This window comes from Acidovorax sp. NN32 (genome assembly GCF_057597245.1).
The window spans coordinates 560284-615312 of the sequence record NZ_CP199679.1; the positions used below are offsets into that span (position 1 = coordinate 560284).

A 55029-nucleotide genomic window follows, 5' to 3' on the forward strand; every position below is an offset into this window, starting at 1 on the left:
GGCCAACCGGCCCGCAGACGCTATTCGCGCCTACGACCGAGCCATCGCTCTCAAGCCCGACTACGTTGACCCCTACTTCAATCGTGGCAACGCGCTGCTACGCCTGCAGCGCAATCAGGACGCGCTGGCTTCGTTCGATCAGGCCATTGCACTCTCGCCTGGGTTGGGGCTCGCACATTACAACCGGGGAACGGTCCTGCAAACCTTGGATCGGTTGCCGGAGGCCATGGAAAGCTACCGCAAGGTGCTGGCGATAGATCCTGCGAATGTGCAGGCGCGTTTCAATCTGGGCTGCATTCACCTGCAGATGAAGCAGTTTGATGAAACCCTGGAGTGCATGGACCAGGTGATCGAACGCGCACCCGAGATACCGGAGCCGCACAACAACCGGGGCACGGCTTTGCTGAGGCTGGGCCGGTATGCAGAAGCGGTTGCTGCCTTCAGCCGGGCGCTGGAGATCAACCCGCAGTCCGCCGAGGCGTACAACAACCGTGGCGAGGCGCAACTGCAACTGAGAAATCTGGAAAGCGCACTGGCGGACGTGAGCCGCGCGATCGAGCTTCGGCCCCAGCAGGGGGAGTCCAGATTCCTCATGGGTCGGCTTTTGCGGGAGATGAAGCGGTACGACGAGGCTTTGCAGCAGTTCTATCTGGCCCAGCGGCTGCCCGCTCCTTTGGCGATGCTGCAAAGCGAGATCGTTACCGCCAAGGTCCATGGCTGTATTTGGCAAAACCTGGATGAAGAACTGCTTCAGCTCCAGCAGGACATCCGGGCTAGGAAGCCTGTCCTTGAGCCATTCTCTGCCCTGTCCGTGTTCGACCAGCCTGCCCTTCACAAAGAGATTGCAAGCCGTCTTGTAGAACGCGATATGCCTGGCTCTGCAGCGTTGGGCGCGATTCCTGTTCGTGCGAGGGGCGAGAAGATTCGTATCGGTTACTACTCTGCAGATTTTCGCAATCACCCCTCGGCGTACTTGATTGCAGAGCTGATTGAAGTGCATGACCGCGAGCGATTTGAATTGTTCGCGTTTTCGGTCAGTCCCCAGGTGCACGACAGCATGCGCGAGCGACTGGTGGTGGCCTTTGACCATTTTCTGGATGTGCGTGAGCGTACCGATCTTGATATTGCACAGCTTTCACGAGAGCTTGGTATCGACATCGCTGTGGATCTGATGGGCTTTACGCAAGCGACGCGTTTGAGATGTTTTTCCTACCGGTGTGCACCCGTTCAGGTCAGCTACCTGGCGTACCCTGGCACCATCGGCGCCAGTTACATGGACTATGTGATCGCCGACAAGGTGGTGATTCCTCCCCATGCCCAGGCCGACTTCACTGAAAAAGTGGTCTATCTGCCGCACAGCTACCAGGTCAACGACTCCCAGCGGAAAGTAGCTGACCGGACATTTTCCCGCGACGAACTGGGTTTGCCCGCCACTGGTTTTGTGTTTTGCTGCTTCAACAACAACTTCAAGATCCTCCCACCCACGTTTGACGGCTGGATGCGCATCCTCCATGCCGTTGAAGGCAGCGTCTTGTGGCTGCTGGAAGACAACCCGATTGCGGCGCGGAATCTGCGCCGAGAGGCGCAGGCCCGGGGGATTTCTGCAGACCGCCTCGTGTTTGCCAGCCGCGTGCCCATGGACCAGCATCTCGCTCGCCAGCGGATGGCCGACCTCTTCCTTGATACGCTGCCCTACAACGCGCACACCACCGCGAGCGATGCCTTGTGGGTAGGGCTGCCGGTTCTGACGTGTTCAGGACAATCGTTTGCGAGCCGAGTGGCGGCGAGCCTGTTGCATGCCGTGGGGTTGCCCGAGCTTGTCACCCAGACGCAGTCTGCATTTGAGGCCCGAGCCATAGAGCTTGCCCGCGATGTGGTGCAACTCAGGAGCATTCGGGACAAGCTGGAGGAACATGGGCCCCAGTCGCCCTTGTTCAATGCCCGGCTCTTTGCGCGGCATATCGAGTCGGCATACACCACAATGGTCGAACGCGCGCACCAGGGGCTGCCTCCCGATGTGATTGAGGTGTGAAACTTCACGGCGCCCTTCGCGTGGGCGCGAGCCCCATGCCTTGGATTTTTCAGTTTTTTTGCCCCCTTCCATGAATCTCACCTTGTTCGGAACCGGTTATGTGGGGCTCGTTACCGGCGTATGCCTTGCGGAGCTGGGCAATGATGTCCTGTGCATCGACACGGATGCCGAAAAAATTGCCACACTGCAGCGCGCAGAGGTTCCAATCTACGAGCCAGGGCTGCAGGAGTTGATCGTCGGCAATGTCCGCGCCGGCAGGCTGGCGTTTTCCACCGACATGGCGCGCGGTGTTGCCCACGGTGACGTGCAGTTCATCGCGGTGGGCACGCCCTCTGCGGACGATGGCAGTGCGGACCTGAGTCATGTGTTCGAGGTGGCGGGTGCCATCGCGACCCACATGACCAGCTTCAAGGTGATCGTCAACAAATCTACCGTGCCTGTGGGCGCGGGCGAAGCGGTGCACAAGGCCGTGGCTACTGTGCTTGCCCAGCGCTGGCCCGGTGCCCATCCAGCACCTGGCTTTGCGGTGGTCTCGAACCCGGAGTTCCTCAAAGAGGGCAGTGCGATCAACGACTTCATGCGGCCTGACCGGATCATCGTCGGATTGGGTGAGTCGCCTGAAGAGCAGCGCGCTGGTGATCTCATGCGTGCGTTGTACCGCCCGTTCGGGCATGGCCATGATCGCGTTATCTGCATGGACCGCCGCAGCGCAGAGTTCACAAAGTACGCCGCCAACGCCATGCTCGCCACGCGCATCAGTTTCATGAATGAAATGGCCAATCTGGCAGATCGTCTGGGGGTGGATATCGAACCTGTGCGGGTGGGTATTGGCGCTGATCCGCGCATTGGTGACAGCTTTCTTTATCCCGGCGTTGGTTACGGTGGCAGTTGTTTTCCCAAGGACGTGACAGCGTTGCAGCGCATGGGCGATGACGTCGGGCTCCCGCTGCGGTTGTTGGCGGCGGTGGCGCAGGTCAATGAAGGACAGAAGCGGCAGCTGGTGGATAGGCTGGTGCAGCGGCTCGGCCCGGATTTTTCGGGCCAACGGCTTGCGCTGTGGGGGCTGGCCTTCAAACCCAATACCGACGACATGCGCGAGGCTCCCAGCAGGGTGCTGGTGCGCGAACTGCTGGAGCGTGGTGCGGTGCTGCAGGTGTTCGACCCGGTGGCTATGCAGGAGGCTCGCCGATGCCTGCAAGACGATTTGCAGGATCGGCCCGACCTGCTGGAGCGTATCCGTTATGCCCAAAGTCCTATGGATGCGGCGCGCGATGCCGACGCATTGTTGATCGTGACCGAATGGCAGGTGTTTCGCTGTCCCGACTTCGATGCCCTGCGGGCAGTCCTGCGGCAGCCGCTGGTCGTGGATGGGCGCAACCTCTACGAGCCTCGGTCCATGCGTGCTTTGGGGTTCGACTATCTGACGGTGGGGCGGAATGCGGTGGATGCACCTGGGGCCACCACACCATGAAGAAGGCTAAGTCAATCCTGGTGACCGGGGGCGCGGGCTTCCTCGGCTCTCATTTGTGCGAGCGTTTGTTGCAAGATGGTCATGGGGTGCTGTGCGTGGATGACTTTTCCACTGGCTCCGAAAAGAACATTGCCCACCTCCAGACTTCGCCGCGTTTTCGTTGGCTTCGGCACGATGTCACCCAGCCGCTGGCCGCTGAGGTGGACGAAATCTACAACCTCGCCTGCCCCGCATCGCCCGTGCACTACCAAGCCGACCCGGTGCGGACTCTGCGTACCAGCGTGATGGGGGCTCTGAACCTGCTGGAGCTGGCCCGCCAGTGCAGGGCCGTCATTCTTCAGGCTTCCACCAGCGAGGTGTATGGCGACCCCAGCGTGCACCCACAGCCGGAGTCCTACTGGGGCAACGTCAATCCCATTGGCGTGCGGGCCTGCTATGACGAGGGAAAGCGCTGTGCGGAGACCCTGTTTTTCGATTACCGGCGCCAGCATGGCGTGCGCACGAAGGTGGTGCGGCTGTTCAATACCTATGGCCCCCGCATGCGCCCGGACGATGGCAGGGTGGTCTCCAACTTCATCGTGCAGGCATTGCGCGGCGCAGACCTGACCGTATACGGCTCAGGGGACCAGACCCGCAGCTTCTGCTACGTGGACGACATGGTGGAAGCACTGGTGCGCATGATGGCAACGCCTGACGAAGTGGCAGGGCCTGTCAACTTGGGGAATCCTGGGGAATTCACCATCCTGGAACTCGCCCAGAAGGTCCTTGCTCACACGGGGGCCGCCGCCCGGATCACCCACCACCCACTGCCGGGAGATGACCCCCGGCAGCGGCAGCCCGACATCATGCTGGCGCACCAACTGCTGGGCGGCTGGGAGCCCCGTATGGATCTTGATGCTGGATTGCGCCAGACCATTGCTTACTTCAGAGGCGCTGGTGCCCCCTGAACCTGAAAGGCAAATGGGTGCGGCTTTTCACGTTGTCTCCCTTTCCCATTTGGACTGGTCGCCAGGTCGAAAGTGTCGGTATGGTGGCTGTAGGGTGTACTGGCCATCGACTGATGCCGTCTCACTTTCACCATGCCTGTGAATTCTTTCTTTCGCGTTCTTGCAACGCTTGTTCTGGCCCTTGCCGCCGCAGTCGGCTGCGTGGCTCTGCACACGCCCTTGCCCTGGATGATCGGCCCGTTGCTGGCGACTTCCGTCGTGTCGATCGCTGGCGGCCCTACGCAGAGCTGGGGGCCACTGCGCAATGCCGGGCAGTGGACCATTGGCGCAGCGCTGGGCCTTTATTTCACACCCCAGGTGGCGGCGCTGATCAGCGGGCTGTGGTGGGCCATCGTGCTGGGCATCGTGTGGGCGCTTTTTCTCGGCTGGCTGTTTGGTGCTTGGCTGTACAGGCTGCATGCACCGCGCATGCACGGTGTGCCTTCACCCATGCTGCGCGCCACCAGTTACTTCGCCGGTGCAATTGGTGCTGCGTCCGAGATGACCTTGCTGTCCGAGCGCGAGAACGCACGCACCGACTTGGTTGCAGCGAGCCACAGCCTGCGCCTGCTGATCGTCACCGTGACGATTCCCTTTGCCTTGCAGTGGAGCGGTCTGCATGGCCTGGACATTCTGCCGCCCACCGTGCGGGCGGTGGACTGGCCCGGCTTGGCGCTGATGGCGCTGCTGACGGGTGCTGGTGCCCTGGTGATGGACCGGCTGGGCCGTGCCAACCCCTGGTTTATGGGCGCCATGCTCGTGTCCATGGTGCTCACGATGGCGGGCATCAGCCTGTCCGCCGTGCCGGCGGCCATGGTGAACGCAGCGCAACTGGTGATCGGTGTGAGTCTCGGAGTGCGCTTTCGGGCTGATTTCCTGCGCACGGCTCCCCGCTGGCTCGTATCCGTAGCCGCCGGTACGCTGGTGTTGATGGGGGCGTGCACGTTGTTCGCGGGCCTGCTGGCCTGGGCCACGGGGTTGCCCTGGGTCACCTTGCTGCTGGGTACTTCGCCGGGCGGGATCACGGAGATGGCGATTACCGCCAAGGTGCTGCAATTGGGCGTGCCCGTGGTCACAGCGTTTCAGGTATGCCGGTTGATGGCGGTGCTGATGCTGGTAGGCCCGCTATATCGGCGTATCTATCCGGCAGCGGCGATCTGACCGAGGGGGCGCTCGCGTCACAATCTCCCTTTTATTGGCGCTGGAGGGTTGTCCTGGTGACGGCCGTTCCGCGTTTCTATCCGCTGCACACCCTGGATCATGAGCATTCACTACAACTTCGGAATACGCCCTCCCCAAGTGACGAAAGCCCAACTGGCTGCGTGGTTGGACCAGGCCATGCGAGCACACCGGGAGGGCGCCATTGCGCAGGCCAACCAGCTCTACAACACCATTTTGAAGAATGACCCCAAAAACGTTGGCGCCCTGCACATGCAAGGCGTTTTGGCGTACCAGGCGGGTCACTTGCAAATTGCGGTGGACCTGATCGGCCAGGCCATCAAGCTGGCTCCGGACGATGCTGCGCCCCATATCAATCGTGGGCTGGCTTTGAGCGCATTGAAGCGCCATGACGAAGCACTGGCGCATTTTGAGCGAGCCACCAGCCTGCGCCCAGATTTCGCAGAAGCCTACGTCAACCGGGGGATCACGCTCAAGGAGTTGTCGCGGCCCGAAGACGCCATCGCAAGCTACGACCGGGCCATCGCCCTTCAGCCCAGACTGGCTGCCGCCCATAACAACAAGGGTAATGCCCTGCGCCAGATGGAGCGGCTGGACGAGGCGCTGAAATGTTATGAACAGGCCTTTGCCCTGGACGGGCAGGACGTGGACGCGTGCCAGAACATGGGCATGCTGCACGCCGATGCCGGCCGTTCGGACGAGGCCCTGAAATGTTTCGATCAGGTTATTGCACTGAGGCCTCAGCACGCCGAAGCCCATAACGGCAAGGGGGCGATCCTGGCGCAAAAAGAGCAGTGGACGCAGGCCATTGCGCACTTCGAGGCCGCCATTCAGGGCAATGACAAACTGGTCCAAGCCCACAAGAACCTGGGGATCGCGCAGCGCAGCCTTTTCCAACTGTCCAATGCGGTACAGGCTTTTCAGAAGGCTGCCCAACTGAGCCCACTCGACGTGGAGATCCTGGCGTTTCTAGCCCTTTCGTTGCTGGAGGCGGGGCGGTATGCAGAAGCACTTGCCGTCTACGACCAAGCGATTCGGCTGGCGCCTGAAAGGCCAGACCTGTACTACAACCGCGCCAATTTGCACATCCGGTTCAACCGGCATCAGGACGCCGTGGCCGACTACACGCAGGTGTATCGCCTCAAGCCAGATGCGAAGTATCTGCTCGGGTATCTTGCGAGCTGCAGGCTCAAGACCGGCGATTGGGGGCACTTGGCAGACGACATGGCGCAATGTGAGCGGAGCATCCGGGCCGGTGAGCTGGGTGTGAAACCCTTCATCGCGCTTTCGTTGTTCGACTCGCCCGAGTTGCACAAGCAGGCGGCACAAGCTTCCGTACAGCAGGATTTTCCTGAATCCACCGTCCTGGGGCCCATCCTTGCGCGTGCTGGCGCAGGCAAGATCCGGGTCGGTTACTACTCTGCGGATTTCCACGGCCACGCCACTTCGTATCTGATAGCGCAGCTTTTCGAAGTCCATGACCGTGAACGCTTCGAGTGGTTTGCGTTTTCGTTCGGACCTCCCGCGACGGATGCCATGCGCGCGCGTCTGGTTGCAGGTTTCGACCATTTCATCGACGTGCGCGAGCGCAGCGAGATCGATATTGCCCGCTTGTCGCGGGAGCTGGGCATCGACATCGCCATTGACCTGATGGGTTTCACCACGGGCTGCCGCTTTGGCATTTTTGCCCACCGCTGCGCCCCCATCCAGGCCGGTTATCTGGGCTACCCGGGGACGACCGGGGCAGACTATATGGACTACGTGATTGCCGACAAGGTGGTTGTGCCCCCCGACGCGCGGCGCCATTTCACCGAAAGACTCGTCTACCTGCCGCACAGCTACCAGGTCAACGACTCGCAGCGCGCGATCAGTGACCGGATGTTTACCAGGGAAGAGGCGCGGCTGCCTGCCACGGGGAGCGTGTTCTGCTGTTTCAACAACAACCAGAAGATCCTCCCGCAGGTATTCGACAGCTGGATGCGCATTCTGCAAGGGGTGCCTGACAGCGTTCTGTGGCTTCTGGCAGACAATCCTGCTGTGGAGGACAGCCTGCGGCGCGAGGCGCAGTCTCGCGGCGTGGCGGCCGAGAGGCTGGTGTTTGCACAGCGCCTGCCTCTGAGCGAGCATCTGGCGCGCCACCGGTTGGCCGACCTGTTTCTGGATACCTTGCCCTACAACGCTCACACCACGGCCAGCGATGCCTTGTGGGCGGGTCTGCCGGTGCTCACGCGGCTGGGAGAATCGTTTGCGGCGCGAGTGGCGGCCAGCCTGCTACATGCTGTGGGCCTGCCGGAGCTTGTGACCTACAGCGCCGCCGAATATGAAGCCCTGGCGATCTCGCTCGCCCAGGACCCTGCGCGCCTGAAGGCGCTGCGCGACAAACTCCAAGCGGAAAAAGCCCAGTCCCCCTTGTTCAACACCCACCAGTTTGCGCGTGATATCGAGGCTGCCTATCTGGCGATGCATGAACGGCACCTGCAGGGGCTGCCGCCCGAGGTGATTGAGGTGTGACAACTGGGGGCGCTGCCCCAGTCTGCCGAGAATGGAGGAGACCGATCTGGGCCTCCTGGGCCATCCAGGGATGGCTGCTGTGGAGGATGCGGTCAGTGCACCACGACCGGGTTCTGTGCCAGGCCCGCATAGCGGTCCAGCGCGTCTTCCACTTCTTCCGGTGTGGGGGTGTCGCGCTGCCAGGCCAGGATCTGCTCCTGGAACATCTCGGCCCAGGAGCCGTCCAGGTACACCTCTTTGCCGGAGCGCTTGTCCACGATTTCAAAGCCGTGGCGCGCGAGCTGGGGAACGGCGGGGGCGGTGTCGTTGAGCACCTGGGCGCTCTTTTTCTCCACGGCATCGGGCAGCATGTGGACCACCACGAAGGATTCTGAGTCGTAGAGCATGTGCATCGTGTTCCCCTTGTCGATATAGATGTCAGATGACAGCGGGTGCGCAGAGTTCAAGTGGCACAGGCAAAGCCCGTGGCTTTTGTTCCCTTGCCGATGCAGTATTTCATGAAAACCCGGTGCTTCCGGTTTCGCGGGTCTATTTTGGTGGGATGGCGCTCCTGCGCAACACTTTTTAACAAGACCCCTCCAGACCATCAAGGCGGGCCGCTGCGGCTCAATTGCAGGTCGGCGAAGTCGCCGTTGGCTTGGGTCAGCTTGATGCGTACCGGCAGATAACCCAGTGCGGGGGCCACCCACAGTTCGGCCTTCTGGTCGTAGTCCTTGCGGGGCAGGCGCTGCAACTTGAGGGTGGGCGTGGCGCCTGCGGGCAGGTCCAGTGTTTCTGCACCCTCGATGGTGAAGGTCCAGCGGTCGGCGCTCCGCGCGCTCACCGTGGTGAGCGTGATCTGGGTGCCGGTCACAAACCGGGCGGGATCGGCGGCGAGCAGGGCACCGAGTTGGATGAACACACTCAGCCGGTCCTGCACCCCCGGGCCCACGGTGGCGTCCGGCGTGTTGGCGCTGAAGGTGACCCGGCCCTTGGTGTAGTCGAAGTGCGCTGCCTGCTCGCTGCGGGACTTGTCTGAAAATTTCTCGGGCAACAGCCCTTGGGCAGTGATGGCGCCCACGCTGCGCTGCGTGCGGGAGCCCACTAGGAAGGCGCTGATCTCCTGCCGCGCCTCGTAGCGGCTGCCATCGTGCTGCCACAGCAGCTCGGCGCGGGCACTGTAGGCAAATTTCTTGGCCTGCCCACTCACGTCAAACGCCAGCCGTGTAGGCGGGGGCAGGCGCACAGGCGGTGGTGCCGTGTTGGGCGTGTGGTCCGTGCCAGCCCCGGGCGGGGCGATGTCCACGCCTGTTGTGGCTTCAGAGGGGAGAGGCGCTGATGATGCCTGGGCTGGTGCCGATGCAGGGGAGGCTGCCGTTGTGGGGAGCGTTTCCTCCACAACGGTCGAGACAGCTTCGGCGGGGGCGGCCAGCGCGACGTCTGCACCCGCCTCGGTGCTGGGGGCCGTGGCCTCGGTGGAGGGGGATGCAGGGGATGGCGCCTGGGCGACCGGGGGTTGGTGTGTTGCCCGTGCCTGTGGTTTGGGGCGCGCGGGCGGCTTGGGCGCGACCGCAGGTTTCGCCGCAACTGGGGCAACGGCTGCCACAGCTGCCACAGCGGCAGCGGGTGGCTGCGGGGCCGCAATGCTGCGCGTGCTGAACACTTTGCCGACAGGCGACCGGGGGTTGTCCCAAGCCAGCGGCACGCCGCTCAGAACCAGCCAGTGCAGGGCCAGCACCAGGACTGTGATGAGAAAGAGCGCGCGCCGTGGCATCTACCTGCGTGCCGGGGCCGTCAGGCGCTGCCCGCGCCCAGATCACTGGAGAGCTGGGCCGCAGCCGCGCGCAGCGGCGCGTCGATGGCGCCGCCCCACTCGGGGTCGAAGGTGGCAATGGAGCCCAGCGTGGTGATGCCCAACTCCAGGTGGCCGTCCGCGTCAAACACGGGTGCACAGAACGCCACGATGCCAGGCAGCAAGGTATCGACCACCCGCGCGGCACCGCGTTCGCGTACCTCGGCCAGCAGGGCGTTGACCTCGGTCATGGTCGAGGGCAGGTCGGTGCGGCGCATCTTCACGGCGCGGGCCAGCTCCTCCTTGAGCAGCGGCGCCACCACATCAGGCGCCATGTGCGCCGCAAAGCAGCGGCCGGTGGCCGACGACAACAGCGGCATCACGTCACCCAGGCGCAGGTTGGCAGTGACAGCCTGGGGCGACTCCTCCCAGTGCACGATGGTCGGGCCGTGGTTGCCCCACACGGCCAGCGCCAGCGTGTGACCGATGGCTTCCATGAGCTCCGGCATGCGCTCGCGCGCCAGGCGTACGGCATCGAGCCGGGCCAGCGACGCCAGCCCCAGCTTGAGGGCGGCGGGGCCCAGGTCGTAGCGGGCGTTGCGCGGGTCTTGTGTGACCAGGCCCAGGCGCTGAAAGCTCACCAGATACCGGTGCGCCTTGGCCGCGCTCATGCCCGCCGAGGCCGCCACATCCTTGAGCATGAGCGGCCCGCGCGAGCGGGTCAGCCCCTCCAGCAGGGCAAAACCCACCTCGACCGATTGAATTCCTGCACGTTCTTTGTCCATGTGCACTAAAATTTGCGAGTTTTGTTTAGTTAAATCAATTTACCCAAGCGTAATTCGTGTTGGGTGAAGACTTTCAACCCCTTGAGACAAAGGTCCTGCCACCATGAAACTCGCTACCTACAAAGACGGCTCGCGCGACGGCCAACTGGTTGTCGTCTCCCGCGACCTGGGCACAGCCCATTATGCGACCGGCATCGCCAGCAAGCTCCAGCAGGCGCTGGACGACTGGGGCTTCATCTCGCCCCAGCTGCAGGACCTGTACGACCAGCTCAACAGCGGCCGCGCGCGCCACGCCTTCCCGTTTGACCCCAAGCAGTGCATGGCCCCGCTGCCCCGCGCCTACCAGTGGGCGGATGGCTCGGCCTACATCAACCACGTCGAACTGGTGCGAAAAGCGCGCAACTCCGAAGTGCCCGAGAGCTTCTATACCGACCCCCTGATGTACCAGGGCGGCAGCGACGACTTCATCGGCCCTTGCGACGATGTGGTGGTGCCCAGCGAAGCCATGGGCATCGACTTTGAGGCCGAGATCGCCGTCATCACCGGCGACGTGAAGATGGGCACCACCGCCGACCAGGCGCTGGACGGCATCCGCCTGGTGATGATTGCCAACGACGTGAGCCTGCGCAACCTGATCCCTGCCGAGCTGGCCAAGGGTTTCGGTTTCTTCCAGAGCAAGCCCGCCACCGCCTTCGGCCCTGTGGCCGTCACGCTGGACGAGCTGGGCGACGCCTGGGACCATGGGCGCGTGAACCTCACCGTGCAGTCCACCTGGAACGGCCGCAAGGTCGGCATGTGCGACGCGGGCCCCGAGATGACCTTCCACTTCGGCCAGCTGATCGCCCACGTGGCCAAGACGCGCAACCTGCGCGCGGGCTCCATCATCGGCAGCGGCACCGTGAGCAACAAGGGCGTGACCGACGCCAACGGCCGCACCGAATGGCCCAAGGGCTACAGCTGCATCGCCGAAAAGCGCTGCATCGAGACCATCCAGGACGGCAAGCCCAGCACCGAATTCATGAAGTTCGGCGACACCATCCGCATCGAGGTCAAGGGCAAGGATGGCGCGAGCCTCTTTGGCGCCATCGACCAAGCGATTGCCGCACCCGAGGCCTGATGTGCTGTGGGGGCCGCTGCACAGTGCGGCGGCAGGCACCAAACCTGCCCGTGCCACTCCGTCCGTTGGGGCTGAGTCCGTCGAAGCCTGGGCAGTGCAGGACACAGTCTTCGGTAGGCACAAGGCGTGAAGGTGCCAAGACGCATCAATAGCGGAAAAATTCAAGCAAAAGAAGGCTCTAGCGCTTATTGGATAGGCGCTAGAAGCTATCAATTCGATAGTTAGATTTAGGAGACAACCCCATGCAACGCAGAACCCTCTTGTCCGCCCTGGCCGCCGCAGGCGCCACCACCGCCGCCCCTTGGGCCCTGGCCCAGCAAGCAGCTTGGCCCGACCAGCCCCTGCGCTGGGTGGTGCCCTACCCCGCGGGCGGCGGCACCGACGTGCTGGCCCGCACCGTGGCCGAAGCCATGCGCCAGACGCTGGGCCAGCAGATCATCGTGGACAACCGCCCAGGCGCCTCCACCAACATCGGCGGCCAGGCCGTGGCCACGGCCAAACCCGACGGCTACACCTTCATGTCGGCCGACAACGCCATCCTGGCCTACAACGAACACCTGTTCACCAAGCTGCCGTTCAACCCCGAAAAGGACTTCACCTACGTGGGCGGCATTAGCCGCTTCCCGCTCGCACTGGTGGTGCACCCGTCGTTCGAAGCCAAGACGGTGAAGGAGTTTCTGGCCTACGCGCGCGCCAACCCCGGCAAGCTCAACTACGCCTCGCCCGGCAACGGCTCGCCACACCACCTGGCGATGGAGATGTTCAAGAACCGCACCAAGACCTTCCTCACCCACATCCCCTACCGCGGCGCCGCGCCTGCGTTGCAGGACGTGATGGGTGGCCAGGTGCCCTGCATGTTCCTGGACCTGGCCGCCGGCCTGCCCGTGATCACCTCGGGCAAGGTGCGCGCCCTGGCCATCGGCTCGGCCAAGCGCGTGGCCGCACTGCCGGACGTGCCCACCCTGGCCGAAGCCGGTGTGCCGAACACCGAGGTGTTCGCGTTCCAGGGCATCCTGGCGCCCGCCGGTCTGCCTGCCGCCATCACCACGCGCCTGAATGCCGAGCTGAACAAGGCCTTGCTGAACCCCGCCGTGGTCAAGCGCATGAACGACTTCGGCATGGAAGCCCTGCCCGGCACGCCCGAGCAGTTCCGCGCCATGGCACGCTCCGAGTCCAAGCGCTGGGGCGAGATCATCAAAGCGGCAGGCGTGAAGCTGGACTGATCCCGCAACACTTCGGTGCACGGGACAGTGCACTGGGGGGCCTGGCCCTGACAGGCCTCACCACTCCTTCAGCCAGGCAGGCCGCTGACCCCAGCAGGCCCATCCACTATGCAGGCAGGTGGCACACCGCCTCGATGTTGTTGCCCTCGGGGTCGATGACAAACGCGCCGTAATAGTGGGGGTGGTAGTCGGGCCGCAGGCCGGGGGCTCCGTTGTCTTTGCCCCCGGCTTCGATGGCGGCGCGGTAGAAGGCATCGACCTGGGCCCGGGTGGCGGCCCGCCATGCCAGGTGGCAGCCCGTAGTCGCGGGCGGGCCGCCGTAGGGCGAGGGGCCGTCGATGAACCACACATCGGCCTTTTTGCCGTCGGGCTCGGACGGGGCCGGGTAGGCAAAGCCCAGCATGTTGGCGCCGTAGTTGCCTTCAAAACACAGGCTGTAGCCCAAAGGCGCGAGGGCGGCCGTGTAGAACGCCTTGGTGCGGGCGATGTCGGTGACGCGGAAGGTCATGTGGTCCAGCATGGGAGGGGCTCCTGGGGTTGTTGTGTGCGGTTTTATACCTGAGATACTGATATTAAACACAGTATTTTTCATCTGGATACAGAACCCACCGCGGCCTCAAAGGCCGCCCTGCCCATGCCTCGGACTCAGCGGACCGGCGCTCTTCAGTTCCACCCCTCCAGCACCAGCTTGCCCCGCGCCTTGCCGCTCTCGATGAGTGCATGCGCGCGCTTCAAATTCTCGGCATTGATGGTGCCAAAGCGTTGGTCCAGCGTCGTGCGAATCAGCCCCGCATCCACCAGCTGCGCCACCTCGGTCAGCAGGCGGTGCTGGCCGATCATGTCGTCCGTGCCAAACAGCGCGCGCGTGAACATCAGCTCCCAGTGCAGCGACACCGACTTGCGCTTGAACTTCGTCACGTCGAGCGCCACCGGGTCGTCGATCAGCGCGAACTGGCCTTGGGGCGCGATGGCCTCGACGATCTGGTCGAAGTGCGCATCGGTCTGCGTGAGGCTCACGATGATGTCCACCGTAGGGTGGCCGATGCGTGCCAGCTCTTGCGTGAGCGGCTGGCTGTGGTCGATGACGTGGTGGGCGCCCAGGTCGCGCACCCACTGCTGGGTTTCGGGGCGTGATGCGGTGCCGATCACCGTGAGGCTGGTGAGCCGAGCCGCCAGCTGCGTGAGGATGGAGCCCACGCCGCCGCTCGCGCCGATGATGAGCACGGTCTTGTTGGTGGGCTGCTTGCCGGGCGCCACGCGCAGGCGGTCAAACAGCAGCTCCCACGCGGTGATGGTGGTCAGCGGCAGTGCGGCGGCTTCGGCAAAGTCCAGCGACTTCGGCGCGTGGCTCACGATGCGCTCGTCCACCAGGTGCAGTTCGCTGTTGGTGCCGGGGCGGGCAATGGAGCCTGCGTACCAGACGCGGTCGCCGGGCTGGAACAGCGTCACATCCGGGCCCACGGCGCGCACGATGCCGCTGGCGTCCCAGCCCAGCACCTTGTAGTCGGGGCCGTCACCGCTGCGCGAGCTGCTTTTGCGCACCTTGGTGTCCACGGGGTTCACCGAAACGGCATGCACCTCCACCAGCAGATCGTGGCCGGTGGCCACGGGGTCGGGCAGGGTGATGTCGAGCAGCGACTCGGGGTGGTCTATGGGGTAGGCGGTTTGGTAGCCGATGGCTTTCATGGTGCAGGTCCTGGTGTGTGGAGTGGGAGTGATGGGGACAGGGTTGCGTGTGGTCAGCTCAAGCCAGGGCCTCAGCGGCGGGCTGTTGTGCTGCAGTCGTGCGGGCGGCGCTGTAGTCGCTGTAGCCATGCTCGGTGCCGCCGAACAAAGTCGCGGGGTCAAATGCGGCCAGCGGCAGCCCGGCGGCGTAGCGCGCCGGCAGGTCGGGGTTGGCAATGAAGGGGCGGCCAAAGGCCACAAGGTCTGCCATGCCGGATGACAGGATCTGCTGCGCGCGCTCGGGCGTGTATTTGCCCGCCACGATCACGCGGCCGCTGTAGGCATTGCGCAAGGCCTGGCGGAAGTCATCGGGGATGCTGGGGGCGTCGTCCCAGTCAGCTTCAGCCAGGTGGATGTAGGCCAGGCCCAACGTGTCCAGTTGGCGCGCAAGGTGCAGCATGGTCGGAATGATCTCGGGGCAGTTCATGTTGCGCTGGGTGATGAACGGGGCCAGGCGCATGCCGGTGCGCTCGGCGCCCGCCTCGCTGGCCACGGCGGCGGCCACTTCGCGGGCGAAGCGGGTGCGGTTGTCCATGGTGCCGCCGTAGGCATCTGTGCGGTGGTTGGACGTGGTGCGCAGGAACTGGTCGATGAGGTAACCGTTGGCCCCGTGGATTTCCACCCCGTCGAAGCCTGCCCGCATGGCGTTCGCAGCGGCGCGCCGAAAGTCGTCGATCACACCCGCGATCTCCGCGGTGCCCAATGCCCTCGGCACCGGGCTATCGACCATGCGGCCCACACCGTCGTCGCCCACCACCCAGACTTTGGCCTCGGGCGACAAGGCGGACGGCGCCACGGGCAGGCCATCGGCGTGAAAGCTGGGGTGCGACATGCGGCCCACGTGCCACAACTGCAGCACCATGCGGCCGCCAGCGGTGTGCACGGCATCCGTCACCCGGCGCCAGCCTTGCACCTGGGCTTCGGTATAGATGCCTGGCGTAAAGCTGTAGCCCTGTCCCTGGCGCGAAATCTGGGTGGCCTCGCTCACGATGAGCCCGGCGCTGGCCCGCTGGGCATAGTAGGCGGCCATCATCGCGTTGGGCACGTCACCGGGCTGGGTGCTGCGAGCGCGGGTCATGGGGGCCATCACTATGCGGTTGGGCAAGGTGAGGGGGCCAAGCGTCAAAGGGGCAAAAAGAGCAGATGTGGCAGTGCGGGTCATGGTCGAAGCGTGTGGAGTGGGCTGGACATGCTTGTATGGTCGCTTTGTTTAATTTGTTTTTAAATAGGCTGCCTATTGAATGAATATTCAAAGAAATTTTGAAAATAGCCAGCTCAACGCCACGACCAAGACATGAAAAGCCTGCAAGACCTGGACATCTTTGTGCGCACTGTGGACAGCGGCAGCCTCTCGGCCACGGCCCGGGCGCTGGACCTGACACCGGCTGCAGCCAGCGCGGCGCTCAAGCGGCTGGAGGCCGAGCTGGGCGTGCTGCTGTTCGTGCGCTCCACGCGCAGCCTGCGGCTCACGCCCGAGGGCACGTTGTTTCTGGAGCACTGCCGCCCCGCGCTGGCCGCGCTGCAGCAGGTGCAGGGGCAGCTGGCCAACGGCCGGGCGGGTGCGCTGAGCGGCACGCTGCAGCTGGCGGCGCCGTCGGATCTGGGGCGCAATGTGTTGTTGCCCTGGCTCGACGAGTTCCAAGTCGAGCACCCGGGCATCGCCGTCCGATTGCAGCTGTCAGATCGCATGGCGAATGTGTACAGCGAGCCGGTGGACGCCGCCTTTCGCTATGGCAAGCCCCAGGATTCGGGCCTGGTGGCGCTGCCGCTGGCGGCCGAGCACCGGCGCGTGCTGTGTGCGGCCCCGGCCTACCTGGCGGCCCACGGCGCGCCCCCCACCCCGCATGCGCTGGTGGACCATGACTGCCTGTGCTTCATGCTGGGCGAGGACGTGCACGACCGCTGGCGGTTCTGGGATGCGGCGGGCCAGGAGGCGCAGGTTCGTGTGCGCAGCCACAACGTGGCCAATGACGGCGATGCCGTGCGCCGCTGGGCCGTGCTGGGGCGCGGCATTGCCTACAAGTCGTACTTTGACGTGGCGCACGATCTGGCTGCCGGTCGTCTGGTGCCACTGTGCACCGACTGGACCACGGAGGCGGTCCCGCTGTTTCTGGTGGCCCCCAGCCGCAGGCAGCTCACGCCGCTGGTGCGTGCGCTGCGTGACTTCATGGCCACGCGGCTGCAGGCGCTGCAGTAGCAAGAGGTCGCCTCCTGATCTTTGCGTGTCGCGGGCGAGGGTGGAGAGGGGGGGGCGCCGGCCGCCAATCGGTGGTCCGGATTCAGCGAGTGCCTGGGGCGGAGCGGTTTTACGCTCCGGTCGGAGTGGGGCGCCAAGCCATCGCTCGCCCGGCTGGCGGCGCAACTGGCGCCCGGCATTTCTCCCCAAGACCCAAAGGCATCTTCATGAATATCGTTCTTTTGCACGGCAGCTGGCACGGCGCCTGGTGCTGGCACAAAGTGGTCCCGCTGCTGCAGGCCCGGGGGCACCAGGTGCATGTGCCTGACCTGCCCGCTCACGGTCGCCATTGGCGGGTGGCGCGGGGGCGCACCACGCTCTCGGCCATGGCGGCGCATGTGTGCCGGGTGCTCGATGCGCTGGACGGCCCGGCGCTCATCGTGGCGCACAGCCGGGGCGGCATTGTGGCGTCCACAGTGGCCGAGCAGCGGCACCACAAGCTGGTGGGTGTGACCTACCTGGCCGCCTACATGCTGCGCCATGGCGAGCGGGTGACCGACTTCTTCCGCCAGGACAAGGCCTCGCTGGTGGCACGCCACATCCATGTCAGCCGCAGCACCTTGACCGACCACCTGGCGCCCGAGGCCTACCGCCCCGCGCTGTACGCCGATTGCTCGGACGCCGACGTGGCGCTGGCCCAGGCGCTGCTCACGCCCGAGCCCTCGTTGCCCGCACTCACCCGGCTTGCGCTGACGGCGCCGCGCTACGGCAGCGTGCCCCGGCACTACATCGAGCTGACGCAGGACCGGGCTGTGACCATCGGGCTACAGCGCAAGATGATCGCGGCCTCGCCCTGCGCCACGGTATCGTCCATCGAGGCGAGCCACTCTGCGTATTTCTCGCAGCCCCAGCGGCTGGCGGACACCGTGCACCAGATTGCCGGTTTTCGCTGACGGGCCCGGGATGAGCGCGGCGGCCGCAGGGCTATCGCCCACGCGACGCCGCCGGGGCGCGGGTGCGCCGCACAATGCGACCCCCAACGGCGCATGCGCCTGCCTCGCCCAGAAAGTCCCCCATGCTGAATTTCGACTTCCACAACCCCACCCACATCGCCTTCGGCCAGGGCCGCATTGCCGACCTGGCCAAGCTCGTGCCCGCTGCCGCCAAGGTGCTGATCCTCGTGGGTGGCGCCAGCGCCGAAAAGACCGGTACGCTGGCCGAGGTGCGCGCCGCGCTGGGCGAGCGCCAGCACGCCACCTTCAGCGGTATCGAGCCCAACCCCAGCTTTGAGACCTCCATGAAGGCCGTTGCGCAGATCCGCGAAGGCGGGTTTGACTTTCTGCTCGCCGTGGGTGGCGGTTCGGTGATCGACGCCACCAAGTTCATCGCGGCCGCTGTCCGCTTTGAAGGCGATGACCCCTGGGCCATCCTCGAAAAGCACGGCCGCAACGTCAAGGGCGCCATGCCGTTTGGTTCCGTGCTCACGCTGCCCGCCACGGGTTCTGAAATGAACAACGGCGGCGTCATCACCCACCGCGCCAAGGGCGCCAAGCTGTCGTTTGGTAGCGTGCACACCTACCCCGTGTTCTCGGTGCTCGACCCCACCAAGACCTACACCCTGCCGCCGCAGCAGCTGGCCAACGGTGTGGTCGATGCGTTTGTGCATACGGTGGAGCAGTACCTGACCTACCCGGTCAACGCGCCCGTGCAGGACCGTTTTGCCGAAGGCATCCTGCAGACGCTGATCGAGATCGGCCCGCGCCTGCTGACTGCCCCCGAGCCTGTGTACGACGACCGTGCCAACCTCATGTGGGCCGCCACCATGGCGCTCAACGGCCTGATCGGCGCGGGCGTGCCGCAGGACTGGGCCACGCACATGATCGGCCACGAGCTGACGGCGCTGCACGGCATCGACCACGCGCGCACCCTGGCCATCGTGCTGCCCGCGCTGCTGCACGAGCGACGTGGCGCCAAACGCGCCAAGCTGCTGCAGTACGGCGAGCGCGTGTGGGGCATCACCACGGGCACCGACGACGAACGCATCACCACCGCCATCGAGCGCACGCGCGATTTCTTTGAAAGCATGGGCATCGCCACGCGCCTGTCGGGCTACGGCCTGGGCGCAGACACCGTGAACGCCGCTGTGGCGCAGCTGGAAGCGCACGGCATGGTGCAGCTGGGCGAGCAGCGCGAGATCACGCCGGCCGTGAGCCGCCGGATTCTGGAGGCGGCGCTGTAAGCGCATTCGCTCAAGATTTAAGTAAAAATAGCTGCTAGCGCTTGATACGCAAGCGCTAGCAGCTATTGTTTTGGTAGTTGATTCGTTGGCGTGAAATGCTCGCAGAAAGACCACGCTGTGATGGGCTTTGAGGCGCATTTCACGACGTTCGATAATTCAGCACGGCACGAGGAAGCGCCGGGGTGTCTGAGATAACTCTTCGCACTCAAGGCCCGGTATGAGTTCCCTTCAATGCAGCCCTGTGACGACCGTTCCCAGTCATTGGTTGTCAACCTGAGATTTTGATGATGGCGAAGCAAGTCACCAACTCCAACCAGCTCTCTCGGCTGGTATTGAAAGGCTACAAGTCGATCGCCGAGTGCGATCTGCCCTTGGGGTCTATCAATGTGCTAATCGGGGCCAATGGCGCGGGTAAATCCAACTTCATCGGATTCTTCAAGCTCATCAAGCGGTTGCTTGATCGCCAACTGCAAGTAGCTGTGGGGCTGGCTGGAGGCCCAGATGCGCTGCTTCATTTCGGTCGTAAGAAGACTGCCTCGCTTTGGGCGGAGGTTCATTTTGGCGGCGCTTCTTACAGCTTTGAGCTCACGCCAACCAGCGATAACCGAATGATGTTCACCCATGAAAAAGTATTCAGCCAGTCGGGCATGCAGGTGGGCAGCTCTGGTTACTTCGAGTCCCAAGCCCATCTCTTCACCAGTTGGGGTGAGGGCAATGATCAGGATGGCGTCATGCAAGGCATGCGCAGTTGGCGGGTTTACCACCTGCACGACACCAGCGACAGTGCGTTGGTAAAGCAGGTGCATGGCATTGCCGACAACGAGTACCTGCGTGAAGATGCTCGCAACTTGGCGGCCTTTCTTTTCCGGCTCAAAAACCACTACGTGGCTCACTACCAGCGCATCGTCAAAAGCATAAAGATGGTGGCACCGTTCTTTGGCGACTTTCATTTGCGGCCGAGCGTCGATAACCCCGAAAAAATCCAGCTCGAATGGACCGAAGCCGGGCAGGACGTGCCCTTTACCGCCAGCGCTTTGTCCGACGGCACGCTGCGCTTTATTTGCCTGGCCACCGTTCTGCTACAGCCCGAAGCGTTCATGCCTGCCACCATCCTGATTGACGAGCCGGAGTTGGGCCTGCACCCCTTTGCCATCACCATGCTCGGGGCGATGATGAAATCCACCGCGCAGCAGCATCAGATCATTGTCTCCACCCAGTCGGTGGAGCTGGTCAACGAGTTCGATGCCGAAGACCTGATCGTGGTGGACAAGAAAGGTGGCGCGTCCACCTTCTCCCGGCCCAGTGCTGAATCGCTGGGCGAATGGCTGCAGGACTACACCCTGGGCGAGCTGTGGAAGAAGAACATCCTGGGCGGAAGGCCGCAGCGATGAGTCGCAAGATGAGTCGCTTATATGTGGTTGTGGAAGGCCAGACCGAAGAGGCCTTCGTGCGTGAATTGCTGGTGCCGCATTACGCCCGCCTGGGCCGGTATCTCACCCCCATCATCGTCAGTACCAGCCCCGGCTACAAAGGCGGTGTGGTGAGTTACGCCAAGGTCAAGCCGCAAATCGTGCGGCTGTGCAGGCAAGACGCAGAAGCCTGGGTTACGACCCTGTTCGACCTGTATGCGCTGCCGACCGACTTTCCGGGCAAGGCGGCACCCGCATACCCCGCCCAGGCCAGCGGCAGCACCAAGGCGCAATACCTGGAGGCGCAGCTTCTGCAAGACATCGCCGAGCCCAACTTTCTGCCCAACCTGCTGGTGCACGAGTACGAGGCGCTGCTATTGACCCAGCCTGCACAATTTGAGCAATGGACGAGCAATGCCAAAGTGCCCGCCACCCTGGCCCAGGCCGTGGCACAAGCAGGCTCGCCCGAAGATGTGAACGACAGCCCGCATACCGCCCCTTCCAAACGCATCCTGGCGGTGATGCCCGAATACCAGAAAACCTTTCACGGCCCGCTGATCGCCTGCGACATTGGGCTGGACGCCCTGCGCCAGGCCTGCCCGCATTTCCATGCCTGGCTGCTGGCCGTGGAAGCCCTTCCCTGACACCCCCTTTATGGCACACCAAAAACCAGAAGTCACCTGGATCGGCAAAGACCAACGCCCCCGGCTGGAGCCGCGCATTTTGCTGGAGGACCCGGTCCGCAGCCACCCGCAGCTTCTGGCAAAACAACACGCGATGCGTGTTGTTTTGGATGCGCAGCAGATTCAACACGCAGTGCGTGGCGAATCTCCTCTGGGCCATGATGGCCGTGATGTGCAGCCGGGCGTGCTCAACCCCAGCTTGTCATGGACGCATTGCCGCACTCTGTTGAAAGAGGCGAGCCAAGCCCTGGAAGTACCTGCTGGTGGCCCATGAGCAGGTCACAGAAGACAATACACTGAACGATTTTTTGCGTTTTGAGGGGGTGTGCGGCTGAGCCCGTCGGGATGGTGGACGGCGTGGTTCTGAGGAAAATGGCTGCTATCGCTTGTGGGTAAAGCGCAGGTAGCTACTATTTTGGTAGCGGTATCTGCCGGTTTAACGGTGATGGATATCAGGTTGTGACTTCTGCAGCCGCAGCCTCAGGTGTGTTGCACGCCGCCACCTCCACCAAACAGTCATAAAACGTCGGGGCCCGCCCCAGGTCGGTCAGCGCCTGGCTGGTCACTTCATTCACGTTGGTGCCGTTCAGCCCCAACTTGCGCCACCAGATGCCCAGGCCATTCACAACCCCGGGCCGTGCGCGGCGCGACACGGTGGCGTGGCACAGGTAGCTGCCCCGGTCGTTGAACACGCGCACCACGGCGTCGTTGGCAATGCCGCGTGCTTCGGCATCGTCGGGGTGGATCTCCAGCACGGGGCGGCCCTCGATGTTGCGCAGGCTCTGCACGTTCACGAAGGTGGAGTTCAAGAAGTTGCGCGCGGGCGGCGAGATCATGGCCAGCGGGTAGCGGGCGTCCGTGCCCTGCAGTTCGTAGTTGGGCAGGTGGTCGGGCAGGCCGTCCAGGCCCTGGGCGGCCAGGCGGGCGCTGTAGAACTCGCACTTTCCAGAGGGTGATGGGAAGTTGCCTTCGGCGAACGGCGCATCGGGCAGCGCCAGCGTGGCAAAGCCTTGGCTTTCGAGCAGTGCGTAGTCCACTGCGTCGCCAAACGCCTGGCGGCACAGGGCCTCGTCGCTCTCGGCAAAACAGGGCTCGGCAAAGCCCATGCGCGCTGCCAGGTCGCGGAAGATCTGTGCGTTGCTGCGCGCCTGGCCCTGCGGCGCGATGGCGGGGCGGTTGAGCAGCACGTCGGTGTGGCCGTAGCTCAGGTGCACGTCCCAATGCTCCAGCTGCGTGGTCGCGGGCAGGATGTAGTCGGCGTAGTCGGCCGTGTCGGTCTGGAAGTGCTCCAGCACCACCGTGAACAGGTCTTCGCGTGCAAAGCCTTGCACCACCTTGCCCGAGTCGGGGGCCACGGCCACGGGATTGCTGTTGTAGACCACGACAGCCTCCACCTTCGGGCCGAACGCGGGCGAGGCCTCGCGCAGCAGGTCGTCGCCAATGGTGGACATGTTGATGGTGCGCGGTATCTGGGCCGACATCAGGTCGGGTCGCTGCAGCACGGCGCGCTGCGCGGGGAACTGGCCCGAGCTGGACAGCAGCACGCCGCCCGCGCGGTGGCGCCAGGCGCCCGTGAGCGCAGGCAGGCAGGCAACGGCGCGCACCGCATTGCCGCCGCCACGCACGCGCTGCATGCCGTAGTTCAGGCGGATGGCAGCGGGCTTTGTCGTGCCGTAGTCTTTGGCCAGCTGGCGGATCTGCTCCACCGGAATACCGCACACCTCGGCCGCGCGCTCGGGCGGCCATTGCAGGGCGCGCTCGCGCAATGGCTCCCAGCCCAGCGTGTGGCGCTCGATGTAGTCGTGGTCCAGCCAGTCGTTCGCGATCAGCTCGTGCATTAGCGCCAGGGCCAGCGCGGCGTCGGTGCCGGGGCGCAGGGCAATGTGCTCGTGGCATTTGTCGGCCGTCTCGCTCTTGCGGGGGTCAATGCACACCAGCTTGGCGCCATTGCGCTTGGCCTGCTGGGCGTAGCGCCAGAAGTGCAGGTTGCTGCCGATGGAGTTGCTGCCCCAGATCAGGATGAGCTGCGATTCGGCAAAGAACTCCACCTTCATGCCCACCTTGCCGCCCAGGGTCTGCACCAAGGCCTCGGCGCCGGCCGATGCGCAGATGGTGCGGTCCAGCTGCGAGGCACCCAGCTTGTGGAAGAAGCGGCGGTCCATGCTCTCGCCCTGCACCATGCCCATGGTGCCCGCGTAGCTGTAGGGCAGGATGGCTTCGGGCGCGCGCGCGGCGATGGCCTGCAGGCGCTGGGCGATGTCGCTCAGCGCCTCGTCCCAGGTCACGGGCACGAACTGGCCGGCCCCCTTGGCGCCCGTGCGTTTGAGCGGCGTGAGCACGCGCTCGGGGTGGTAGCTGCGCTCGGTGTACTTGCTCACCTTGGCGCACAGCACGCCGTCGGTGTGTGGGTGAGCGGGGTTGCCCTGTACGCGGGTGGCCACGCCGTTCTCTACATTCGTCAACAGGGCGCAGGTGTCCGGGCAGTCGTGGGGGCAGGCGCCGCGCACCGGAGTCGGTACAGATAGAGGGGGATTTGCAGCAGAAGACGTGGGCATTTGGTAGGTTGATCGTTAAACTGGCAATCAGGGTTGGAACGGTTGTGCATATCTAGCCACCCTTCCAAGGAGGCTGCCTACCGGCAGCGCAGAGGGATCGCCCTCGATTCACAAGAGCAGAGATTTCACCATGAACCAACCGGTATTGGGTCGTAGACAGTTTTCCGTGGGCCTGGGCGCTGCAGCGCTGGGGGGCTTCCAGCTGGCACACGCGCAAGGTGAAGGCCGGATTGTGCTGGGCCAGTCTGCTGCCTTCACGGGCCCCGCCGCGCAACTGGGCGTGCAGTTCAACCTGGGTGCCAAGCTCTTTTTCGACCAGCTCAATGCGCAGGGTGGCGTGGGCAAGCGCACGGTGGAAATCCGCACGATGGACGATGGCTACGAGCCCGACCGCTGCGCCGAGAACACCCGCAAGCTCATTGCCGAAGACGTGTTCGCCCTGTTTGGTTACATCGGCACGCCCACCAGCCTGGCGGCGATGCCCATCTTCACCAAGGAAAAAGTGCCATTCTTTGGCCCCTTCACGGGGGCCGAGGCGCTGCGCCAGCCGTTCAACCGGCTGATCTTCCATGTCCGCGCCTCGTACTACGACGAAACCGCACTCATCGTGCGCCAGCTCACCAACCTGGGCCTCAAGAAGATTGCGGTGTTCTACCAGAACGACGCCTACGGCAAGGCCGGGCTCGATGGCGTGACGAAGGCGCTGACCGAACTCAAGCTCGCGCCCGTGGCCACTGCCACGGTGGAGCGCAATTCGACCGACGTGAAAGCGGCCGTGGACAAGCTGGTACCGGCCAAGCCGGATGCCGTGGTGCAGATCACTGCCTATGCCTCAGCCGCGGCGTTTGTGCGCGCAGCGCGCAAGGCGGGCTTTGGCGGCACGTTCTACAACGTATCTTTCGTGGGCACGCAGGCGCTGGCCGACGAGCTGGGCAAGGATGGCGCCGGTGTGGTGGTGTCGCAGGTCGTACCTTCGCCCTATCAGCCGTCGCGCCAGATTACCCGCGAGTTTCTGGAAGCCATCAAGAAGGGCGGCGACAAGGTGCAGGCCAACTACTCCAGCATGGAGGGTTTTCTGGCCGCCCGCATCTTCACTGAAGGTCTGCGCCAGGCCCAGGGCAGCGGAAGGCCCACCCGCGAGAGCCTGATCACCGGCATTGAGTCGCTGGGCAGCCAGGTGATTTCGGGCTTTCCGGTCACCTACAGCGCTACGAGCCATGCGGCATCGAAGTTTGTCGAGATGTCCATGCTGACGGGCGACGGCCGCGTGAGGACCTGACTGCAGCGCCGCAGGCCCCGGCGGAGGGCTCTGCGGCATCTATCTGCAAGGCGATCAGCCCAGTGTGCGTGTGCGCACCAGTCCTTGCATGAAGGCCTCGCAGCGCGCCAGCTGCTCCAGGCTCACGTATTCGTCGGGCTGGTGGGCCTGCTGGATGCTGCCGGGGCCACACACCACGGTGGAGATACCCGCGTTTTTGAACAGGCCCGCCTCGGTGCCAAAGGCCACCAGCGTGGTGTTCTTTTCGCCGCTCAGCTCCTGCGCCAGGCGTGTCACCGGGTCATCCTTGCTGCCCAGAAAACTCGGAATCTCGCAGATGGTCTCGAATTCAAAGCCTGCTGCGGGCGCCACCTTCTTCATCGCAGGCTCCAGCGACTTGGCATAGGCCACCACCTCGGACTGCATCTGCGCCGCATTGGCCGTGGGCAGGTCGCGGAACTCGTAGCGGAACTCGGCGTCGCGCGGCACCACGTTGTCGGCAATGCCGCCGTGGAACTGGCCCACGCTGGTGGTCGAAAACGGCACGTCGAAGCCCTCAAAGCGGGGCTCGTTCTTTTCAAAGTCTTCCGCCATGTCGCGCACCCGGCCCACCACGCGGGCGGCCATCTCGATGGCGTTGACCGAATGCGGCGTGAGGGACGAATGCGCCTCCTTGCCGCGCACGCAGCACTTGTAGCGGTACACGCCCTTGTGCGCGATGGCGGGGACCATGCTGGTGGGCTCGCCCACGATGCAGGCCAGGGGCTTGATGTTGGCATCGCGCAGGTCGGCGATGAGCTCTTTTACGCCAAAGCAGCCGATCTCTTCCTCATAACTGAAGGCCAGGTGGATGGCGAAGGGCGCGTCGCTGTTCAGGAATTGCTCGGCGTGCGAGACCGCAATGCCAATGAAGGCCTTCATGTCGGCACTGCCGCGCCCGTACAGATTGCCGTCCTTGACCAGAGCGCTCAGTGGGTCCATGGTCCAGTCCTGCCCGTCCCACGGCACCGTGTCGGTGTGGCCCGAGAGGATCACGCCAGCGGGTTTGCCCTCGCCCAGCGTGGCGAACAGGTTGGCCTTGGTCTTGTCGTCGTTGAAGGTCAATCGGCTTTTCACGCCCAGCTTGGCCAGGTGGTCGCGGATGAAATGGATCAGCTCCAGGTTGGAGTGGTGGCTGACGGTGTTCATGCGCACCAGGGTTTGCGCAAGTTCGAGGGCGTGGGGGGAGAGTGTCATGTTGCAGTGCAAATAAACCCGGAGTGGCGCAAGGGACGGCCAGCGGGCTAGACTGTGAGATCGTAAGGACACATATCATGAACGTTATTGACTCCATCGTCACCCAGGCGGCCAGTATTGCAGCGGTGCGCCGGGACATTCACGCCCACCCCGAGCTGTGCTTTGAAGAGGTGCGCACCGCCGACGTGGTGGCCCAAAAGCTCACCGAATGGGGCATTCCCATCCACCGGGGGCTGGGCAAGACGGGCGTGGTGGGTATCGTCAAGGGGCGCGACGGTGGCGCCAGTGGCCGGGCGATTGGCCTGCGCGCTGACATGGACGCCCTGCCCATGCAGGAGTTCAACACCTTCGCCCACGCCAGCAAACACCAGGGCAAGATGCACGCCTGCGGCCACGACGGCCACGTGGCCATGCTGCTGGCGGCGGCCCAGCACTTTGCCAAGCACCGCAACTTTGACGGCACTGTGTACCTGATCTTCCAGCCCGCCGAAGAAGGCGGCGGCGGCGCCCGCGTGATGATCGAAGACGGCCTGTTCGAGCAGTTCCCCATGGAGGCCGTGTACGGCATGCACAACTGGCCCGGCATGCCGGTGGGCACTTTTGCCGTCAGCCCCGGCCCGGTCATGGCATCGACCAGCGAATTCAAGATCACCCTGCGCGGCAAAGGCGGCCATGCGGCCCTGCCGCACACAGGCATCGACCCGGTGCCGATCGCCTGCGGCATGGTGCAGACTTTCCAGACCATCATCAGCCGCAACAAGAAGCCGGTGGACGCGGGCGTGATCTCGGTCACCATGATCCATGCGGGCGAGGCCACCAATGTGGTGCCCGACAGCGTCGAACTGCAGGGCACGGTGCGCACCTTCACCGTGGAAGTGCTGGACCTGATCGAAAAGCGCATGCGCCAGATTGCCGAGCACACCTGCGCCGCACACGACGCCACCTGCGAGTTCGAGTTTGTGCGCAACTACCCGCCCACCATCAACTCGCCCGCCGAGGCCGAATTTGCCCGCAAGGTGATGGCGGGCATCGTGGGGGAGGAGCGTGTGCTGCCCCAGGAGCCCACCATGGGCGCCGAAGACTTCGCCTACATGCTGCAGGCCAAGCCCGGTGCGTACTGCTTCATCGCCAACGGCGACGGCGCGCACCGCGAGATGGGCCACGGCGGCGGGCCTTGCATGCTGCACAACCCGAGCTATGACTTCAACGACGACCTGATCCCGCTGGGCGCCACCTACTGGGTCAAGCTGGCCGAGGAGTGGCTGGCCCAGCCCGCTGACGCCGCCTGACGCGCAGATCCGAGCCATATACCCGCCCTGGGCGCCCATCGCGCGCGCCGGGGTGTTTTGTTTCCACCCCCGTCTGAAAGTCCCTGTCCATGATCGGTCTCGTTGACGCGTTTTCGCCCAGTTACGCAAAGGCGCGCACAAAGTTTCTGGAGGCGGCCGCCACCGCAGGCCTGCCCATCGAGTCACATGCCCACCCCCTGAAGGGCCGCGATGGTGAAGACCTGGCCATGGACGTGGTGCGCGACGGCCCGGCCGATGCCAAGAAGCTGCTCATCGTGAGCAGTGCCTGCCATGGCGTCGAAGGCTATTGCGGCAGCGGCGTGCAGGTGTTTGCACTGCACGACGCCGAGTGGCGTGCGAAGGCGCGCGACGCCGGTGTGGCCACGCTCTATATCCATGCGCTCAACCCATATGGCTTCTCGCATGTGCGCCGCTTCACGCACGAGAACGTGGACCTGAACCGCAACTTCCAGAACTTTACAAAGCCCCTGCCCGTGAACACTGCCTACCGCGAGGTGCAGCCCCTGCTGCTGCCCGAGCAGTGGCCACCCGGCCCCGACAACGTGGCCGCCGTGGAGCAGTACATCGCCACCAAGGGCGAGGCGGCATGGCAGGCCGCCATCTCGCAAGGCCAGCATGAGTTTCCGCAAGGGGTCTTCTTTGGCGGCACCGAGCCCACCTGGAGCAACCGCACGCTGCGCCAGGTGCTGCGCCAGCACGGTGCAGGTGCGTCGCACATTGCCTGGATCGACCTGCACACCGGCCTGGGCCCCAGCGGCCATGGCGAACGCATCTATGCGGGCAATGACGACGACGTGGCCGTGGCCCGCGCGCGGGCCTGGTGGGACGGCGGCGGCGCCACGCCAGTCACGTCCATTTATGACGGCTCGTCCACCTCGGCCTTCCTCACCGGCCTGATGTGGACCTCGATCTACGACGAATGCCCGCATGCCGAGTACACCGGCATCGCCATGGAGTACGGCACGGTGCCCGTGCTCGACGTGATGAACGCCATCCGTGCCGAGCAGTGGCTCAACCTGCACCCCGACACGCCCGCCGACAAGGCCGCCCAGATCAAGGCGCAAATGCTGGCTGCCTTCTACACCGACACCGATGCCTGGAAGGGGCAGATCATCAGCCAGGCGCGGCAGTCGATGTTCCAGGCGGTGGAGGGGCTGGTTTCTTGAATACTTGGTAAAAAATGCACCTGGCGCTTATCCAGCAAGCGCAAGTAGCTATAAAAAATATAGTATTTCAGGTCCATGGGCCTGGTTTTTACGAGGGAGCCGCTGGCGCATGGCGGCTACCATCGTTCCCAAAAACCAGGAGACCCTATGGCGCCACGTCCCCGCACACTCCCCATCCCGCACGCAGCAGAACACGCTGGCCCATGAGGCCGCCCAGCGTGGCACACGTGGCAGCGCAAGCGCAGCAAGCCGATCCACTGCGCGCGCTCAGCCGCAGCCTGCTCAAGCTGGCTGAACAGGTCCAGCACGCGCCGCCGCAGGACCTGCTGCACCAGGCGCTGCAGACGCTGCGCGGGCTGGTGCCTTTTGATTCGGCGTGGTGGGGCGAGGTGTCTGCGGGCGAGTCTTGCGCAGGGGGCAGTGCGCTGGAGGTGCAGGCCGCACCACGCAACTGGCTGCACGGCAGCATCGGCCTGGCCCGGGGCTTTGCCGACGAATGGAATGCCCTGGCGGCCGTGGACGACTTTGCGCTGCAGTCCATGCGCCGACTGGGCCAGGTGATCCGTGAGCGCGACGTGGTGGGCGTGCTGCCCGAGGACCCGCAGGTGATGGCCTTCTCCGAGCGGCATGGCCTTTACCACTGCATGGCCCTCACGGCCGAGCTGCCGCACAGCGGGCTGCTGTTTTTTGTCTCGGTCTATCGGACGCCCACACACAGCGAATTCACCGATGCCGAAACCGTGCTGTTCGGCGAGTTTGTGCTGCACCTTCTGCAGCACTGGCACCACCGGCTGCAGCGGTTGCAAAGCGATTCGCCCCGCCGGCCCTGGGACAGCTTTGCGCTGGCACAGCCCACGGGCGAGCTGCTGTTTGCAGGTCTGCGCATCAGCCAGGCCCTGCGTGCGGCCCACCCGGAATGGGCGGGCACCCACCTGCCCCCGGCCGTGGTGCAGGCGCTGCCCGGCGCTCCTTGCAACCTGGCGCTGGGCAAGGCCTGCCGCCTGCGGCTGGAGCGGTGCGGCCCGCTGGTGGCGCTCAGCATCGCATCGCGCCAGCACAAGCAGGCGCTGGCCCCGCGCGAGCTGAGCGTGGCCATGCTGTACGCCCAGGGGCAGTCGCACAAGGACATTGCCGCCACGCTGGGCCTCACGCCCGCCACGGTGCGCACCTACCTGCGCACCGCTTACGCAGCGCTGGGTGTGCGCAACAAGCTGGAGCTGGTGTCGGCGCTGCGCAACGCGTAGGGCGTGACGCGCAGAGCGCCTTCCGGCCCACCAGCGTTGGGGTTGCCTGTTGTCGTGCGGGCTCGGTAGTTTCCCGCTCCCTCTGCATTTGCAGAGGCCGCAGCGGCAGCTTCTCTTTCTATCGTCCGCACCGGAGTCCCAGAGACTGCGGTGGCGCTGCCGCCACAAGCTGGGCTCCTGAGAAAAACACACCACAGGAGACTTTCCGCATGTTCCCGAACCCCACCCGCGCCGCCGTGGCGCAACCCCGTCGCACCGCACTCGCGGCACCCTTGGGCCGATGGCCCGCGCGTGCGCTGAGCGGCCTGGGCGCCGCAGCCACCCTGGCGCTGACGGCCTGCGGCGGTGGCAGCGATGCCCCTGCGCCCCTGGCAGAAGCTTGCGCTGCCTACACGTCAACCACCTTGCCCCATGGCGCCAAGCTCACGCGCACCGAGCTGCGCAAGGCCGAGGGCACGTTGCCCGACGTGTGCATCGTGCGCGGGCAGATCGTGTCCTCGCCCGACTCCACCATCAACTGGGCGGTGGAACTGCCCACGCTGGCGCAATGGAACAGCAAGACGCTGACCATCGGCGGTGGCGGCTTCGACGGATTCATCCCCACCGACGATCCGTGGTACCAGCAGCTGGTGGGCCCATCGGCCAATCCGTATGTGAAGATCAGCTCCGACTCCGGCCACCAGATCCAGGGTTTTGCCTGGGGCAAGAGCGATGTGGCGCTGCGCAACCATGCGTTCGACGCCAACCATTTTGTGCTGGAGGTGGGCACCGCCATCGCCACCGAGTTCTACGGCAAGCGTCCCGTGCGGCGCTACCACATGGGCCATTCCAACGGCGGGCGCTCAGGTCTGATCTCCACGCAGAAGTACCCCAAGGACTACGACGGCGTGGTGGCCATGGAGCCCGCCATCGCCCAGCAGGCGCACCAGGTCAACCTCGGCCCCACGGTGCTGCGCCACATCTTCAAGAGCCGCGAGAACTGGATGAGCCCCGCCAAGATCGCGCTCTACGCCAAGGCCGAGACGGCCGCGTGCGACGGGCTGGACGGTCTGAAGGACGGCATCATCGGCAACGTCGAGGCCTGCAACTACGTGCCCACCGAGCTGCTGTGCCAGGGCGCGGACAGCGATAGCTGCCTCACGGCCGGTCAGATCGAATCCATCCGCCTCATCTACAGCGACCACAAGACGCCCGTGACCCTGTCGCGCGGCGCGGTGGGCTATCCGCGCTTTGGCCGGGGCGGCGCGTCCACGTCCGATTGGCAGTCGTACATGTTCGGCACCAGTTTCGATGCCCCCGATTCGTTCAACCACATGGCCGTGACGGCGGCTGCGCGCCTGGTGGAGGGCAACCCCAACGCCAACATCCTGAGCCACGACCCCACGCAGTACCAGGCGCAGTACAGCCGCCTGGCCGAGATGATCGACGGCACCGACCCGGACATTGCTGCCTTTGCCGACAACGGCGGCAAGCTGCTGATCTGGTACGGCGCGGGCGACACCTGCGTGTCGATGTACCGCACGGTGGAGTACCTCGACACGGTGAAGCAGCGCCTCGGCGCCAGCAAGGTGCAGAGCTTTGCGCGCATGGTCACCTCGCCCTCCAATGGGCATGACCTGGACGGCGCGGGCACCGAGCCCCGCTCCATCGACCTGCTGGCCGCCATGGACGCCTGGGTGGAAAAAGGCACGGCGCCCGACAAGCTGGTGGCCACCAAGTTCGCACCCGGCACCACCACGCCAGTGGCCCAGCGCCCGGTGTGCGAGTACCCCAAGTTCCCGCGCTACAACGGCACGGGTGACGTCAGCAAGGCGGAGAGCTTTACCTGCTCGGTGACCTGATAGTGCAGGGGGTGGATGGCGGGCTGCGCTGCGGGTGTCCTGCGCGCAGCCCACGGTCTGGGGCTCACAGTCCCAGATCGCTCAGCCCCGCATGGTCGTCCGGCCGACGCCCGAGCGGCCAGAAGAACAGCCGGTCTGCGGCCTGGATGGGCCGGTCGTTGATGCTCGCGTGGCGCACAGCCATCAGGCCCGCATCGTTGAACTCCCAGTTCTCGTTGCCATAGCTGCGGTACCACTGGCCCGCGTCGTCATGCCATTCGTAGGCGAAGCGCACGGCGATGCGGTGGCCGCTGAACGCCCAGAGCTCTTTGATGAGGCGGTAGTCCAGCTCGCGCGCCCACTTGCGCTCCAGCAGCTGCCGGGCGGCCTCGCGGCCCACGGGAAACTCAGCCCGGTTGCGCCAGCGGGTGTCCTCGGTGTAAGCCAGGGCCACACGCGCCGGGTCGCGCGAGTTCCAGCCGTCTTCGGCCAGGCGCACTTTCTGGATGGCGGTTTGCAGGGAGAAGGGGGGGAAAGGCGGACGGGTTTCCATGGGCAGCACCTTGGGGTTGTGGTTCAAGAGGAATTGGTAGACAAGTCTGTCTACATCGCATCATAGCGAAATGTAGACAGACTTGTCTACAATGCCCACATGTTTCCCCTGCCGCCTTCTGACTGGAAAGACCTGCCTGCCCGCGACCGCCTGCTGCAGACTGCGCACGCGCTGTTTTACCGCGACGGTATCCGTGCCACGGGCATCGACCGAGTGATCGCCGAGTCGGGCGTCACCAAGGTCACGTTCTACCGGCATTTCCCCAGCAAAAACGATCTCATCTGCGCCTACCTTGACTACCGCCATGCAGGCTGGATCGCATGGTTTGCTGCGGCCCTGGAGCGCCATGGAGGTGCAAAGCGTGGTGGTGCGTCCGGCCTGAATGCGCTGGTGGCCACGCTGGCCGAATGGTTTGGCCGCGATGACTTCCGGGGCTGCGCCTTCATCAACAGCGTGGGCGAGCTGGGCAGCACGGTGCCGGAGGTGATGGAGATTGCACAGCGCCACAAGCATGAGATGACGGACCTTTTGGCCACCCTGCTGCCGCCTGGCGCACAGCGGGCGCGCGACGCGCAGGCCGTGACGCTGGTGGTGGAGGGCGCCATCGTGCGTGTGCAAATGGGCGAGCCAGTCAAGGCGGTGCTGGGCAGCGTGGAGCGCCTGCTGGCGGGCCTGGCCGCATAGCCTGCCTGCCCGGAGCTGCGCATCACCTCATGCGTACTGCGCCAGGCCGTGGCCGAAGGACCAGTTCTCCTTGTCCACCTCGACGATGTTGATGAACACGTCCTCGGGCCGGAGGCCCGGGCTCTCGCCCAGCAGCTGCGCGATGCGCGCAAACAGCGCCTTCTTCTGCTCCAGGCCGCGCGTGTTGTTGGCGGTGATCTGGATGAACACCACGTCGTCGCTGCGGGCCACGCCCAGGTACGTGGGGCTGTAGCGGAAGTTGGCGGCGTCGTGCTCGGTGATGGTCATGAACTGGTCGTCCTCGGGCACGTTGAAGGTCTCGCGCAAGGCGCGGTACAGCGTGTCAAAGATCGCCTGCCGGTAGGCCGCAGGCTTGCCGCCGCGCATGGCAATGTGGATGAGGGGCATCGCAAGATCCTTTCTGAACAAGATGCTGGCGAAATCCTATCCATATGAATATGCTATGGATATCTATTTCAGAAATATCAAATTCAAATGGTTGAGCGATCCCTGGATCTGGATGCCGTCGAAGCCTTTGTGCGCATTGCCGAGCTGGGCAGCTTCACGCGCGCAGCTGAGGCCATGGGCACGGCGCAGGCCGCGATGAGCCTGAAGCTCAAGCGGCTGGAGGACCGGCTGGGCTGCCGCCTCATCGAGCGCACGCCGCGCCACGTGCAGTTGTCGGCCCGGGGCGCGGCCTTTCTAGAGCATGCGCGTGAACTGCTGGTCGCGCACGACCGGGCGCTGGCCACGTTCGCTCAGGCCCGCCAGCGCCTGACCATCGGCATCAGCGACCATGTGGCCGGGCCGGAGCTGCCCGCGCTGATCGCCCGCATGAACCAGCAAGACCCACAGCTGCTCATCGAGATCCGCATCGGCTCGTCGGGCGACCTGCTGCAAAGCTACGACCGGCGTGAGCTGGATGCCGTGCTGGCCCGCATGCACGTGGGCCGCAGCGATGGCGAGCTGCTGGCCGAGGAGCCCTTCGGGTGGTTCGCCGCCCCCGGCTGGCAGCACCGTGCGGGCGAGCCCTTGCCCCTGGCCACGCTGGCCGAGCCCTGCGGTGTGCGGGCGATGGCGGGGCAGGCGCTGGACACTGCGGGCATCGCCTGGGCCGAGGTGTTTGTGGGTGGAGGCGTTGCGGCCGTGGCGGCGGCCGTGATGGCCGGGCTGGGCGTGGCGGCACTGGCGCCGCGCATGCTGCCGCTGGGGGCGGTGGATGTGGGTGCCCGCCTGGGGCTGCCTGAGCTGCCGCGTCTGCCGGTGTTGCTGCACACACGCAACCAGGAAGGTCGCCCGCGCGATGCGCTGGCAGCGTTGTCGGCGGCCTTTCGCAGCGCGGTGCGGGGATAGCGCACACGCCTGTACGCTTGTTGATGGACCCGGCCTTTCACTCCAGCCTGGCGCCTTGCGATGCGCCGTGCCGCGTGCCGCGGTCGTACTGTTTTTCGCGCTCCGCGTGTTCGCGCAGCAGGCGGTGGCCCAGCGTGTTGGCCCGGCGCTCCAGCGCCGCGCAGTCGGGGGCAGCAGGCAGTGCGGCAATGCCCTCGTCAATGGCCTGCGCCGCATCGCGCCCGAACTGGACATGGCCCTGTTCGTGGCGGGACAAGGCGCTCAGGTACCGGTCGAAAACCGCCTGCTGGGCGGGCGTGCCACTGCGCAATTCGGGCAATTGCACCTGAGTGCGCAGTCGGGTGGTGACCTCGGTGATGGTGCAGCGGCCCGATGCCTCGCGCCACCAGCGAAAGGTCCAGCGCACGTTCCAGCGGGTGTAGCCGTGAAAGCGCTGGCCATCGACGGTGATGGGAGTGGCAGCGTTCAGCGCTTTCCGCAGGGTCTCGCCGGGCTGGGCGCGCACGGGGTAGGGCTGCTGGATATGTTCTTCCGTGACGGCGGCATGGGCGGCGCCCGCGCAGACCAGGGCCACCAGCACCCCGGCAAGGTCCACCAAGCGCGCCCTCAGCACCACCGAGGCTCCCCGGTTCACTCGCCCCAGGGCAGCATCAGCGTGAGCAGCGACAGCTGGTCAAACTCGGGCGCAAACGCGTCGATGATCTGCTGTGGCTCGGGGCAGAGCGTGGTGTCGGTGATCACGCCAAACTGCACACCGCCACCGTAGCTCAGGATGGAGACACCGAGGCCGATGTCGCCCGACTGCGGCACCCAGAACATGCACTGGGTGACGCGTGAGCCGCACAGTGTCAGCTGCTCCTTGGGCCCGGGCACGTTGGTCATCACCGCCGTGGTCTTGCGGCCGAACAGATTGAGCAGCGCGTCCTGCGCGGGCTTGATCATCAGTCCCGCCACGGCCAGCATCGCAAAGGCCAGGATGGGCTGGGTGCTGCCCTTGAGCGCGTTCATGCGCTTGCGCACCTCGTACACGCGCTCGACGGGGTTGGCCACGCCAATCGGCAGCACCAGCGGCACCAGCCCAAAGCGGTTGCCCAGCTTCCACGCCTCTTCCATGGGGCGCAGGTTGACCGGGATCATGGCGCGGATCTCCTGCCCCGTGGGGTCGTCGCCCTGGCTGCGCAGGTAGCCGCCGATGGCGCCCGCCACGCACGACAGCAGCACGTCGTTGATGGAGCAGTTGAGCGCCTTGCCGATGGCCTTGACTTCTTCCAGCGGGATGGGCGGGCACCAAGCCACACGTTTGGCGCTGCCAGGCTGGCCCTTCAGGCGCGTGGGGGAGTCGTCGGGCATCAGCGCCAGGGCAGCGGCATCGCTCACCAGCTGGTAGGCCACGCGTGCCATGTCCATGGTGCCAGCCAGCCCATGGTGCATGGTCTTCTCGGGGTCGCTCAGCATCTTGAACGACTTGGCTGCGCCGTCACCGGCCAGATCCAGCGCCTTCACCGTCATGTCGGTAAAGGGCTTGATGAGCGCGTCCGCAATCCAGTCCTCGGCCGTGGCAGCCTGCTCGCGCTCTTTGCGGGTGCGCTTGGGCGGTTCGGCGCCGCCGTCCACGATGGACATGGTCACCGAGATCAGCGCAATGCCGTCCGCAATGCAGTGGTGAATGCGCACGATGAGCGCGCTGCCGGGCTGGCCGTCGTCACCTACAAAATCTTCGATCAGGTGCATTTGCCACAGCGGCCGCCGGGTATCGAGCGGCTGCATGGCGAGTTCACCCACGCGATCTTGCAGGGCGCGCTGCATGCTGTGGCCTTGTCGGTGGGGCAGCTTCTCGCGCAGCACATGCGCGGCGATGTCGAAGTTGCGGTCCTCCACCCAGGTGGCGCCCGCCGCGTCTTCCACCACGCGCTGGCGAAAGCGCGGGTACTGCAGCAGGCGCTGCTGCACGCGGTCGCACAGGGCGTCCCAGGTGATGCCGGGCGACAAGGTCCACACGCCGTTGATCATCATCAGGTTGCTGTGCGAATCCATGCGCAGCCAGGCGGTGTCGACCTTGGTCATGCGTTCGCCCGACAGGCCCAGCATGCCGGTGGCAGCGCGGCGCACGTTCTTCTGCACCACGGTGGCGGCTTTGCGGGCGGCTGGGGGCAGGGCCTGAGCTGCCTTGCGCGCCACCTCGGGGGCCTGGTTGCGCATCGTGCGCAGGGGGCTGGAGCCTTTGCCCGGAGTGGCTTTGCTGGGGGCTGGAATGCGGGTCACCATCGGATGTACACCTGTTGTTTGATTTTTGGGGACTTGCCTCTATGGATTGAGCGGTCCCAGACTGTGCTCAGCCCGTAAGATACAACGCAGCAAACCCTTGCCGACACCGTTCTTTCCCTCCCCCCAAAGATCTCAAGGAGCACACCGACATGGCCGACCTCAACGCCACCTTCGAAGCCGCCGTGGCCAATTCCAAGAACCTGAGCGAGCGTCCCGACAACGCCACGCTGCTCAAGATCTACGCGCTGTACAAGCAAGCCACCGCCGGCGACAACACCGAGAAGAAGCCCAGCTTCTCCGATATGGTGGGCCGTGCCAAGTGGGACGCCTGGGAAAAGCTCAAGGGCACGGGTGCCGACGAGGCCAAGCAGCAGTATGTGGACCTGATCACCTCGCTGAGCTGATACGGCGGTACCCAAAGCAAAAGGCGACTTCGGTCGCCTTTTGCTTTGGGGGCAAAGGTGCCTAACGCCGGACCCACCCCTTGGGCAGTCCCGCTTCCGGCGTCATGCCGTAGACCGGCTCTCCTGGCAGCCCAGCCTGCAGCGGCGCGCGTGCGGCCATCAGGCGCTCCAGGTCTACCCCCGTGTCAATGCCCATGGCTTCGAACATGAACACCAGGTCTTCCGTCACCACGTTGCCCGACGCGCCCGGCGCATAGGGGCAGCCGCCCAGGCCGCCCAGCGACGCATCAAAGGTTCGCACCCCCACGTCGTAGGCCGCCAGGCAATTGGCCAGGCCCAGGCCGCGGGTGTTGTGCATGTGGGCCGCACCGGCCTTGGCGCCCAGCTCGGCGCGCAGGCGCGTGAAGAGGCGGCGCACCTGGGCCGGGTTGGCCATGCCGGTGGTGTCCGACAGGCCCACCTCGTCGGCCCCGGCCTCTGCGCACAGGCTCGCGAGCCAGATCACGTCGTCCTCGGGCACCTCGCCCTGCAGGGTGCAACCAAAGGCGGTGGACAACCCCACCTCCACCAGCATGCCGGGGGCCTGCGCGTCGCGCAGGTGGGCCACGGCGCGCACTTCCTCGACCATGGCCTCGCGCGTCTTGCGCACATTGGCCAGCGAATGGGCGGCGCTGGCCGACACCGGCAGCGTGACCTTGTGCACACCTGCCGCGAGGGCCGCCTCGGCGCCACGCAGGTTGGGGGCCAGCGCCATCACAGTGATGCCAGGGTGGGTCAGCGCGTGGCGCACCACCTCGGCCACATCGGCCATCTGGGGCAGCAGGCGGGCAGGCACGAACGAGCCCACTTCAATCTCGCGCAGCCCGGCGGCCACCAGGGCGTCGATCCAGCGCAGCTTGTCGGCCGTGGGCATGGTGGCTTTGACGGACTGCAGGCCATCGCGCGGGCCGACTTCGCTGATGAGGACTTGGGGTTGCGTCATGGTGCGGAATGTTGTCGGACGTGCGTGGAATGTGTCGGATGCGGGAGGATAGCGCCCCCATGCCCCCATGCCCCCATGGCGCGGGGCCGACGATTGTGCAAAGTGGCAATTTGTTCTGCCATACCGGCAAACCGCCCCGCAACATGCGGCAGTTTGGGCAATTCCCATTGCTGCGTTGCTCCGGGACACTGCTTGTATCCCACCCGGAGACAAGCACCATGCCTTCCAAGAACCACTTTTCCACCCTCTACCTCAGTGCGCCCGATGTCATCGAGTTGGTGCAGCGCAAAGGCGTCGAGGCCTGCTTGCGCGGCATTGCCGACTACATCCAGTCCGACTTTCTGCGCTGGGGCGCGTTCGACAAATCCGCACGTGTGGCCAGCCATTCGCGCGACGGCGTGATCGAACTCATGCCGATTGCCGACGACCAGACCTATGCGTTCAAGTACGTCAACGGCCATCCCAAGAACACGCGCTGGGGGTTGCCGACCGTGATGGCGTTTGGCGTGCTGGCCGATGTAGCCACCGGCGCGCCGCTGCTGCTGAGCGAACTCACCCTCACCACCGCCCTGCGCACCGCCGCCATGTCGGCCGTGGCCGCCCGCGCCTTGGCACGCCCCGGTGCGCGCACCATGGCGCTGATCGGTAACGGCGCCCAAAGCGAGTTCCAGGCGCTGGCCTTCCACCACCTGCTGGGCGTCACCACGCTGCGGCTGTTTGATACGGACCCGGCCGCCACCGCCAAGCTGCAGGCCAACCTGCAAGGCACGGGCCTGCGCACCGTGGTCTGCAACAGCACGGCCGAGGCCGTGCGTGGCGCCGATATCGTGACCACGGTGACGGCCGACAAGACCAATGCCACCATCCTCACGCCCGGCATGCTGGCGCCCGGCATGCACATCAACGCTGTGGGCGGCGACTGCCCCGGCAAGACCGAGCTGCATGCCGACGTGTTGCGCCAGGCCCAGGTGTTTGTGGAATACACCCCGCAGACACGCATCGAAGGCGACATCCAGCAGTTGCCGCCCGACTTTGTGGTGACCGAGCTGTGGGAGGTGCTGGCAAGTCGGCACGGCGGACGGGCCAGCGACGCGGCGGTGACGGTGTTCGACTCGGTGGGCTTTGCGCTGGAGGACTTTTCTGCGCTGCGGTTCTTGCGCGATGTGGCTACTGAGATGGGCATCGGCCAGCCCATTGAGCTCATCCCTGAGCTGTCAGACCCCAAGAACCTGTTCGGGGTGCTGCTGCAGCCAACGGCTTCCGCAGCGGGCGCCTCCGCTGCCCCCTGGCTGAAAGCGGTTGCTTGACAAAGGTGCTGGCGGCTGGGCTGGGTCAGCCTCAACGCAATGCCAGCAGATCGGATTCGGCCATGAGCAAGCTGTTGGGCTCTGGGTTATGGCAAGCTAGGCCGCGCTCTGCTACGTCAACATCCCAGCGCACCAGAACTCGCCCCTCAGCGTTTGGCGGTGTCAGCACCGTGCCGGTAGCTCCGAGCCGCAGCCAATAGTTGTTTATGGGGCTGCAATCAGCGGGAGCAGCGGTCATCCCCAGAAAGGTCTGCAGCGTCACGCGGGCGCCTGGTTTGTATGAAGCGCTCATTCAATCCCGCCACACCACACTGCCCGCTGGATTGGCTCGGGTCGTCCGGAAACGGTTGGCCGGATGCTCCGGGTCTGCCATGCCAAACGAGATGCCGCAGACGATGCTGCGGTCCTCACCAATGCCCAGCACCTCGCGCAGCACGCGGGGGTAGGACGCGAGCGCGGCCTGTGCAATGGAGCCCACACCCAGGCTGTGCGCAGCAAGCATGAAGTTGCTCACATACGCACCGCAATCCACCGCACCGTAGACACCCAGCGCCTCGTCGCTGGTGACGATGGCCACATGGGGCGCGCCGAACATCGTGAAGTTCTGCGCCGCTTGGTGCGCTGAGGCCTCGCGGTCACCCTTGGCAATGCCCAGGGCTTCGTACAGGCCCCAGCCACATTCGCGCCGCCGCTCCTGGTACACGCCCCGGTATTCGCGCGGCCAGGGCAGGTCGGGCTCAGGGGCCGCTGTGGGCATGTGGGCCTGCAGCGCGCTGCGCAGGCGATCCAGCGTGGCGCCACTGGCGATGGTGAGCTGCCAGGGCTGCGCGTTGCACCACGATGCCGTGCGCTGCGCGGTGACCAGGATGGCTTCGATGGTGGCGCGCGGTAGGGGTTCGGGCAGAAACGCGCGGCAGCTGTAGCGGGTGTGGAGCAGCGTGGAGAGGGTGTCGAATGCCGTGCTGTGGGTGGCAGAGTCCGTGGCGGTGGATGTCATGGTGACGGCCCTGGTGGCTATGCCTTCTTGGTTTTGGCGGCAGGTTTGGCCGCCGCCTTGGTGCCCGGCTTGTCTGCACCTACCTCGGCTGCGTGTTTCTTCTTGTCGGCAGCGGGCTTCTTGGCGCCGGGGTGGGGTGCGTTGAGCAGGGCATCGAGCTGTTCACCAATTTCGGCCTCGATGCGGTCCTTGAACGCGCCGAACAAAAAGCCCAGCTGCGCCTTCATCTCGAACTGGTGGGCATCCACCAGCAGCGTGCCCTTGACGCCCGAGCGGGTGAATGTAAGCAGGTCTTCCGTCTCGCCCTCTTCGTAGGTGCACTCCATGTCGAATTTTTCTTCGGCCTTTTCGGCCCAGGAGAAGGCGACCTTGCGGGCCTCCTTGAAGCCCAGGTGGTGGTCGCGGTGGATATGGATGTCAGGCACCGGGTGTCTCCTTGAGGTGTTGGGTATCAGATAGAAGGGCGCGCAGTGCCTCGTGCCGTTGTGGCTGGGGCTGCTGCGTCAGTTGCCGTACGGCATCATAAAACCGGGGCCAGTCGCGGCCCTCGCGTTCGAACAGGGCTTCGAACGCGGGCACCAGTTCATCGTAGGCAGCCTGGGCGGCAAAGCTGGCGTTGTTGGCCTTGGCCACCCAGCGGTCGTAGCCCGCCACCTGGGCGGTGGTGGCTTGGGGTGCCCCCCCGCTGGATGTGTTCAGCCATTGCGTGCGCAGGGCCGCGTAACCGGTGCGGAAAGCCTCCATTGCTTCACTTTTCATAGCTGCTAGCGCTTGATCATCCAGCGCTAGAGCCTCTTTTTGTCCATAAATGGCTGCCAGCCGAGCGCGGGTGGCGCGGGTCAGCGCGCGGAAGGCGCTGCGCCGTGCCTCGCTGGTGGCAAAGGCCTTGCGGGCCTCCGGGGTGGACTGGGTTGCCAGCCACTGCGCAACGCCGATGCGCTCCACCGCCGTGGCAAAGGACTCGTTGAACAAGGTGTCGTTCTTGGCATAGACCACCTGGTGCGCCAGCTCGTGGAACAGCAGGCGAACAAAGTCGCCCTCGGGCCAGGCGACAAAGGTGGAGAGCAACGGGTCGCCGCCCGCCCAGTTCATATAGCCCAACGTGGAATACGCGGGCACGCCATACACCTCCACTTCCAGCCCCTGGGCGGCCAGCTCCGCTGCCTCGGCTTGCGCGGCAGCCTCGGTGAAGTAGCCCCGGTAGCCAATGCAACCCGTCACAGGGAAGCACCAGGTGTGCAGCGTGAGGGAGTACGGCGGCGCGGCCACCACGTTCCAGACGGCGGCGGGGCGTTTGAGGTCCGCATAGCGGCGGTAGCTGGCGTTGTCAGGCAGGCCCAGCTCGGCCACGGCAAAGGCGCGGGCGCGCTGCGCCAGTTGCAGCCGCTCGCGCAGGGCGGGGGGGATGTCGGTGCGGGCGATCCAGCGGTCGATGGGCTCGGCCGCCTGCATGATCTGCATGTGCCCCTGCACCGATTGCCAGTAGTAGCCCAGCATGCTGCTGGGGCCGGTGGTGCTGGCGCAGCCCGCCAAGGCAAGGCTGATCATGAGGGGAGATACGGCTCGCAGATGGGGGAGAAGCTGGCGCATGCGGGCAGTTTATGGGCAGATCGCGCGGGGCGTTTGAAGGGGTGTCAGCAGTGTGGCCGGTGCAGTTTCTAGAATGCAGCGCATGACCGCTGAATCCGCCCCTGACCTGCCTGCCGGCCTGTTTGCCGACGAGGCCGATTGCCCACGCTGCATCTGGTGCCAGGCCACGCCTTTCTATCGCCATTACCACGACCACGAGTGGGGGTTCCCCGTGGCGGACGACCGGCGGCTGTTCGAGAAGATCTGCCTGGAAGGCTTTCAGTCAGGCCTGAGCTGGCTCACCATCCTGAACAAGCGCGAGGGTTTTCGCGCCGCGTTCGCGAACTTCGACGCCGAGCAGGTCGCGGCCTTCGGCCCCGCCGAAGTCGAGCGCCTGGTGCAGGATGCGGCCATCGTGCGCCACCGGGGCAAGATCGAGTCCACCATCAACAACGCGCGCCGCGTGCTGGAGCTTAAGCGCGAATTCGGATCGCTGGCGCACTACGCCTGGCGCTACGAGCCGGCCGCTGCCGACCGGCCCGAGCGGCTCACGCGCGAAGTGGCGCGCACGCTGTCCACTTCGCCCGCATCCATTGCCATGTCCAAGGACCTGAAAAAGCGCGGCTGGAGCTTTGTGGGACCCACCACTGTGTACGCCTTCATGCAGGCGATGGGTCTGGTCAACGACCACCTGGAAGGCTGCCACTCGCGCCCCGCAGCGCTCGCGGCGCGGAAGGCGTTTGTGGTGCCGCGCGGTTGATCGTTCAGACCCGCGCCACGGGACGCAGCAGCCACAGCGCTCCCAACGCGGCCAGGCCCAGCAGTGTGGTGAGCCACAGGGCAGCTGCCCCGGCGCTGTCCAGCAGCATGCCAAACAGCACCGGCGCAAATGCCTGCGCCACGCGGGCGGGCACCATCATCAGGCCCTGGCGCGCGCCGTAGCCTGCTGGCCCAAACAGCACCAGTGGCAGCGTGCCCTTGGCAATGGTCAGTATCCCGTTGCCTGCTCCGTGCAGCACGGTAAATACTGCGGCAGCAGGCCCGCCCAGCACCATCAGCAGGCCCGCGCCCACGGGGTGTGCGGCGGCAGCCAGCTGGGCCGACAGCAGCGGGTGCAGGCGGCGCAGAAAACCAAACTCCAGCAGGCGCGCCGCCACCTGTGCCGGGCCCACCAGCGCCGCCAGGGCCACTGCCGCCTGCAGCGATGTGCCACTGGCCTGCAGCAGGCGAGGCAGGTGGGCTGCCATGGCGGTGCTCGTGAACCAGGTGACCGCAAACACGAAGGACAGCAGCACGGTGGTGCGCAGCGGGTGTGCTGGAGTGGGCGGGGCGGATACGGCCGGTTCTGTGGCGGGCGCTGCGATGACGTCCGTCGATGGTTCGGTAGCCTTTTCTGCAGCGTCGGCGCGCGGCAGCCAGCCATTGAGCGGCACGCCCACCAGCAAGTGCAATGCGGCCCAGCCCGCACACGCGCCGCGCCAGCCCCACTGCGTCTCCATCCAGGCCGACAGGGGCCAGCCCACGGTGCTGGCAAACCCCGCGATCAGCGTGATGCCGGTGATGGCGCCGCGTGCGCCCTGGCCGTACAGGCGCACCAGCGTGGCAAACGCGGCCTCGTACAGGCCCGAGCCCATGGCCACCCCCATCAGCACCCAGGCGGCAAACAGGCCTGCTGGGCCTTGCGCCAGCGCCATGCCCGCCAGGCTGGCGGCAAACAACAGGTTGGTACCCACCAGCACCGGGCGGCCACCGTGTTGGTCGATGGCCCGGCCCGCGAAAGGCCCGAGCAACGCCGACACGATGAGCGCCACCGAAAACGCCGCGAACACGGTGGGCGTGGATACGCCCAGGTCGCGCGCCATGGGTGCGGCCAGCATGGCAGGCAGGTAGTAGGACGAGGCCCAGGCCAGCGTCTGGGCCGTGCCCAGGCGTGCCACGGTCCAGCGTTGCGAGGCGGCGCTCATGCCGCGCGGTGGGCTGTGGTGGGGGCGCGCGAGGTTGCCTCAGACACGCTGGCCCTGCGCGTTGATGACGACTTCGCCATCCTCCTTGGTGAAGGCGCCTTGTTGGGGCGCGGGCAGGATGTCCAGCACTTTCTCGGACGGGCGGCACAGCCGCGTGCCCAGGGGCGTGACCACGATGGGGCGGTTGATGAGGATGGGGTGCTGCAGCATCGCGTCGATGAGCTGTGCGTCGGTGACGCTCGGTGCGTCCAGTTGCAGCTCGGTGAAGATCGCTTCCTTGGTGCGCACGGCGTTGATCACCGGCTCGCCCGTGGCAGCAATCAGCGCCACCAGCGTGGCACGGTCGGGCGGGGTCTTGAGGTACTCAATGACCTCGGGCTCCACGCCGCTGTTTCGGATCATGGCCAGCGTGTTGCGGGACGTGCCGCATTTGGGGTTGTGATAGACGGTGATGGCAGTCATGGTGGGTGCTGTGGATGGCTGACGGGATGGAAAGGGTTACGAATAGGCAGGTTGTTGGCGTGAAAGTTTGCCACTGTGCAGGGGCCAGCCCGGCAACTGCTCCAGCGCGTTCAGTAGTCGCTGGCCTGCATTGCCCAGCGCGTCGTCGTTGTGTACCTCTAGGCTGACAGTGCCTGGGGGCGGTGTGTAGGCCATGGCCCGTTGCACGCGGGCCTCCACCTGCTCAGGACTCTCGCGGCCCCGCGACAGTATTCGCTCGCGCAGCACCTGGGGGCTGGCGGTGATGTGCACCGCTACGAGGTCCGGGAAGCGCGCCAGGGCCTCAGGCAAGTAGGCGCGCGAGCCATTGAGCAGCACCCAGTGGCCTTGGGCCAGCGGCGCCAGTTGTGTATGCCGCACGCCGTAGCCCAGGCCGTTGGCTTCCCAGTGCAGGGCAAAGGCCAGTTCGTGGCGCAAAGCAAAAAACGTTTCGGGCGAAACACTTTCATGGGCTTCGCCGCCCTGCATGGCGAAGCGGCTGATGGTGCGCTGCGCCCAGTGCACGGGGCACGGGGTGGGCAGGTGTGCCCGCAACCAGTCCAGCAGGCTGTCCTTACCCGCGCCCGAGGGGCCCATGCAGTAGACCAGCCGGCCCGCGGTCATGCGCCCATCTCCAGGTGATCCAGCAGCACAAAGTCGGCGCCGGGTGTGGGCTCTGCGAACAAGGCCAGGCTGTTGAACTTCAGGATGGGAAGGTCCGAGAAGAACTCCTGCGCGGCCTCGAACACCAGCGCCTGCGTCTGTGTGTCCACCTGCGCCAGGCTGCCGGTGAGCGACATGTGGAATCGGAACTCGTCCAGCACAAACGGGTAGCCCCATTGCTCCAGCAGCGCGTCCTGCTGGGCAGTGAGCCCCGCCGCGCGGCGCCGGGCCAGGTCGGCGTCGGACAAGGGGGCGGCCAAAGGCTGCAGCGCCGTCACGCAGGTGGCGGCGGTCTCCTGGATCTGCGCATTGGCGGGGTGCAACGCCGGGGGCACCAGCGCCAGAAAGTCGTCGATGCGTTGCACCTGCAGGGGCGGAAGCACAAAGGGTTGCAGCCCGCGCGCCACGGACTGCACGGCCTGGTGCAGCGCGATCCAGTCGGTGCCGGGCGCCAGTGCAAACGGCGCCTTGAGCGTGGCGTGCCAGCCGTAGCGGCGGGGCGCTGCGGTCAGGCGGTGCAGGTCGTCCGCCGCCACGCCGTCGATGGCGAGCTGCTGCAGCGGCTGCAGCAGCGCGGCGCAGCGCCCCAGCCAGTGGCTGCCGGCGAGCCAGCCCAGGCTGCCCGGGTTGGGTGCGAAATAGACCGCATAGCGGTGGTGGGTGGGAGGCATGTCAGGCGTGTTCATCGTGGTCAATGGTCAGTTTCACGCGGTCGCCCGCAAACCAGGCGCGGGCCCATTCGATGGGCGTGCCTGCCAGGTCCACGTTCAGGCTCTCTACCTGCAGCACGGGGCGCGACGTGGGCTGGCGCAACTGGGCGGCCACTTCGGCGCTGGGCAGCTCGGCGGTGATGCGGCTTTCGCGGCGCGTGTAGTCGGCCACGCCGTGGGCGGTGAAGCCTGCGGTGATGGAGCCCGTTTCGCGCACAACGGCCGCCAGGTTCTCGAAGCGGGGCAGGGGAAAGTAGCGCTCGCTGATGTGCAGGGGCTGGCCCTCGGCGTCGCCCCGCACGCGCAGCGCCAGCAGCGGGCTGCGCGCGGGCACCTGCAGCGCCTTGGCCAGCGCCGCCGTGGCGCGCATAGTCTGGGCCTGCAGCACCACCAGGCTGCCGCGCAGACCGGCCTGTGCCAGGCCCTGCTGGTGGCGCGTGCGCTTGCCCAGCACCAGGTCCACCGCAAAGTCTTCCACATAGGTGCCACTGCCCTGTGTGATGCGCACCAGCCCTTGGCTGCACAGGCTGGCGAGCGAGCGGCGGATGGTGTGGCGGTTCACGCCGAACTGCTCGGCCAGCGCGTGCTCCGAGGGCAGTCGCTGGCCTGGCGGATAGACGCCGCTGCCGATGGCCTCGGCCAGCTCGGCAGCTATGCGCGTCCAGAAGCTGTCGCGCGCGGGGCGCAGTGGTGGTGCTTGCGAGACCTGTAGCGAGGGCGTGAGAGAGGTGGTGCTGGCTGTCATGAAACCTACATGCGCGCTCTTTAAGCTGGCGCCAGTTGTTCAATTTGTCTATACAACTTTCAGGGTACCACTTCCATGTTTCAAGCCTTTGACAACCCGGGGCCGGGCCGCCCCCTGGGCCGCGCGCAGTGGATGGCGCTGCTGGCCCGGGCGCCGCTGGGGCTGCTCGAATCTGCGTTGCACGAGCACGCCACGCGCCCAGCGCGCTGGCTGCGTGCACCAGAGACCGGCCTGATGATGGTGCAGGGCCGCGCCGGTGGCACGGGCGAGCGCTTCAACCTGGGCGAGGTCACCGTCACCCGCTGCGCGCTGCGCGTGGCCGACGCATCGGACGCCGCCGAGGCCACTGTGGGCGTAGCCTACGTGCTGGGCCGGTCGCACCGCCAGGTGCAGCTGGCGGCCCTGGCCGATGCGCTGCTGCAAGACCCTGTTCAGCAACCGGTGCTGGACGCACAACTGCTCGAACCCATCCGCAACCACCTGCGCAATACGCAGGCCGAGCGCCAGGCGCGGGCTGCCAGCACCAAGGTGGACTTTTTCACCGTGGCGCGCGAGAGCGGTGCAGACAACGACGAGGACACCGAATGAGCACGACCCCCTTGGCATCGCTGGGTGCCGGATTCTCGAACGAAGCTTTTGGCAGCCAGGCGGTGTTCCGCGCCGTGCTGCAGGCGCTGTCGCACCCCGGTCGCACGGTGGCGGTAGAACACGACGCGCAAGCTCCTGCCGTGGTGCATGCCGCATCGGCTGCCGTGCTGCTGGCACTGCTCGACAGCGACTGCACGTTGTGGCTCTCGCCCAGGCTGGCAGCCAGTGATGCCGGTGCCTGGCTGCGCTTTCACACGGGCTGCACTGTGGTGGCCGACGCTGCGCAGGCTCGTTTTGTGTGGGTGGCGCAGGGTGATGCGCTGCCTGCCCTGAACTGTCTGGCCCTGGGTACCGACATCTACCCCGATCAGTCAGCGACTTGCGTGGTCGATGTATCGCGTGCCGCCACCACGGTGGACGCGAGTGATGCGTGGCACTTGCGTGGCCCCGGCATCCAGGAGGTGGCGGCCTTGCAGGTGGATGGTTTGCCCGACGACTTCGAGGCCCAGTGGGCGGCCAACCATGGGGTGTTTCCACGCGGTGTGGATCTGCTGCTGGCCACTGCAGACCACATCGTGGGTCTGCCACGCACCACGCGGGCAACGCGCGGTGCCACTGCCCTTCAGGAGGCCTGAGCATGTACGTAGCCGTCAAAGGCGGAGAAGCCGCCATTCTCAACAGCTACCAGTTGCTGGCCCGCCAGCGCAGGGGCGATGCCGCACAGCCTGAACTCTCGGTAGCGCAGATCCGCCAGCAGCTCAAGCTGGCGGTGGACCGCGTCATGACCGAGGGATCGGTGTACGACCCCGAGCTTGCGGCCCTTGCCATCAAGCAGGCAGCAGGCGACCTGGTGGAAGCCATCTTTTTGCTGCGCGCCTACCGCGCCACGCTGCCGCGCCTGGGCACCACCTGCGCGCTGGACACCAGCCGCATGGTGCTGGACCGGCGCATCTCCGCCACCTTCAAGGACCTGCCGGGCGGCCAGGTGCTGGGCCCCACCTACGACTACACGCAGCGCCTGCTGGACTTCAAGCTGCTGGCCGAAGGCCCGGTGGCGCCGCCTGCCGCTGCGCCAGCTGCGGTGCCACCCGGCCCCACCCCCCGTGTGGTGGATCTGCTCAACCAGGAAGGCTTGATCGAAACCCGCCCCGTGCCCCCGGGCGACCCCGCGCCCACGGACCTGACGCGCGAGCCGCTGCGCTTCCCTGCCAACCGGGCCACGCGCCTGCAAAACCTGGCGCGCGGCGACGAGGGCTTCCTGCTCGCCATGGCGTATTCCACGCAGCGCGGCTATTCGCACTCGCACCCGTTTGTGGGTGAGGTGCGCCTGGGCACGGTAGCGGTGGAGGTCGTACCCGAAGAGCTGGGCTTTGCCATCGAGATCGGTGACATCGAGATCACCGAATGCGAAATGGTGAACCAGTTTGCGGGCAGCAAGAGCCAGCCCCCGCAGTTCACGCGCGGCTATGGCCTGGCGTTTGGCCACAGCGAGCGCAAGGCCATGGCCATGAGCCTGGTGGACCGCGCCCTGCGTGCCGATGAGCTGGGCGAGCCGGTGGAGTCGCCCGCACAGATGCAGGAGTTCGTGCTGGGCCACAGCGACAGCCTGGAGGCGTCTGGCTTCGTGCAGCACCTGAAGCTGCCGCACTACGTGGACTTTCAGTCCGAGCTGGAGCTGGTGCGCAAGATGCGCGCCGCTGCAAACCCCGCCACCACCGAACAGGGAGATGCCGCATGAACGCCCCCATGGAACCCGCCGTGATGGGCTTGCCCGCCGACGCTGCACCGGTGGACGGCCACTTCAACTTTGCCTACCTGGACGAGCGCACCAAGCGCATGATCCGCCGCGCCATCCTGAAGGCGGTGGCGATCCCCGGCTACCAGGTGCCCTTTGGCTCCCGCGAAATGCCGCTGCCCTATGGCTGGGGCACGGGCGGCATCCAGGTCACCGCGTCCATCATCGGCCCAGAGGATTGCCTCAAGGTCATCGACCAGGGATCGGATGACACGGTCAACGCGGTCAACATCCGCCGCTTCTTCGAGCGCACCACGGCCGTGGCGACCACCACCCGCACGCGCGAGGCCACGCTGATCCAGACACGCCACCGCATCCCCGAGACACCGCTGACCGAAGGCCAGGTCATCGTCTACCAGGTGCCCGTGCCCGAGCCCATGCAGCGCCTGGAGCCACGCGAGACCGAAACGCGCACTCTGCATGGCCTGGCCGAGTACGGGCTCATGCACGTCAAGCTCTACGAAGACATCGCACGCTACGGCCACATCGCCACCACCTACGACTACCCCGTGCTGGTCAACGGCCGCTATGTGATGGCGCCGTCGCCCATCCCCAAGTTCGACAACCCCAAGATGCACATGAACCCCGCGCTGCAGCTGTTTGGCGCGGGCCGCGAAAAGCGCATCTATGCCGTGCCGCCCTATACGCCGGTGGAGAGCCTTGGTTTTGAGGACCACCCGTTCGAGGTGCAGCGCTGGGATGCTGCTTGCGCGCTGTGTGGCGCCACCGACAGCTTTCTCGACGAGGTCATCACCGACGACCAGGGCGGGCGCATGCATGTCTGTTCGGACTCGGATTACTGCCACGAGCGCCAGGCGCAGCAGGCCGAAACGGCGCAGGTGGAAGGCGGCGCGGCATGAGCGCCGTGCACATTCGCGAAGCCCGGCAGGCCGACCTGGAGAGCGTGCTGGTGCTGTATGCCGCCATTGAAGACAGCCCGGTCGACCTGCTGACCCTGGAAGAAGCCGAGGCCGTATGGTCCCAGTTCGCCCGCTACCCCAGCTACCGCCTGTGGGTGGCCTGCGACCCCGCGCAGCACGGCGCCGTGGTGGGCACCTATGCGCTGCTCGTCATGCACAACCTGGCGCATCGGGGCACGCCCTCGGCCATCGTGGAAGACGTGGTGGTGGCACAGGACCAGCAGGGCCGAGGCATTGGCCGCCAGATGATGGCCCACGCCATGCAGCAGGCGCGCGACGCGGGCTGCTACAAGCTCGCGCTCTCGTCCAACGCCCGCCGCAAGGGCGCGCATGCCTTCTATGAATCCCTGGGCTTTGCGCAGCATGGCCTGAGCTTTGTTGTCGAGACCCTCACATGAATCACCCCGAACCTTCTGCGCCGCTGCTGAGCGTGCGCAACGTCAGCAAGCGCTATGGCGACCGCGTGGCGCTGCAAGGCGCGTCCTTTGACCTGTGGCCCGGCGAGGTGCTGGCCGTGGTGGGCGAGTCGGGCTCCGGCAAGTCCACGCTGCTCAACGCCATTGCAGCACGCAGCGCCCCGGACGAAGGCACGGTGCAGTTCCGCCAGCGCAGCGGCGAGCTGCAGGACATCTACGCCATGACAGAAGCGCAGCAGCGCCTGCTGGCGCGCACCGACTGGGGCTTTGTGCACCAGAACGCGGCGGACGGCCTGCGCATGGATGTATCCGCCGGTGCCAATGTGGGCGAGCGCCTGATGGGCCTGGGCGAGCGCCACTATGGCCGCCTGCGCGCCACGGCCACGGAATGGCTGCAGCGTGTGGAGATCGATGCCGCGCGCATCGACGACGCACCACGCACGTTTTCGGGCGGCATGCGCCAGCGCCTGCAGATTGCCCGCAACCTGGTCACGCAGCCACGCCTGGTGTTCATGGACGAACCCACCTCGGGCCTGGATGTGTCGGTGCAGGCGCGCCTGCTGGACATGCTGCGCCAGCTCACGCGGCAGATGCAGTTGGCGGCCATTGTGGTCACGCACGACCTGGCCGTGGCACGCCTGCTGGCCCACCGCATGGTGGTCATGCAACGCGGCCGCGTGGTGGAAGCGGGCCTGACCGACCAGGTGCTCGACGACCCGCAACACCCCTACACCCAGCTCCTCGTTTCTTCGGTACTGCAGCCATGAACCAGCCTTCCATTGCGCCCATTCTCCAGATGCAAGGGGTGACCAAGCGCTTCACCCTGCACCACCAGAACGGCATCGAACTGCCTGTGCTTGCCCAGGTGGACCTGGCCGTGCAGCCCGGTGAATGTGTGGTGCTGGACGGCCCCTCGGGCATGGGAAAGAGCACGCTGCTCAAGATGATCTACGCCAACTACCGGGCCAATGCGGGGCGCATCACGGTGCGCTCGGCCGATGGCGCCGTGGTGGATGTGACACAGGCCACGCCGCGTGCGCTGGTGCAGCTGCGGCGCGACACCGTGGGCTATGTGAGCCAGTTCCTGCGGGTCATTCCGCGCGTGTCGGCGCTGGACGTGGTGGCCGAACCACTGGCGGAAGACGCCGGAGACGACCCTGCGGGCATCGAGGCCGCGCGCGAGGCCGCCCGCCAGTGGCTGACCCGCCTGCGCATTCCCGAGCGGCTGTGGCACCTGCCGCCCGCCACCTTCTCGGGCGGGGAGCAGCAGCGCATCAACATTGCCCGCAACATGATCAAGCCCAAGCCGTTGCTGTTGCTGGACGAGCCCACCGCATCGCTCGATGCAGCCAACACCGAGACGGTGATCGCCATGATCCGCGAGGCGGTGGCGCGCGGGGCGGCCCTGGTGGGTATCTTTCACGACGCGCAGGTGGGCGCTGCCGTGGCCACACGCCGCGTGAATGTGGGCGACTTTCGGGGAGCATCGGCATGACCGCGACCGTGTTCAAGAACGCTCGCATGGTGCTACCGGGCGAAGTGGTGCACGGCAGCTTGCAGGTGGAGGGTGGGCGCATTGTGTTGCTGGATAGTGGGGGCACTGCGGCCCTGCAAGGCATCGACCTGGGGGGCGACTACCTGCTGCCCGGGCTGGTCGAAATCCACACCGACAACTTCGAGCGCCACCTGATGCCGCGACCCAAGGTGCAATGGGCCGAGATGCCCGCACTGCTGGCGCACGACGCCGAGATTGCGGCCGCAGGCATCACCACGGTGCTGGACGCGCTGGGCGTGGGCGAGGCCGATGTGGACAGCCTGCGCGGCAGCGCCTGGAACCGTGTGCTCGACACCATCGACACCTGCACCGAGCGCAACCTGCTGCGGGCCGACCACCACCTGCATGTGCGCTGCGAGCTGCCTGCGCCCAACACCATCGACCTGTTCGAGCCCTTCCACGGGCACCCGCGCCTGTCGCTGATCTCGCTGATGGACCACACCCCGGGCCAGCGCCAGTGGGAGAACATCGAGCAGGCACGCACCTACTACACCGGCAAGAAGGGCTGGAGCGCCGAGAAGTTCGAGCGCCAGGTGGCGCACGCCGCCACGCTGCAGGCGCAGTACGCCGAGCCACACCGTGCGTACTTTGTGGATTACTGCCGCACACACGGCATCTCGCTGGCCAGCCACGACGACACCACGGTGGCCCATGTGGAGCAGGCCCATGCCGAAGGGGCCGCGATGTCGGAGTTCCCGACCACACTGGCCGCAGCCCAGGCTGCGCACGAGCGGGGGCTGCTCACCGTGATGGGCGGGCCCAACGTGGTGCGCGGTGGTTCGCACTCGGGCAACGTGGCGGCGGCCGATCTGGCGCGCCGGGGGCTGCTGGACATCCTCTCGTCCGACTATGTGCCCGGCAGCCTGCTGAGCGCGGTGATGCGGCTGGTGCAGGACGACATCCTGCCCCTGCCACAGGCCGTGGCCACCGTCACCTGCAACCCCGCCAAGGCCGCGGGCATGGCCGACCGGGGCGCGCTGGCGCCCGGCCTGCGCGCCGACCTGGTGCAGGTGCACATGGCTGAGCTGCCTGATGGCGGTCGCCAGGCCGTGGTGCGTGGGGTGTGGCGCGAAGGGCAGCGCGTCCTGTAGAGCGCGTGCAGGTCGTTTCCTGACATCCAAACTTCTCCCAACTGTCAAAGCACTGTCACGCCCGACCACCACACTCCGGTTGTCTAGACGACTTATTCCGTTTCCAAATCATCCGTGTCGTTGTTGCTTCGCCTTGCCGTGCTACAGCACTGTCTGCGGCTTCGCGCCTAGACACGAATGATTTGAAAACGGAATTAACCCCCCCAAGGAGGCTGCCATGACCGCCGCACTGCACATCCACCAACTGAACAAGCATTTCGCCAACGGCAAACACGCCCTGCGCGACATCAACCTCACCGTGCAGCGCGGCGAGATGGTGGCGTTGATCGGTGCATCGGGCTCGGGCAAGTCCACCCTGCTGCGCCACGTGGCGGGTCTGGTGGTGGCCGATGCGTCCAGCGATTCGCTGATCGAGGTGGACGGCCGCTGCGTGCAGCAGGGCGGGCGCATCCACAGTGACATCCGCAAGGTGCGTTCCCAGGTGGGCTTTGTGTTCCAGCAGTTCAACCTGGTGGACCGCTTGCCGGTGTTGATGAACGTGCTGGTGGGCCTGCTGCACCGCACGCCCTGGTGGCGCGGCTGGCTGCGCATGTTCAAGCCGCAGGAGCGCGCGCTGGCGCTGGAAGCGCTCCACCGCGTGGGCATTGCCGAATGCCATGCACAGCGTGCGTCCACCTTGTCCGGCGGGCAGCAGCAGCGCGCGGCCATTGCCCGCACGCTGGTGCAGGGCGCCAAGGTGGTGCTGGCCGACGAGCCCATCGCCTCGCTGGACCCCGAATCCTCGCGCAAGGTCATGGACATCCTGGCCCGCATCAACCGCGAGGACCGCTGCACCGTCATCGTGTCGCTGCACCAGGTAGATGTGGCCATCAAATACTGCCCCCGCGTGGTGGCGTTGCACCACGGCCAGGTGGTGTACGACGGCCCATCGGCGGCCCTCACGCCCGCACTGCTGCGCAGCCTCTATGGCGTGCACGCCGACGAAATTCTGTCGGATGCAGCGGGTGCCCCCACAGCACCCGTGCACGCCCCAACACCCGTCCCACAGTGGGCGCCCGCCATGGTCCAGGCCGCCTGAACGGTCTTTTTGTTTCTTTTCAATTCCTTTCTCTGGAGTTTTCAACATGTTCAAGAAACTGTGTGCCGCCCTGACGATCGGGCTGGGTTTGACCACGGGCGCGTTGGCCCAGGACATCAACTTCGGCATGATCTCGACCGAGGCCTCGCAAAACCTCAAGGCCGACTGGCAGCCCCTGCTGGATGACATGGCCAAGCAGACCGGTCTGAAGATCAATGCCTTCTTTGCATCAGACTACGCAGGCCTCATCGAAGCCATGCGCTTCAACAAGATGCAGGTGGCCTGGCTGGGCAACAAGTCGGCCATGGAAGCCGTGGACCGCGCCAACGGCGAAGTCTTTGCGCAGATGGTGAACGCCGACGGCACGCAGGGCTACTACTCGCACCTCATCGTGCACAAGGACAGCCCCCTGGCCACCCTGGATGACGTGCTCAAGAACGGCAAGTCGCTGAGCTTTGGCAACGGCGACCCCAACTCCACCTCGGGTTTCCTGGTGCCCGGCTACTACGCCTTTGCACAGAACAAGATCGACGCGAAGACGCACTTCAAGATCACGCGCAGTGCCAACCACGAGACCAACGCGCTGGCTGTGGCCAACAAGCAGGTCGATGTGGCCACCAACAACAGCGAGAACCTGGAAAAGATCAAGGAGCGCCAGCCCGAGAAATTCAAGGACATCAAGATCGTCTGGACCTCGCCCCTGATTCCGCTGGACCCGCTGGTGATGCGCAAGGACTTGCCTGAGGCCACCAAGACCAAGATCCGCGACTTCTTCTACAACTACGCCAAGACCGATGCGCGCGAGAAGGAGATCGTGATGAAGATCTCCAAGCTCTCGGGCTTCAAACCATCGACCAATGCCCAGCTCACCCCCATCCGCCAGCTGGACCTCTTCGGCAAGCGCAACAAGATCGAGGCCGACGCGACGCTGGCCGATGCCGACAAGAAGACCCGCCTGGCCGAGATCGACCAGCAGCTGGCGTCGTTGAAGTAATTCGTAGGTTTCTTGTTGCG

At 65.6% G+C, this 55029-nt stretch carries 55 protein-coding genes (1 of these 55 only partly in view); 33 read left to right on the top strand and 22 right to left on the bottom strand.

Annotated features, from left to right (window positions below; all coding sequences use genetic code 11):
* The 5 genes from ACT89O_RS02650 to ACT89O_RS02670 form a co-directional block, all read left to right on the top strand.
* Window positions 1–2032, top strand: partial view of an O-linked N-acetylglucosamine transferase, SPINDLY family protein gene (locus ACT89O_RS02650; RefSeq protein ID WP_487261727.1) — the 3' portion only. 185 nt of this gene lie to the left of the window's left edge; the window shows 2032 of its 2217 coding nt (coding positions 186–2217); the start codon falls outside the window, past its left edge; it ends in the stop codon at window positions 2030–2032.
* 70 nt (window positions 2033–2102) lie between these two features.
* Window positions 2103–3503 (top strand): UDP-glucose dehydrogenase family protein, encoded by a 1401-nt coding sequence (locus tag ACT89O_RS02655; protein WP_487261728.1) that lies wholly within the window; start codon window positions 2103–2105, stop codon window positions 3501–3503.
* A complete protein-coding gene (locus ACT89O_RS02660) occupies window positions 3500–4450 on the top strand; it encodes a UDP-glucuronic acid decarboxylase family protein (protein ID WP_487261729.1) in 951 nt (316 codons plus the stop codon). Before ACT89O_RS02655 ends, ACT89O_RS02660 begins: the two co-directional genes overlap by 4 nt.
* 132 nt (window positions 4451–4582) lie before the next feature.
* Window positions 4583–5650: an AbrB family transcriptional regulator gene (locus tag ACT89O_RS02665; protein WP_487261730.1), complete on the top strand. Its 1068-nt coding sequence runs from the start codon at window positions 4583–4585 to the stop codon at window positions 5648–5650.
* 99 nt (window positions 5651–5749) lie between these two features.
* Window positions 5750–8179 carry a tetratricopeptide repeat protein gene (locus ACT89O_RS02670; RefSeq protein WP_255669740.1) on the top strand — a complete coding sequence of 810 codons (2430 nt, stop codon included), beginning with the start codon at window positions 5750–5752 and terminating at the stop codon, window positions 8177–8179.
* Window positions 8180–8271: 92 nt separating this feature from the next.
* Here the strand turns inward: ACT89O_RS02670 and ACT89O_RS02675 are convergent, their stop codons facing one another.
* From ACT89O_RS02675 to ACT89O_RS02685, 3 genes are all read right to left on the bottom strand, one after another.
* Window positions 8272–8571, bottom strand: a complete 300-nt coding sequence (locus ACT89O_RS02675) for a BTH_I0359 family protein (RefSeq protein ID WP_487261731.1) — start codon at window positions 8569–8571, stop codon at window positions 8272–8274.
* A gap of 194 nt (window positions 8572–8765) precedes the next feature.
* Window positions 8766–9932: a DUF3108 domain-containing protein gene (locus tag ACT89O_RS02680; protein WP_487261732.1), complete on the bottom strand. Its 1167-nt coding sequence runs from the start codon at window positions 9930–9932 to the stop codon at window positions 8766–8768.
* Window positions 9933–9952: 20 nt separating this feature from the next.
* Window positions 9953–10735, bottom strand: coding sequence for an IclR family transcriptional regulator (locus tag ACT89O_RS02685; protein ID WP_487261733.1), 783 nt, complete (start codon window positions 10733–10735; stop codon window positions 9953–9955).
* A 103-nt stretch (window positions 10736–10838) separates the two neighbouring features.
* On the opposite strand from ACT89O_RS02685, the gene ACT89O_RS02690 reads away from it, so the two are divergent.
* Together ACT89O_RS02690 and ACT89O_RS02695 are read left to right on the top strand one after the other, a co-directional pair.
* Entirely contained in the window at window positions 10839–11852 is a 1014-nt protein-coding gene (locus ACT89O_RS02690) for a fumarylacetoacetate hydrolase family protein (RefSeq protein ID WP_487261734.1), read from the top strand.
* A gap of 242 nt (window positions 11853–12094) precedes the next feature.
* A complete protein-coding gene (locus ACT89O_RS02695; protein ID WP_487261735.1) occupies window positions 12095–13075 on the top strand; it encodes a Bug family tripartite tricarboxylate transporter substrate binding protein in 981 nt (326 codons plus the stop codon).
* Between the two features lie 106 nt (window positions 13076–13181).
* Here the strand turns inward: ACT89O_RS02695 and ACT89O_RS02700 are convergent, their stop codons facing one another.
* The 3 genes from ACT89O_RS02700 to ACT89O_RS02710 all read right to left on the bottom strand — a co-directional run bounded on the left by ACT89O_RS02700 (window position 13182) and on the right by ACT89O_RS02710 (window position 15962).
* Window positions 13182–13595 (bottom strand): VOC family protein, encoded by a 414-nt coding sequence (locus ACT89O_RS02700; RefSeq protein ID WP_487261736.1) that lies wholly within the window; start codon window positions 13593–13595, stop codon window positions 13182–13184.
* Between the two features lie 143 nt (window positions 13596–13738).
* Window positions 13739–14761 carry a zinc-binding alcohol dehydrogenase family protein gene (locus ACT89O_RS02705; RefSeq protein WP_487261737.1) on the bottom strand — a complete coding sequence of 341 codons (1023 nt, stop codon included), beginning with the start codon at window positions 14759–14761 and terminating at the stop codon, window positions 13739–13741.
* 58 nt (window positions 14762–14819) lie between these two features.
* Window positions 14820–15962, bottom strand: a complete 1143-nt coding sequence (locus ACT89O_RS02710; RefSeq protein WP_487261738.1) for an alkene reductase — start codon at window positions 15960–15962, stop codon at window positions 14820–14822.
* A gap of 132 nt (window positions 15963–16094) precedes the next feature.
* Between ACT89O_RS02710 and ACT89O_RS02715 the strand changes: the two genes are divergently transcribed.
* The 6 genes from ACT89O_RS02715 (at window position 16095) to ACT89O_RS02740 (ending at window position 21581) form a co-directional block, all read left to right on the top strand.
* Window positions 16095–16997, top strand: coding sequence for a LysR family transcriptional regulator (locus tag ACT89O_RS02715; RefSeq protein ID WP_487261739.1), 903 nt, complete (start codon window positions 16095–16097; stop codon window positions 16995–16997).
* Between the two features lie 206 nt (window positions 16998–17203).
* On the top strand, window positions 17204–17929 hold the full coding sequence (locus tag ACT89O_RS02720) for an alpha/beta fold hydrolase (protein WP_487261740.1): 726 nt from the start codon (window positions 17204–17206) through the stop codon (window positions 17927–17929).
* Window positions 17930–18051: 122 nt separating this feature from the next.
* Complete coding sequence (locus tag ACT89O_RS02725) at window positions 18052–19215, top strand: iron-containing alcohol dehydrogenase (protein ID WP_487261741.1); 1164 nt, start codon at window positions 18052–18054, stop codon at window positions 19213–19215.
* A 287-nt stretch (window positions 19216–19502) separates the two neighbouring features.
* Window positions 19503–20606, top strand: coding sequence for an AAA family ATPase (locus tag ACT89O_RS02730; RefSeq protein WP_487261742.1), 1104 nt, complete (start codon window positions 19503–19505; stop codon window positions 20604–20606).
* An 8-nt stretch (window positions 20607–20614) separates the two neighbouring features.
* Window positions 20615–21268 (top strand): DUF4276 family protein, encoded by a 654-nt coding sequence (locus ACT89O_RS02735; protein WP_055396956.1) that lies wholly within the window; start codon window positions 20615–20617, stop codon window positions 21266–21268.
* A gap of 10 nt (window positions 21269–21278) precedes the next feature.
* Window positions 21279–21581, top strand: a complete 303-nt coding sequence (locus ACT89O_RS02740) for a hypothetical protein (RefSeq protein WP_487261743.1) — start codon at window positions 21279–21281, stop codon at window positions 21579–21581.
* Window positions 21582–21759: 178 nt separating this feature from the next.
* On the opposite strand, the gene ACT89O_RS02745 is transcribed toward ACT89O_RS02740, so the two are convergent.
* The gene (locus tag ACT89O_RS02745) at window positions 21760–23862 is read right to left on the bottom strand and encodes a molybdopterin-containing oxidoreductase family protein (RefSeq protein WP_487261744.1); all 2103 of its coding nucleotides are present in this window, start codon (window positions 23860–23862) and stop codon (window positions 21760–21762) included.
* 130 nt (window positions 23863–23992) lie between these two features.
* Between ACT89O_RS02745 and ACT89O_RS02750 the strand changes: the two genes are divergently transcribed.
* Entirely contained in the window at window positions 23993–25141 is a 1149-nt protein-coding gene (locus tag ACT89O_RS02750; protein ID WP_487261745.1) for an ABC transporter substrate-binding protein, read from the top strand.
* A gap of 54 nt (window positions 25142–25195) precedes the next feature.
* Here the strand turns inward: ACT89O_RS02750 and argE are convergent, their stop codons facing one another.
* Window positions 25196–26356, bottom strand: a complete 1161-nt coding sequence (gene argE / locus ACT89O_RS02755; RefSeq protein ID WP_055396963.1) for an acetylornithine deacetylase — start codon at window positions 26354–26356, stop codon at window positions 25196–25198.
* A 77-nt stretch (window positions 26357–26433) separates the two neighbouring features.
* On the opposite strand from argE, the gene ACT89O_RS02760 reads away from it, so the two are divergent.
* From ACT89O_RS02760 to ACT89O_RS02775, 4 genes are all read left to right on the top strand, one after another.
* Window positions 26434–27645, top strand: coding sequence for a M20 aminoacylase family protein (locus ACT89O_RS02760; RefSeq protein ID WP_218299013.1), 1212 nt, complete (start codon window positions 26434–26436; stop codon window positions 27643–27645).
* A gap of 89 nt (window positions 27646–27734) precedes the next feature.
* A complete protein-coding gene (locus ACT89O_RS02765; protein WP_487261746.1) occupies window positions 27735–28832 on the top strand; it encodes a M14 family metallopeptidase in 1098 nt (365 codons plus the stop codon).
* A gap of 203 nt (window positions 28833–29035) precedes the next feature.
* Window positions 29036–30076, top strand: a complete 1041-nt coding sequence (locus ACT89O_RS02770) for a helix-turn-helix transcriptional regulator (RefSeq protein ID WP_487261747.1) — start codon at window positions 29036–29038, stop codon at window positions 30074–30076.
* A 209-nt stretch (window positions 30077–30285) separates the two neighbouring features.
* Window positions 30286–31917, top strand: a complete 1632-nt coding sequence (locus ACT89O_RS02775) for a tannase/feruloyl esterase family alpha/beta hydrolase (RefSeq protein WP_487261748.1) — start codon at window positions 30286–30288, stop codon at window positions 31915–31917.
* A gap of 64 nt (window positions 31918–31981) precedes the next feature.
* Here the strand turns inward: ACT89O_RS02775 and ACT89O_RS02780 are convergent, their stop codons facing one another.
* A complete protein-coding gene (locus ACT89O_RS02780) occupies window positions 31982–32449 on the bottom strand; it encodes a nuclear transport factor 2 family protein (protein ID WP_487262811.1) in 468 nt (155 codons plus the stop codon).
* A 99-nt stretch (window positions 32450–32548) separates the two neighbouring features.
* Here ACT89O_RS02780 and ACT89O_RS02785 point away from each other — a divergent pair, with 99 nt between their 5' ends.
* Window positions 32549–33133 carry a TetR/AcrR family transcriptional regulator gene (locus ACT89O_RS02785; protein WP_436130409.1) on the top strand — a complete coding sequence of 195 codons (585 nt, stop codon included), beginning with the start codon at window positions 32549–32551 and terminating at the stop codon, window positions 33131–33133.
* A gap of 27 nt (window positions 33134–33160) precedes the next feature.
* Here the strand turns inward: ACT89O_RS02785 and ACT89O_RS02790 are convergent, their stop codons facing one another.
* Complete coding sequence (locus tag ACT89O_RS02790) at window positions 33161–33541, bottom strand: tautomerase family protein (RefSeq protein WP_436130408.1); 381 nt, start codon at window positions 33539–33541, stop codon at window positions 33161–33163.
* An 87-nt stretch (window positions 33542–33628) separates the two neighbouring features.
* Between ACT89O_RS02790 and ACT89O_RS02795 the strand changes: the two genes are divergently transcribed.
* The gene (locus ACT89O_RS02795) at window positions 33629–34486 is read left to right on the top strand and encodes a LysR family transcriptional regulator (protein ID WP_436130407.1); all 858 of its coding nucleotides are present in this window, start codon (window positions 33629–33631) and stop codon (window positions 34484–34486) included.
* Window positions 34487–34523: 37 nt separating this feature from the next.
* Here the strand turns inward: ACT89O_RS02795 and ACT89O_RS02800 are convergent, their stop codons facing one another.
* Complete coding sequence (locus ACT89O_RS02800; RefSeq protein ID WP_487262812.1) at window positions 34524–35081, bottom strand: DUF922 domain-containing Zn-dependent protease; 558 nt, start codon at window positions 35079–35081, stop codon at window positions 34524–34526.
* A 35-nt stretch (window positions 35082–35116) separates the two neighbouring features.
* Complete coding sequence (locus tag ACT89O_RS02805; RefSeq protein ID WP_487256784.1) at window positions 35117–36751, bottom strand: wax ester/triacylglycerol synthase family O-acyltransferase; 1635 nt, start codon at window positions 36749–36751, stop codon at window positions 35117–35119.
* Between the two features lie 149 nt (window positions 36752–36900).
* Between ACT89O_RS02805 and ACT89O_RS02810 the strand changes: the two genes are divergently transcribed.
* Window positions 36901–37155, top strand: coding sequence for an acyl-CoA-binding protein (locus ACT89O_RS02810; RefSeq protein ID WP_055397012.1), 255 nt, complete (start codon window positions 36901–36903; stop codon window positions 37153–37155).
* A gap of 61 nt (window positions 37156–37216) precedes the next feature.
* On the opposite strand, the gene ACT89O_RS02815 is transcribed toward ACT89O_RS02810, so the two are convergent.
* On the bottom strand, window positions 37217–38137 hold the full coding sequence (locus ACT89O_RS02815) for a hydroxymethylglutaryl-CoA lyase (RefSeq protein WP_487261749.1): 921 nt from the start codon (window positions 38135–38137) through the stop codon (window positions 37217–37219).
* Window positions 38138–38355: 218 nt separating this feature from the next.
* Here ACT89O_RS02815 and ACT89O_RS02820 point away from each other — a divergent pair, with 218 nt between their 5' ends.
* Complete coding sequence (locus ACT89O_RS02820) at window positions 38356–39444, top strand: ornithine cyclodeaminase (protein WP_487261750.1); 1089 nt, start codon at window positions 38356–38358, stop codon at window positions 39442–39444.
* A 31-nt stretch (window positions 39445–39475) separates the two neighbouring features.
* Here the strand turns inward: ACT89O_RS02820 and ACT89O_RS02825 are convergent, their stop codons facing one another.
* The 4 genes from ACT89O_RS02825 to ACT89O_RS02840 are packed head-to-tail and all read right to left on the bottom strand — an operon-like array spanning window position 39476 to window position 42031.
* Window positions 39476–39706 (bottom strand): hypothetical protein, encoded by a 231-nt coding sequence (locus tag ACT89O_RS02825; RefSeq protein WP_487261751.1) that lies wholly within the window; start codon window positions 39704–39706, stop codon window positions 39476–39478.
* Window positions 39707–39736: 30 nt separating this feature from the next.
* On the bottom strand, window positions 39737–40441 hold the full coding sequence (locus ACT89O_RS02830; protein WP_487261752.1) for a nitroreductase: 705 nt from the start codon (window positions 40439–40441) through the stop codon (window positions 39737–39739).
* Window positions 40442–40458: 17 nt separating this feature from the next.
* A complete protein-coding gene (locus ACT89O_RS02835; protein ID WP_487261753.1) occupies window positions 40459–40866 on the bottom strand; it encodes a polyhydroxyalkanoic acid system family protein in 408 nt (135 codons plus the stop codon).
* Complete coding sequence (locus tag ACT89O_RS02840; RefSeq protein ID WP_487261754.1) at window positions 40859–42031, bottom strand: aminopeptidase; 1173 nt, start codon at window positions 42029–42031, stop codon at window positions 40859–40861. Before ACT89O_RS02840 ends, ACT89O_RS02835 begins: the two co-directional genes overlap by 8 nt.
* A 73-nt stretch (window positions 42032–42104) precedes the next feature.
* On the opposite strand from ACT89O_RS02840, the gene ACT89O_RS02845 reads away from it, so the two are divergent.
* Complete coding sequence (locus ACT89O_RS02845) at window positions 42105–42770, top strand: DNA-3-methyladenine glycosylase I (protein WP_121422093.1); 666 nt, start codon at window positions 42105–42107, stop codon at window positions 42768–42770.
* Window positions 42771–42774: 4 nt separating this feature from the next.
* On the opposite strand, the gene ACT89O_RS02850 is transcribed toward ACT89O_RS02845, so the two are convergent.
* Genes ACT89O_RS02850 through phnF form a run of 5 tightly spaced genes read right to left on the bottom strand, consistent with a single transcriptional unit; the run spans window position 42775 to window position 46572 of the window.
* The gene (locus tag ACT89O_RS02850; RefSeq protein WP_487261755.1) at window positions 42775–43974 is read right to left on the bottom strand and encodes an MFS transporter; all 1200 of its coding nucleotides are present in this window, start codon (window positions 43972–43974) and stop codon (window positions 42775–42777) included.
* A gap of 39 nt (window positions 43975–44013) precedes the next feature.
* Window positions 44014–44436, bottom strand: coding sequence for an arsenate reductase (glutaredoxin) (gene arsC / locus ACT89O_RS02855; protein WP_218298997.1), 423 nt, complete (start codon window positions 44434–44436; stop codon window positions 44014–44016).
* 36 nt (window positions 44437–44472) lie between these two features.
* Complete coding sequence (gene phnN, locus ACT89O_RS02860; protein WP_487261756.1) at window positions 44473–45078, bottom strand: phosphonate metabolism protein/1,5-bisphosphokinase (PRPP-forming) PhnN; 606 nt, start codon at window positions 45076–45078, stop codon at window positions 44473–44475.
* Window positions 45075–45803 carry a DUF1045 domain-containing protein gene (locus ACT89O_RS02865; RefSeq protein WP_487261757.1) on the bottom strand — a complete coding sequence of 243 codons (729 nt, stop codon included), beginning with the start codon at window positions 45801–45803 and terminating at the stop codon, window positions 45075–45077. The genes phnN and ACT89O_RS02865 overlap by 4 nt, the downstream gene beginning before the upstream one ends.
* Entirely contained in the window at window positions 45790–46572 is a 783-nt protein-coding gene (gene phnF / locus ACT89O_RS02870; protein ID WP_487261758.1) for a phosphonate metabolism transcriptional regulator PhnF, read from the bottom strand. The genes ACT89O_RS02865 and phnF overlap by 14 nt, the downstream gene beginning before the upstream one ends.
* Before the next feature lie 75 nt (window positions 46573–46647).
* Here phnF and phnG point away from each other — a divergent pair, with 75 nt between their 5' ends.
* From phnG to phnD, 10 genes are all read left to right on the top strand, one after another.
* Window positions 46648–47160 carry a phosphonate C-P lyase system protein PhnG gene (gene phnG, locus ACT89O_RS02875; protein ID WP_121422099.1) on the top strand — a complete coding sequence of 171 codons (513 nt, stop codon included), beginning with the start codon at window positions 46648–46650 and terminating at the stop codon, window positions 47158–47160.
* Window positions 47157–47795: a phosphonate C-P lyase system protein PhnH gene (phnH, locus tag ACT89O_RS02880; protein WP_228897535.1), complete on the top strand. Its 639-nt coding sequence runs from the start codon at window positions 47157–47159 to the stop codon at window positions 47793–47795. Before phnG ends, phnH begins: the two co-directional genes overlap by 4 nt.
* Before the next feature lie 2 nt (window positions 47796–47797).
* Window positions 47798–48898, top strand: a complete 1101-nt coding sequence (locus ACT89O_RS02885; RefSeq protein WP_487261759.1) for a carbon-phosphorus lyase complex subunit — start codon at window positions 47798–47800, stop codon at window positions 48896–48898.
* A complete protein-coding gene (locus ACT89O_RS02890; protein ID WP_487261760.1) occupies window positions 48895–49815 on the top strand; it encodes an alpha-D-ribose 1-methylphosphonate 5-phosphate C-P-lyase PhnJ in 921 nt (306 codons plus the stop codon). Before ACT89O_RS02885 ends, ACT89O_RS02890 begins: the two co-directional genes overlap by 4 nt.
* Window positions 49812–50273 carry an N-acetyltransferase family protein gene (locus ACT89O_RS02895; RefSeq protein WP_487261761.1) on the top strand — a complete coding sequence of 154 codons (462 nt, stop codon included), beginning with the start codon at window positions 49812–49814 and terminating at the stop codon, window positions 50271–50273. Before ACT89O_RS02890 ends, ACT89O_RS02895 begins: the two co-directional genes overlap by 4 nt.
* The gene (gene phnK / locus ACT89O_RS02900; RefSeq protein WP_487261762.1) at window positions 50270–51058 is read left to right on the top strand and encodes a phosphonate C-P lyase system protein PhnK; all 789 of its coding nucleotides are present in this window, start codon (window positions 50270–50272) and stop codon (window positions 51056–51058) included. Before ACT89O_RS02895 ends, phnK begins: the two co-directional genes overlap by 4 nt.
* The gene (gene phnL / locus ACT89O_RS02905; RefSeq protein WP_487261763.1) at window positions 51055–51786 is read left to right on the top strand and encodes a phosphonate C-P lyase system protein PhnL; all 732 of its coding nucleotides are present in this window, start codon (window positions 51055–51057) and stop codon (window positions 51784–51786) included. The genes phnK and phnL overlap by 4 nt, the downstream gene beginning before the upstream one ends.
* Window positions 51783–52937 (top strand): alpha-D-ribose 1-methylphosphonate 5-triphosphate diphosphatase, encoded by a 1155-nt coding sequence (locus tag ACT89O_RS02910; RefSeq protein WP_487261764.1) that lies wholly within the window; start codon window positions 51783–51785, stop codon window positions 52935–52937. The genes phnL and ACT89O_RS02910 overlap by 4 nt, the downstream gene beginning before the upstream one ends.
* 217 nt (window positions 52938–53154) lie before the next feature.
* A complete protein-coding gene (gene phnC, locus ACT89O_RS02915) occupies window positions 53155–54015 on the top strand; it encodes a phosphonate ABC transporter ATP-binding protein (RefSeq protein ID WP_436130391.1) in 861 nt (286 codons plus the stop codon).
* 46 nt (window positions 54016–54061) lie between these two features.
* Window positions 54062–55009: a phosphonate ABC transporter substrate-binding protein gene (phnD, locus tag ACT89O_RS02920; RefSeq protein ID WP_055399982.1), complete on the top strand. Its 948-nt coding sequence runs from the start codon at window positions 54062–54064 to the stop codon at window positions 55007–55009.
* Window positions 55010–55029 lie beyond the last annotated feature (20 nt).

Coding starts and splice junctions, on each gene's coding strand:
- ACT89O_RS02910 (WP_487261764.1), top strand. CDS start 51,783: ATGACCGCGACCGTGTTCAAGAACGCTCGCATGGTGCTACCGGGCGAA.
- ACT89O_RS02865 (WP_487261757.1), bottom strand. CDS start 45,803: ATGAACACGCCTGACATGCCTCCCACCCACCACCGCTATGCGGTCTAT.
- ACT89O_RS02665 (WP_487261730.1), top strand. CDS start 4,583: ATGCCTGTGAATTCTTTCTTTCGCGTTCTTGCAACGCTTGTTCTGGCC.
- ACT89O_RS02770 (WP_487261747.1), top strand. CDS start 29,036: ATGAGGCCGCCCAGCGTGGCACACGTGGCAGCGCAAGCGCAGCAAGCC.
- ACT89O_RS02750 (WP_487261745.1), top strand. CDS start 23,993: ATGAACCAACCGGTATTGGGTCGTAGACAGTTTTCCGTGGGCCTGGGC.
- ACT89O_RS02810 (WP_055397012.1), top strand. CDS start 36,901: ATGGCCGACCTCAACGCCACCTTCGAAGCCGCCGTGGCCAATTCCAAG.
- ACT89O_RS02685 (WP_487261733.1), bottom strand. CDS start 10,735: ATGGACAAAGAACGTGCAGGAATTCAATCGGTCGAGGTGGGTTTTGCC.
- ACT89O_RS02670 (WP_255669740.1), top strand. CDS start 5,750: ATGAGCATTCACTACAACTTCGGAATACGCCCTCCCCAAGTGACGAAA.
- ACT89O_RS02765 (WP_487261746.1), top strand. CDS start 27,735: ATGATCGGTCTCGTTGACGCGTTTTCGCCCAGTTACGCAAAGGCGCGC.
- ACT89O_RS02705 (WP_487261737.1), bottom strand. CDS start 14,761: ATGAAAGCCATCGGCTACCAAACCGCCTACCCCATAGACCACCCCGAG.
- ACT89O_RS02725 (WP_487261741.1), top strand. CDS start 18,052: ATGCTGAATTTCGACTTCCACAACCCCACCCACATCGCCTTCGGCCAG.
- ACT89O_RS02895 (WP_487261761.1), top strand. CDS start 49,812: ATGAGCGCCGTGCACATTCGCGAAGCCCGGCAGGCCGACCTGGAGAGC.
- ACT89O_RS02730 (WP_487261742.1), top strand. CDS start 19,503: ATGGCGAAGCAAGTCACCAACTCCAACCAGCTCTCTCGGCTGGTATTG.
- ACT89O_RS02675 (WP_487261731.1), bottom strand. CDS start 8,571: ATGCACATGCTCTACGACTCAGAATCCTTCGTGGTGGTCCACATGCTG.
- phnK (WP_487261762.1), top strand. CDS start 50,270: ATGAATCACCCCGAACCTTCTGCGCCGCTGCTGAGCGTGCGCAACGTC.
- ACT89O_RS02820 (WP_487261750.1), top strand. CDS start 38,356: ATGCCTTCCAAGAACCACTTTTCCACCCTCTACCTCAGTGCGCCCGAT.
- ACT89O_RS02710 (WP_487261738.1), bottom strand. CDS start 15,962: ATGACCCGCACTGCCACATCTGCTCTTTTTGCCCCTTTGACGCTTGGC.
- ACT89O_RS02785 (WP_436130409.1), top strand. CDS start 32,549: ATGTTTCCCCTGCCGCCTTCTGACTGGAAAGACCTGCCTGCCCGCGAC.
- ACT89O_RS02840 (WP_487261754.1), bottom strand. CDS start 42,031: ATGCGCCAGCTTCTCCCCCATCTGCGAGCCGTATCTCCCCTCATGATC.
- arsC (WP_218298997.1), bottom strand. CDS start 44,436: ATGACTGCCATCACCGTCTATCACAACCCCAAATGCGGCACGTCCCGC.
- phnL (WP_487261763.1), top strand. CDS start 51,055: ATGAACCAGCCTTCCATTGCGCCCATTCTCCAGATGCAAGGGGTGACC.
- ACT89O_RS02780 (WP_487262811.1), bottom strand. CDS start 32,449: ATGGAAACCCGTCCGCCTTTCCCCCCCTTCTCCCTGCAAACCGCCATC.
- phnC (WP_436130391.1), top strand. CDS start 53,155: ATGACCGCCGCACTGCACATCCACCAACTGAACAAGCATTTCGCCAAC.
- ACT89O_RS02745 (WP_487261744.1), bottom strand. CDS start 23,862: ATGCCCACGTCTTCTGCTGCAAATCCCCCTCTATCTGTACCGACTCCG.
- ACT89O_RS02890 (WP_487261760.1), top strand. CDS start 48,895: ATGAACGCCCCCATGGAACCCGCCGTGATGGGCTTGCCCGCCGACGCT.
- phnG (WP_121422099.1), top strand. CDS start 46,648: ATGTTTCAAGCCTTTGACAACCCGGGGCCGGGCCGCCCCCTGGGCCGC.
- ACT89O_RS02720 (WP_487261740.1), top strand. CDS start 17,204: ATGAATATCGTTCTTTTGCACGGCAGCTGGCACGGCGCCTGGTGCTGG.
- ACT89O_RS02690 (WP_487261734.1), top strand. CDS start 10,839: ATGAAACTCGCTACCTACAAAGACGGCTCGCGCGACGGCCAACTGGTT.
- phnF (WP_487261758.1), bottom strand. CDS start 46,572: ATGACAGCCAGCACCACCTCTCTCACGCCCTCGCTACAGGTCTCGCAA.
- ACT89O_RS02775 (WP_487261748.1), top strand. CDS start 30,286: ATGTTCCCGAACCCCACCCGCGCCGCCGTGGCGCAACCCCGTCGCACC.
- ACT89O_RS02845 (WP_121422093.1), top strand. CDS start 42,105: ATGCAGCGCATGACCGCTGAATCCGCCCCTGACCTGCCTGCCGGCCTG.
- ACT89O_RS02790 (WP_436130408.1), bottom strand. CDS start 33,541: ATGCCCCTCATCCACATTGCCATGCGCGGCGGCAAGCCTGCGGCCTAC.
- ACT89O_RS02695 (WP_487261735.1), top strand. CDS start 12,095: ATGCAACGCAGAACCCTCTTGTCCGCCCTGGCCGCCGCAGGCGCCACC.
- ACT89O_RS02660 (WP_487261729.1), top strand. CDS start 3,500: ATGAAGAAGGCTAAGTCAATCCTGGTGACCGGGGGCGCGGGCTTCCTC.
- ACT89O_RS02735 (WP_055396956.1), top strand. CDS start 20,615: ATGAGTCGCTTATATGTGGTTGTGGAAGGCCAGACCGAAGAGGCCTTC.
- ACT89O_RS02805 (WP_487256784.1), bottom strand. CDS start 36,751: ATGGTGACCCGCATTCCAGCCCCCAGCAAAGCCACTCCGGGCAAAGGC.
- ACT89O_RS02655 (WP_487261728.1), top strand. CDS start 2,103: ATGAATCTCACCTTGTTCGGAACCGGTTATGTGGGGCTCGTTACCGGC.
- ACT89O_RS02815 (WP_487261749.1), bottom strand. CDS start 38,137: ATGACGCAACCCCAAGTCCTCATCAGCGAAGTCGGCCCGCGCGATGGC.
- ACT89O_RS02850 (WP_487261755.1), bottom strand. CDS start 43,974: ATGAGCGCCGCCTCGCAACGCTGGACCGTGGCACGCCTGGGCACGGCC.
- ACT89O_RS02715 (WP_487261739.1), top strand. CDS start 16,095: ATGAAAAGCCTGCAAGACCTGGACATCTTTGTGCGCACTGTGGACAGC.
- argE (WP_055396963.1), bottom strand. CDS start 26,356: ATGACACTCTCCCCCCACGCCCTCGAACTTGCGCAAACCCTGGTGCGC.
- ACT89O_RS02885 (WP_487261759.1), top strand. CDS start 47,798: ATGTACGTAGCCGTCAAAGGCGGAGAAGCCGCCATTCTCAACAGCTAC.
- ACT89O_RS02740 (WP_487261743.1), top strand. CDS start 21,279: ATGGCACACCAAAAACCAGAAGTCACCTGGATCGGCAAAGACCAACGC.
- phnN (WP_487261756.1), bottom strand. CDS start 45,078: ATGACCGCGGGCCGGCTGGTCTACTGCATGGGCCCCTCGGGCGCGGGT.
- ACT89O_RS02760 (WP_218299013.1), top strand. CDS start 26,434: ATGAACGTTATTGACTCCATCGTCACCCAGGCGGCCAGTATTGCAGCG.
- ACT89O_RS02795 (WP_436130407.1), top strand. CDS start 33,629: ATGGTTGAGCGATCCCTGGATCTGGATGCCGTCGAAGCCTTTGTGCGC.
- ACT89O_RS02700 (WP_487261736.1), bottom strand. CDS start 13,595: ATGCTGGACCACATGACCTTCCGCGTCACCGACATCGCCCGCACCAAG.
- phnH (WP_228897535.1), top strand. CDS start 47,157: ATGAGCACGACCCCCTTGGCATCGCTGGGTGCCGGATTCTCGAACGAA.
- phnD (WP_055399982.1), top strand. CDS start 54,062: ATGTTCAAGAAACTGTGTGCCGCCCTGACGATCGGGCTGGGTTTGACC.
- ACT89O_RS02680 (WP_487261732.1), bottom strand. CDS start 9,932: ATGCCACGGCGCGCGCTCTTTCTCATCACAGTCCTGGTGCTGGCCCTG.
- ACT89O_RS02830 (WP_487261752.1), bottom strand. CDS start 40,441: ATGACATCCACCGCCACGGACTCTGCCACCCACAGCACGGCATTCGAC.